45 protein-coding genes and 1 tRNA gene are annotated in these 57,671 nt (G+C 65.3%); 29 read left to right on the top strand and 17 right to left on the bottom strand.

What is annotated here, in order from left to right:
- Nucleotides 1-107 precede the first annotated feature (107 nt).
- The 3 genes from FLL57_RS00230 (at nucleotide 108) to FLL57_RS00220 (ending at nucleotide 5,447) form a co-directional block, all read left to right on the top strand.
- Entirely contained in the window at nucleotides 108-3,491 is a 3,384-nt protein-coding gene (locus tag FLL57_RS00230; RefSeq protein WP_142881829.1) for a tetratricopeptide repeat protein, read from the top strand.
- A gap of 235 nt (nucleotides 3,492-3,726) precedes the next feature.
- Nucleotides 3,727-4,650 (top strand): sulfite exporter TauE/SafE family protein, encoded by a 924-nt coding sequence (locus tag FLL57_RS00225; protein ID WP_041807692.1) that lies wholly within the window; start codon nucleotides 3,727-3,729, stop codon nucleotides 4,648-4,650.
- Nucleotides 4,650-5,447 (top strand): TIGR02186 family protein, encoded by a 798-nt coding sequence (locus FLL57_RS00220; RefSeq protein ID WP_013500758.1) that lies wholly within the window; start codon nucleotides 4,650-4,652, stop codon nucleotides 5,445-5,447. Before FLL57_RS00225 ends, FLL57_RS00220 begins: the two co-directional genes overlap by 1 nt.
- Before the next feature lie 165 nt (nucleotides 5,448-5,612).
- Here the strand turns inward: FLL57_RS00220 and FLL57_RS00215 are convergent, their stop codons facing one another.
- Entirely contained in the window at nucleotides 5,613-6,959 is a 1,347-nt protein-coding gene (locus tag FLL57_RS00215; RefSeq protein ID WP_142881828.1) for an Nramp family divalent metal transporter, read from the bottom strand.
- Nucleotides 6,960-7,037: 78 nt separating this feature from the next.
- A complete protein-coding gene (locus FLL57_RS00210) occupies nucleotides 7,038-7,958 on the bottom strand; it encodes a DMT family transporter (protein WP_142881827.1) in 921 nt (306 codons plus the stop codon).
- Nucleotides 7,959-8,059: 101 nt separating this feature from the next.
- On the opposite strand from FLL57_RS00210, the gene FLL57_RS00205 reads away from it, so the two are divergent.
- The gene (locus tag FLL57_RS00205) at nucleotides 8,060-8,923 is read left to right on the top strand and encodes a LysR family transcriptional regulator (RefSeq protein WP_142881826.1); all 864 of its coding nucleotides are present in this window, start codon (nucleotides 8,060-8,062) and stop codon (nucleotides 8,921-8,923) included.
- A 163-nt stretch (nucleotides 8,924-9,086) separates the two neighbouring features.
- Here the strand turns inward: FLL57_RS00205 and pdeM are convergent, their stop codons facing one another.
- The 3 genes from pdeM to FLL57_RS00190 all read right to left on the bottom strand — a co-directional run bounded on the left by pdeM (nucleotide 9,087) and on the right by FLL57_RS00190 (nucleotide 13,991).
- Nucleotides 9,087-9,779, bottom strand: coding sequence for a ligase-associated DNA damage response endonuclease PdeM (gene pdeM / locus FLL57_RS00200; RefSeq protein ID WP_142884139.1), 693 nt, complete (start codon nucleotides 9,777-9,779; stop codon nucleotides 9,087-9,089).
- Between the two features lie 128 nt (nucleotides 9,780-9,907).
- A complete protein-coding gene (locus FLL57_RS00195) occupies nucleotides 9,908-12,631 on the bottom strand; it encodes a ligase-associated DNA damage response DEXH box helicase (RefSeq protein ID WP_235677185.1) in 2,724 nt (907 codons plus the stop codon).
- Between the two features lie 139 nt (nucleotides 12,632-12,770).
- Complete coding sequence (locus FLL57_RS00190; RefSeq protein ID WP_013500752.1) at nucleotides 12,771-13,991, bottom strand: ABC transporter substrate-binding protein; 1,221 nt, start codon at nucleotides 13,989-13,991, stop codon at nucleotides 12,771-12,773.
- 338 nt (nucleotides 13,992-14,329) lie between these two features.
- Between FLL57_RS00190 and FLL57_RS00185 the strand changes: the two genes are divergently transcribed.
- The 7 genes from FLL57_RS00185 (at nucleotide 14,330) to FLL57_RS00155 (ending at nucleotide 22,112) form a co-directional block, all read left to right on the top strand.
- On the top strand, nucleotides 14,330-15,676 hold the full coding sequence (locus FLL57_RS00185) for an outer membrane protein (RefSeq protein WP_142881825.1): 1,347 nt from the start codon (nucleotides 14,330-14,332) through the stop codon (nucleotides 15,674-15,676).
- 114 nt (nucleotides 15,677-15,790) lie between these two features.
- Nucleotides 15,791-16,834, top strand: a complete 1,044-nt coding sequence (locus FLL57_RS00180; protein WP_142881824.1) for a ligase-associated DNA damage response exonuclease — start codon at nucleotides 15,791-15,793, stop codon at nucleotides 16,832-16,834.
- Nucleotides 16,831-18,672: an ATP-dependent DNA ligase gene (locus tag FLL57_RS00175; protein ID WP_142881823.1), complete on the top strand. Its 1,842-nt coding sequence runs from the start codon at nucleotides 16,831-16,833 to the stop codon at nucleotides 18,670-18,672. Before FLL57_RS00180 ends, FLL57_RS00175 begins: the two co-directional genes overlap by 4 nt.
- A gap of 73 nt (nucleotides 18,673-18,745) precedes the next feature.
- Entirely contained in the window at nucleotides 18,746-19,048 is a 303-nt protein-coding gene (locus tag FLL57_RS00170; RefSeq protein ID WP_013500748.1) for a DUF6460 domain-containing protein, read from the top strand.
- Nucleotides 19,049-19,127: 79 nt separating this feature from the next.
- The gene (locus tag FLL57_RS00165; protein WP_235677286.1) at nucleotides 19,128-20,387 is read left to right on the top strand and encodes an MATE family efflux transporter; all 1,260 of its coding nucleotides are present in this window, start codon (nucleotides 19,128-19,130) and stop codon (nucleotides 20,385-20,387) included.
- A 136-nt stretch (nucleotides 20,388-20,523) separates the two neighbouring features.
- Complete coding sequence (locus tag FLL57_RS00160) at nucleotides 20,524-21,231, top strand: carbonic anhydrase (RefSeq protein ID WP_047307699.1); 708 nt, start codon at nucleotides 20,524-20,526, stop codon at nucleotides 21,229-21,231.
- 146 nt (nucleotides 21,232-21,377) lie between these two features.
- Nucleotides 21,378-22,112: an MBL fold metallo-hydrolase gene (locus FLL57_RS00155; protein ID WP_047307698.1), complete on the top strand. Its 735-nt coding sequence runs from the start codon at nucleotides 21,378-21,380 to the stop codon at nucleotides 22,110-22,112.
- 332 nt (nucleotides 22,113-22,444) lie between these two features.
- Here the strand turns inward: FLL57_RS00155 and FLL57_RS00150 are convergent, their stop codons facing one another.
- Nucleotides 22,445-23,539, bottom strand: coding sequence for a quinone-dependent dihydroorotate dehydrogenase (locus FLL57_RS00150; protein WP_047309267.1), 1,095 nt, complete (start codon nucleotides 23,537-23,539; stop codon nucleotides 22,445-22,447).
- Nucleotides 23,536-23,880 (bottom strand): DUF952 domain-containing protein, encoded by a 345-nt coding sequence (locus FLL57_RS00145; protein ID WP_142881821.1) that lies wholly within the window; start codon nucleotides 23,878-23,880, stop codon nucleotides 23,536-23,538. Before FLL57_RS00145 ends, FLL57_RS00150 begins: the two co-directional genes overlap by 4 nt.
- A 326-nt stretch (nucleotides 23,881-24,206) precedes the next feature.
- Between FLL57_RS00145 and FLL57_RS00140 the strand changes: the two genes are divergently transcribed.
- Entirely contained in the window at nucleotides 24,207-24,839 is a 633-nt protein-coding gene (locus FLL57_RS00140) for a S24 family peptidase (RefSeq protein WP_234713376.1), read from the top strand.
- Between the two features lie 90 nt (nucleotides 24,840-24,929).
- Nucleotides 24,930-25,688 carry a carbonic anhydrase gene (locus tag FLL57_RS00135; protein WP_142881820.1) on the top strand — a complete coding sequence of 253 codons (759 nt, stop codon included), beginning with the start codon at nucleotides 24,930-24,932 and terminating at the stop codon, nucleotides 25,686-25,688.
- Between the two features lie 90 nt (nucleotides 25,689-25,778).
- Here the strand turns inward: FLL57_RS00135 and FLL57_RS00130 are convergent, their stop codons facing one another.
- Nucleotides 25,779-26,645, bottom strand: coding sequence for a caspase family protein (locus FLL57_RS00130; protein WP_142881819.1), 867 nt, complete (start codon nucleotides 26,643-26,645; stop codon nucleotides 25,779-25,781).
- A gap of 443 nt (nucleotides 26,646-27,088) precedes the next feature.
- Here FLL57_RS00130 and FLL57_RS00125 point away from each other — a divergent pair, with 443 nt between their 5' ends.
- From FLL57_RS00125 to FLL57_RS00110, 4 genes are all read left to right on the top strand, one after another.
- The gene (locus FLL57_RS00125) at nucleotides 27,089-28,828 is read left to right on the top strand and encodes a hypothetical protein (RefSeq protein WP_142881818.1); all 1,740 of its coding nucleotides are present in this window, start codon (nucleotides 27,089-27,091) and stop codon (nucleotides 28,826-28,828) included.
- Between the two features lie 114 nt (nucleotides 28,829-28,942).
- Nucleotides 28,943-29,674, top strand: a complete 732-nt coding sequence (locus FLL57_RS00120; protein ID WP_142881817.1) for a thermonuclease family protein — start codon at nucleotides 28,943-28,945, stop codon at nucleotides 29,672-29,674.
- A gap of 29 nt (nucleotides 29,675-29,703) precedes the next feature.
- Nucleotides 29,704-30,558: an LssY C-terminal domain-containing protein gene (locus FLL57_RS00115; RefSeq protein ID WP_142881816.1), complete on the top strand. Its 855-nt coding sequence runs from the start codon at nucleotides 29,704-29,706 to the stop codon at nucleotides 30,556-30,558.
- A 56-nt stretch (nucleotides 30,559-30,614) separates the two neighbouring features.
- Nucleotides 30,615-31,802, top strand: a complete 1,188-nt coding sequence (locus FLL57_RS00110; protein WP_142881815.1) for a pyridoxal-phosphate-dependent aminotransferase family protein — start codon at nucleotides 30,615-30,617, stop codon at nucleotides 31,800-31,802.
- On the opposite strand, the gene FLL57_RS00105 is transcribed toward FLL57_RS00110, so the two are convergent.
- Together FLL57_RS00105 and htpX are read right to left on the bottom strand one after the other, a co-directional pair.
- Nucleotides 31,799-33,214, bottom strand: coding sequence for an MFS transporter (locus FLL57_RS00105; protein WP_142881814.1), 1,416 nt, complete (start codon nucleotides 33,212-33,214; stop codon nucleotides 31,799-31,801). The genes FLL57_RS00110 and FLL57_RS00105 overlap by 4 nt on opposite strands.
- A gap of 266 nt (nucleotides 33,215-33,480) precedes the next feature.
- Complete coding sequence (htpX, locus tag FLL57_RS00100; RefSeq protein WP_013500734.1) at nucleotides 33,481-34,449, bottom strand: zinc metalloprotease HtpX; 969 nt, start codon at nucleotides 34,447-34,449, stop codon at nucleotides 33,481-33,483.
- A 146-nt stretch (nucleotides 34,450-34,595) separates the two neighbouring features.
- On the opposite strand from htpX, the gene FLL57_RS00095 reads away from it, so the two are divergent.
- Entirely contained in the window at nucleotides 34,596-35,900 is a 1,305-nt protein-coding gene (locus tag FLL57_RS00095) for an adenylate/guanylate cyclase domain-containing protein (RefSeq protein ID WP_235677184.1), read from the top strand.
- A 122-nt stretch (nucleotides 35,901-36,022) separates the two neighbouring features.
- Nucleotides 36,023-37,402 (top strand): cytochrome P450, encoded by a 1,380-nt coding sequence (locus tag FLL57_RS00090; protein WP_142881812.1) that lies wholly within the window; start codon nucleotides 36,023-36,025, stop codon nucleotides 37,400-37,402.
- Nucleotides 37,403-37,527: 125 nt separating this feature from the next.
- On the opposite strand, the gene FLL57_RS00085 is transcribed toward FLL57_RS00090, so the two are convergent.
- Nucleotides 37,528-38,370, bottom strand: a complete 843-nt coding sequence (locus tag FLL57_RS00085; protein ID WP_142881811.1) for an SDR family NAD(P)-dependent oxidoreductase — start codon at nucleotides 38,368-38,370, stop codon at nucleotides 37,528-37,530.
- 177 nt (nucleotides 38,371-38,547) lie between these two features.
- On the opposite strand from FLL57_RS00085, the gene FLL57_RS00080 reads away from it, so the two are divergent.
- The 4 genes from FLL57_RS00080 (at nucleotide 38,548) to FLL57_RS00065 (ending at nucleotide 42,691) form a co-directional block, all read left to right on the top strand.
- Nucleotides 38,548-40,365 (top strand): putative bifunctional diguanylate cyclase/phosphodiesterase, encoded by a 1,818-nt coding sequence (locus FLL57_RS00080; protein WP_142881810.1) that lies wholly within the window; start codon nucleotides 38,548-38,550, stop codon nucleotides 40,363-40,365.
- A gap of 193 nt (nucleotides 40,366-40,558) precedes the next feature.
- On the top strand, nucleotides 40,559-40,993 hold the full coding sequence (locus FLL57_RS00075) for a hypothetical protein (RefSeq protein WP_011156349.1): 435 nt from the start codon (nucleotides 40,559-40,561) through the stop codon (nucleotides 40,991-40,993).
- A gap of 8 nt (nucleotides 40,994-41,001) precedes the next feature.
- On the top strand, nucleotides 41,002-41,343 hold the full coding sequence (locus FLL57_RS00070) for a c-type cytochrome (protein WP_142881809.1): 342 nt from the start codon (nucleotides 41,002-41,004) through the stop codon (nucleotides 41,341-41,343).
- 82 nt (nucleotides 41,344-41,425) lie between these two features.
- Entirely contained in the window at nucleotides 41,426-42,691 is a 1,266-nt protein-coding gene (locus tag FLL57_RS00065) for an acyl-CoA dehydrogenase family protein (RefSeq protein WP_142881808.1), read from the top strand.
- Here FLL57_RS00065 and FLL57_RS00060 read toward each other — a convergent pair whose 3' ends face one another.
- Entirely contained in the window at nucleotides 42,692-42,886 is a 195-nt protein-coding gene (locus FLL57_RS00060) for a hypothetical protein (RefSeq protein WP_013500727.1), read from the bottom strand.
- 433 nt (nucleotides 42,887-43,319) lie between these two features.
- Here FLL57_RS00060 and FLL57_RS00055 point away from each other — a divergent pair, with 433 nt between their 5' ends.
- The 3 genes from FLL57_RS00055 to FLL57_RS00045 all read left to right on the top strand — a co-directional run bounded on the left by FLL57_RS00055 (nucleotide 43,320) and on the right by FLL57_RS00045 (nucleotide 48,355).
- Nucleotides 43,320-43,721 (top strand): hypothetical protein, encoded by a 402-nt coding sequence (locus tag FLL57_RS00055; RefSeq protein WP_142881807.1) that lies wholly within the window; start codon nucleotides 43,320-43,322, stop codon nucleotides 43,719-43,721.
- A 214-nt stretch (nucleotides 43,722-43,935) separates the two neighbouring features.
- Nucleotides 43,936-46,647 (top strand): bifunctional diguanylate cyclase/phosphodiesterase, encoded by a 2,712-nt coding sequence (locus FLL57_RS00050; protein ID WP_052960653.1) that lies wholly within the window; start codon nucleotides 43,936-43,938, stop codon nucleotides 46,645-46,647.
- Nucleotides 46,648-46,762: 115 nt separating this feature from the next.
- On the top strand, nucleotides 46,763-48,355 hold the full coding sequence (locus tag FLL57_RS00045; protein ID WP_142881806.1) for a gamma-glutamyltransferase family protein: 1,593 nt from the start codon (nucleotides 46,763-46,765) through the stop codon (nucleotides 48,353-48,355).
- 32 nt (nucleotides 48,356-48,387) lie between these two features.
- On the opposite strand, the gene FLL57_RS00040 is transcribed toward FLL57_RS00045, so the two are convergent.
- Nucleotides 48,388-48,711, bottom strand: coding sequence for a hypothetical protein (locus tag FLL57_RS00040; RefSeq protein ID WP_142881805.1), 324 nt, complete (start codon nucleotides 48,709-48,711; stop codon nucleotides 48,388-48,390).
- A gap of 208 nt (nucleotides 48,712-48,919) precedes the next feature.
- Between FLL57_RS00040 and FLL57_RS00035 the strand changes: the two genes are divergently transcribed.
- The 3 genes from FLL57_RS00035 (at nucleotide 48,920) to FLL57_RS23685 (ending at nucleotide 50,521) form a co-directional block, all read left to right on the top strand.
- Nucleotides 48,920-49,345, top strand: coding sequence for a YccF domain-containing protein (locus tag FLL57_RS00035; protein ID WP_142881804.1), 426 nt, complete (start codon nucleotides 48,920-48,922; stop codon nucleotides 49,343-49,345).
- A gap of 177 nt (nucleotides 49,346-49,522) precedes the next feature.
- Nucleotides 49,523-49,599: transfer RNA gene (locus FLL57_RS00030), tRNA-Arg, on the top strand.
- A gap of 355 nt (nucleotides 49,600-49,954) precedes the next feature.
- Complete coding sequence (locus FLL57_RS23685; RefSeq protein ID WP_142881803.1) at nucleotides 49,955-50,521, top strand: sce7726 family protein; 567 nt, start codon at nucleotides 49,955-49,957, stop codon at nucleotides 50,519-50,521.
- On the opposite strand, the gene FLL57_RS00020 is transcribed toward FLL57_RS23685, so the two are convergent.
- The 4 genes from FLL57_RS00020 to FLL57_RS00005 all read right to left on the bottom strand — a co-directional run bounded on the left by FLL57_RS00020 (nucleotide 50,518) and on the right by FLL57_RS00005 (nucleotide 57,671).
- Entirely contained in the window at nucleotides 50,518-51,654 is a 1,137-nt protein-coding gene (locus tag FLL57_RS00020; RefSeq protein WP_142881802.1) for a beta family protein, read from the bottom strand. The two genes, FLL57_RS23685 and FLL57_RS00020, sit on opposite strands and share 4 nt — an antisense overlap.
- A 56-nt stretch (nucleotides 51,655-51,710) precedes the next feature.
- Nucleotides 51,711-52,910: a DUF3644 domain-containing protein gene (locus FLL57_RS00015; RefSeq protein ID WP_235677183.1), complete on the bottom strand. Its 1,200-nt coding sequence runs from the start codon at nucleotides 52,908-52,910 to the stop codon at nucleotides 51,711-51,713.
- A 69-nt stretch (nucleotides 52,911-52,979) separates the two neighbouring features.
- Nucleotides 52,980-55,583: a DEAD/DEAH box helicase gene (locus tag FLL57_RS00010; RefSeq protein WP_142881801.1), complete on the bottom strand. Its 2,604-nt coding sequence runs from the start codon at nucleotides 55,581-55,583 to the stop codon at nucleotides 52,980-52,982.
- 3 nt (nucleotides 55,584-55,586) lie between these two features.
- Complete coding sequence (locus FLL57_RS00005; protein WP_210244234.1) at nucleotides 55,587-57,671, bottom strand: site-specific DNA-methyltransferase; 2,085 nt, start codon at nucleotides 57,669-57,671, stop codon at nucleotides 55,587-55,589.

Here is a 57,671-nt window from a genome sequence, read left to right as displayed (position 1 = left end):
GGAAAAAGTCGATCCAGAGGCAGACTTCCGCGTCGTGTCGATGTTCCTTGGAACTGACGCGGAGGTGTGCAGGCGCGGCTGGGTGCCGGCTTGGTGCGGACAAGAGCATGAATCGCGTGTCGTGGAGTGTCGAGGAGATCGAACCGTCAGTGCGCGAGAGGGCCGAGGCCGCCGCCAGGCGCGCCGGACTGTCGCTCACCGACTGGATCAATGGTCAGCTCGGCGAAGCTGCGCCGCAGCCGACGGCCGATCATCCGCGCGTGCCGAATCGTCCGGCGATGCCCGAGCGTAGCGCTACCGAGGTCGCCGAGATCCATCAGCGGCTCGACGCCATCGCCCGCCAGATCGACCATATCTCCCGAACCCCGACGCGCAGCGAGCCGCCGGTCGCCCGGCAACTCAACGATGCGATTTCGCGGCTCGACGCCCGTTTGGCGCGGATCACCGAGCCGAAGCCCGCGGCGCGGCCGGCCGATACCGTCGCGGTGCCGCCCCAGACGCCGACCGAGCGTGTCGAACGCGCTGCCGAACAGGTCTACGCCACCTCGCCGACGCTCGACCCGAACGCCCTCGACAAGGCGATCGCCGAGATCGCCGCACGCCAGAGCGAGCTCGATGCCGGAATCCGCCGGGTGCCGCGACAGCCGGCGTCGTTCGCCCCGCCGATCGCGCCGGCGATGACCCCGGCGCCCCCGCCCGCGGGGCCGGACTTTACCAGCCTCGAGCAGCAGCTCCACAAGATCACCAACCAGATCGACGCATTGCAGCGCTCCGACAAGGTCGAGCAGTCGATCGCCGCGTTCCGGGCCGACCTTGCGGAGATCCGTCAGACCATCACCGAGGCGATGCCGCGCAAGGCGATCGAGACGCTGGAAGGCGAGATCCGGTCGCTGGCACAGCGGCTCGATGAGAGCCGCGCCAACGGCAGCGACCGTGAAGTGATTGCCGGCATCGAACGGGCGCTCGGCGAGATTCACGCCGCGTTGCGCTCGCTGACGCCGGCCGAACAGCTCGCCGGTTTCGACGAAGCGATCCGCAATCTCGGCGGCAAGGTCGATATGATCGTCCGCAACGCCGACGATCCCGGCACCGTGCAGCAGCTCGAGAACGCCATCGGGGCGCTGCGCGGCATCGTCTCCAACGTCGCCTCCAACGAAGCGCTGGCGCAGCTCAGCGCCAACGTCCACACGCTCGGCGAGAAGATCGAGCAACTGGCCCAGGCCGACAGCCACAGCGTCTCGTTCGCCGCGCTGGAGCAGCGCATCTCGGCACTGACCGCAGCGCTGGAAAGCCGCGAGCGCCCGGCGCCCAGCGAGTCTACCGAGCAACTCGAAAGCGCGGTGCGGGCGCTGTCGGAACGAATCGACCATCTGCCGATCGGCAACGACAATCAGTCGGCGTTCGCGCATCTCGAACAGCGCGTCACGCATCTGCTGGAGCGGATGGAAGCCGCGACCGAGCAGCGCGGCGGCAGCGCCAATCTCGGCCGGGTCGAAGAAGGCCTGCACGACATCCTGCGGATGCTCGAGCGGCAACAGTCGCAATTTGCGGTGCTGACCGACCTCGACCGCCGGCCCGCGCCAGCGCTCGATCCGAGTTTCGTCGACACCATCAAGCGCGAACTTTCCGACATGCGCTTCAGCCAGTCGGAGACCGATCGCCACACCCAGGATTCGCTCGAGGCGGTGCACAACACCCTCGGCCACGTCGTCGACCGGCTGGCGATGATCGAGGGCGATCTGCGCGCCGCGCGGGCAACCCCGCCGCTGGCGCCGCAGCCGGTCCCGGTGGCGGAGCCGGCGAAGCCGTCCTTCCTGGCCGCTGCTCCGATCGCGCCCGCCTCGGCAGCGCCGGTCGCGCCATCGCCCGCAGCGCCTACGGCCGCGCCGATGCCGCAGCCGCAATCCCAGCCGCAGCCGGAGATGGCCAATCCGGCCGCAGAGCCGTTCGCGGCCGCGCCGCGGGAATTCGCTTCCGCCAGACCCGCCACCGAGCCGCCGGCCCCGGCGGCCGAGTCGCGAGGGCCGCGCGCCTTCCACGACATCATCGACCCGGCCGCAGGTCCGCAGCAACCGGCCAAGATCGAGCCGGTGATCGCCGCGCCGCAGCCGCCGCGGCGTGAAGCCTCGCTGCCGCCGGATCATCCGCTCGAACCCGGCACCAAGCCGCCGAGCCGGGTCGCGTCGCCGTCGGAGCGGATCGCCGCCTCGGAGAGCGCCCTGAGCGGAATCGGTCCGGCGCAGCCCGAGCCGGCCAACGCTACCAGCTTCATTGCCGCCGCGCGGCGCGCCGCACAGGCCGCCGCGGCCGCCGGCTCAAGCGCCGCCAAGGCCAAGCCCGGCAAGCCGAAGGCCGACGGCGACAATCCCGATCCGGACGGCGGCACGCCGGGCTCGCCGCTCGGCTCCAAGATCAAATCGCTGCTGGTCGGCGCCAGCGTGGTGGTGATCGTGCTGTCCAGCTTCCAGATGGCGATGAAGCTGTTCGACAGCGGCGAAGCGCCGCCCGTCGCCAGCGTCGGCACGCCCCGACCGGCGCCGGCACCTGAGCGGCCCGCGGCGCCCGTCGATGAGCAGGAATCCGATCCGACCGAGCCTGCCGCCCCGCCGGCGGTCGCGCCGGTCGCACCACCGCCGTCGATGATCTCCCCGACGCCGGTCGAGCGGCAGTCGCTGTACATGTCGCCGACGACGCCGCAGGGCGCGCCCGCTGCGGCCGAAGACATCACCGGCACGATCCCGACGGCGCAGCCGCCCGCACCGGCGGAGAAGTTCGGTACCATCCCGATTCCGTCGGCCGAACGCCTGCCCGAGGCGATCGGCGGACCGGCGCTGCGCACCGCCGCGCTGAAGGGCGACGCCGCAGCCGCCTATGAGGTCGCCACCCGCTACGCCGAAGGCAAGGGCGTGCCGACGAATTACGACGAAGCCGCCAAGTGGTATCAGCGAGCGGCGGATGCCGGCGTAACCCCGGCGATCTTCCGGATCGGCACCCTTTACGAAAAGGGGCTGGGCGTGAAGAAGGATCTCGACGCAGCGCGCAAGCTGTATTCGACCGCGGCCGACCGCGGCAACGCCAAGGCGATGCACAATCTGGCCGTGCTGTACGCCGACGGCGGCAGCAAGGGCGCGAACTACAAGACCGCAGCCGCCTGGTTCCGCAAGGCCGCCGAGCGCGGCGTCGCCGATAGCCAGTTCAACCTCGGCATCCTGTACGCCCGCGGCATCGGCGTCGATCAGAACCTCGCCGAATCGTACAAGTGGTTCGCCCTCGCCTCCGCCCAGGGCGACGAGGACGCCGGCCGCAAGCGCGACGATGTCGCCAAGCGGCTGGACCCGCAATCACTGGCGGCCGCCAAGCTCGCGATCCAGACCTTCACGGCCGAACCGCAGCCCGACGCCGCCGTCAAGGTGGCCGCTCCGGCGGGCGGCTGGGACGGGCAAACCGGCGCGGCCGCCAAGCGCGGGACTGCGCAGCGCGCCGCCCGCTGAGCCTTCCCGTCCGCCAGGTGGACGCGACGCGCGGCGCCCGCCAAAAAATCCGGCCCGCGACAGAATCTGGAATCCCGGTGCGAACTAATTTCGGCTATGCAGAGGCGTATCGGACGGGCCGCAGTTCGGCGTGCGGCCCGGATCCGCGCCAGATCACCGACTAGGAGCATCTCCACGCCGAAGCGGCAGCCCGGGGATGCCGTCGTCACAGCGAGAACTCCGAAGCGAACCGCGCGTGCAACTTTATCTCCCGATCGCCGATCTCCCGGTCAACGTCCTGCTCGTCCTGGCGATGGGCGCCGCGGTCGGGTTCGTGTCCGGGATGTTCGGGGTCGGCGGCGGCTTCCTGATGACCCCGCTGCTGATCTTCATCGGCATCTCGCCCGCGGTCGCGGTGGCCTCGGTGACCAGCCACATGGCGGCGTCATCGTTCTCCGGCGCGCTGTCATACTGGCGGCGCCGTGCGATCGATCCGCTGCTCGCCTTCATCCTGCTATGCGGCGGCATCGCCGGCACCGGGCTCGGCGTCTGGTTCTTCGTGCTGATGCGTTCGGTCGGCCAGCTCGACCTGGTGATCGCGCTGTCCTACGTCGTGCTGCTGACCGCAGTCGGCGGCTTGATGGTGTCCGAAGGCATCCGCGCGATCCGCCGCACCAGCCGCGGCGAGGTGGCGCTGCCGGGCCGCTCCGGCAACCGCAACTGGCTGTACGCGCTGCCGTTCAAGGTCCGGTTCAAGCGCTCCAAGATCTATCTGTCGGTCCTGCCGGTGATCGCGATTGGGGTGATGATCGGGTTCATCGGCGCGGTGATGGGCGTCGGCGGCGGGTTCCTCCTGGTGCCGATGCTGATCTATCTGCTCCGGGTGCCGACCAGCACCGTGGTCGGAACCTCGATGGTGCTGACCCTGGCGACGATGCTGATCGCCACCGTGCTGCATGCCGCGACCAGCCATCTCGTCGACGCCGTACTGGCGCTGATCCTGATGATCGGGGGTGTCGCCGGCGCGCAATTCGGCGCCCGCGCCGGCCAGCGTATCCGCGGCGAACAGCTCCGGCTGCTGCTCGGCCTGCTGGTGCTGGCGGTCGGCATCCGGTTCGCGATCGAACTCGGCATCCGGCCCGCCGAGCTGTTCACGCTGCGCGAACTGGGCCCGGCGTGATGGTGCGGCGGTTCGCATCGCTCCGTGCCCTCGCCGCTGCCGCGCTGCTGGCGGCACTGCTGCCGTCGGCCTCGCCGGCCAAGGCCGAGCGCCTGATCGTGTCGGTCTCCAACGCCCGCGTCACCGTGACGCCGAACTATTCGGGCGGCGAACTGGTGCTGTTCGGCGCCATCGAGAAGGACCATCCGGCGTTCACCGACCAGGCCAAATACGACCTGGTGGTCACCGTGCTCGGTCCGCGCGCCAACATGGTGACGCGGCGCAAGGAACGCAAATTCGGGATCTGGATCAACACCGACTCCCGCGAATTCCTGATGGTGCCGAGCTATCTGGCGGTGTTCGCCAATCGGCCGATCGACGCGATCGCGCCGCTCGAGGTGCGACGGCGTCAGCAGCTCGGCATCAATCACGTCCTTCTGACGCAGCGGATCGGCACCGACTATGCCGACGTCGTCGCCGACGACCAGTTCCGCCAGGCGTTCGTCCGGTTGCGCGAGGACAACAAGCTGTATCGTGAAGATGCGGCGGCGGTGAAATTTCTCACCCCGACGCTGTTCCGCACTGGAATTCCGCTGCCGGCCGAGGTGCCGATTGGCAGCTACGAAATCTCGATCAAGCTGTTTGCGGCCGGCGAGCTGCTGACCGAGACCGACACCTCGTTCGAGATCGCCAAGATCGGCTTCGAGCAGTTCGTCGCCACCGCGGCGCGCCAGCACGGCATCATCTACGGCCTGGTCACCGCCCTGATGGCGCTGGCCACCGGCTGGCTGGCGTCGGTCGTGTTCCGACGGGATTAATGGCGCCCGGTCATTCCGGGGCGCTTGCGGCAGCGAGCGAACCTGGAATCTCGAGATTCAGGGCACCCGGCAGCGCCACGTGTGCCGGCCTCTCGGCCTGATAACTTCGGTATTCCGGGCTCGGTCGCTTCGCGACCGCCCCGGAATGACGGCGTGTGGGGCCCGTTAAAGCAAATACCCCACCGCCATCGCGATGACGCTGAGCCCCATCGCGGCAGTCGACAGCCAGCCGAGCCAATACAGCGGGCCGCCCACGGTGAAGCGGTGCATCACGTCGCGGCGCCGCGCGATCAGCATCAACAGCACCATCACCGGCACCGCGAGCACGCCATTGATCACCGCGCTCCAATACAGCGCCGAGATCGGATTGATCGGCGCGAAGTTGATGGCGATGCCGAGCACCGCCGACAGCGCCAGCACGCTGTAGAACGCCACCGCCTGCTTCGGCTTGCGCGCCAGACCGACCGGCCAGCGCCGTCCCTCGCCGACCGCATAGGCGGCGGAGCCGGCCAGCACCGGGATCGCCAGCAGGCCGGTGCCGACGATGCCGAGCGCGAAGATCCATTCGGCGAACGGACCGGCGATCGGCTTCAGCGCTTCGGCGGCCTGAGCCGAGGTCTCGATGTCAGTCCGGCCGCTGGCGTGCAGGGTCGCGGCCGCCGTGATGATGATCGCCAGCGCGATCAGATTCGAGAACGCCATGCCAACGATGGTGTCGGCCCGGATGCGCTGGAATTCCCGCGGCGCATCCTGCGGCGATTTCGTCAGCGGCTTCTTGTGCGGATCGATCCGCTCGTCCTCGGCCTCCTGCGAGGCCTGCCAGAAGAACAGATACGGCGAGATCGTGGTGCCGAGGATCGCCACGATGGTGGTGAGATAACCGCTGCTCCAGGTGAGCTGCGGGATCAGCACGCCAGCGGCGGCCTGCGGCCAGTCCACCTTCGCCACCGCCAGCGCGCCGACATAGGCGAACAGACACAGCGTCAGCCATTTCAGCACCGCCACGTAGCGTTTGTAGTCGAAGAAGACCTGCGCCAGAACCGAGATCGCGCCGAACGCCACCACATAGAGCAGCGGGTGGCCGCCGACCAGAAGCTTGGTGGCGTCGGCCATTGCGGCGAGGTCGGCAGCGATGTTGATGGTGTTGGCGGTGAACAGCAGCACGACAATCGCCGCCAGCAGTTTGCCGGAATAGTGCCGACAGACGTTGCCGGCGATGCCGTGTCCGGTGACGCGGCCGACCCGGCCGGAGATCTCCTGGATCGCCACCATCAGCGGAAAGGTCAGCAGCATCGTCCAGCTGATGCCGTAGCCCAGCTGTGCGCCCGCCTGGCTGTAGGTGCCGATGCCGGAAGGATCGTCGTCGGAAGCGCCGGTGATCAGGCCCGGCCCGAGCGTCTTGAAGAAGCCGCGGAGCCGAAATGTCTCGAGCCGCTGAACCTTGGGGACGTCGCCGACCCCAGACCCGAAAGAAGCGGGGTCTTCGGCATCGCCTCTGGCGCTGTGCTTCACACTCGGTCCCCGGCTCGCCGATCTCGATCTCAACGTAGCCGAGACCGGCCGGTTCCGGCAATGCAGCGACACCGCGGCTCAAGCCGCCTGCGTGCCTCGCCGGACCGGCCGCGTGACCAGATAGATCCCGATCGCCACCGGGATGACGCCGAGCAGATCGCGGAGGTCGATCAATTCACCCAGCGCCAGCCAGGCGAACAGCATCGCCAGCGGCGGCATCACGAAATGCCAAGCGCTGGCGGCAGTCGCGCCGTACAGCGTCAGCAGGCGAAACCACAGCCAATAGGCGACGATCGAACCGCCGAGCACCAGGAACGCGAAGGCGCCTGCAAGCCGCCAGCTCGGCACGATGTCGCCGACGCTCGACAGCGAGAAAGCGAGCGGCGTCAGCACCAGTCCCGCGGCGAGATTCTGAATGCCGTTGCCGATCCACAGGCTGCCGTGCGGCGCCAGGCGCTTGAACAGAATGGTGCCGGCGACGATCGACGCCAGCGAAGCCAGCGTGAAGCCGACGCCGTGCCACGCCTCGGTGCCGATCGCGATGCGGTGCCAGACGATGAAGGCGACCCCGGCGACGCCGAGCACCAGGCCGACGACCTTTCGCCAGGTCAATGCCTCGTGCAGCACCAGCGCCGCCAGCACCGCGGTGAACACCGGATTGGCGCTGACGATCAGTCCGCCGATGCCGGCCGAGACGGTCTGCAGACCGATATAACCGAGGCCGAGATACAGCGCGTTGTTGATGACGCCCAGCAGCGCGCAGAGCGCGATGTCGCGCGGGCGCAGATTCCAATGCTCGCGCATCAGCGCCGACAGCCCGAGAATCAGCACGCCGGCGAGCGTGAACCGTCCGGCCAGCAGGATCAACGGCGGACAGTCGGCGACGCCGGCCTTGCCGGCCACGAACGCAAAGCTCCACAGCGCGCAGAACAGCGCGATCTGCAACGGGCGGGTGTTGAATGTGGGGGTGATGAGCGAGGTGGTGGGCGCGAGCGACATCGTAGCCTCCTGAACACCACTCCGATCTAGGCGCGCGCGTTGTCATCTGGAAATTAAATGATAAGATCGATGTCAGTGGAATTTCAAATAGTGAGCAGCCGGTGCTCGACCTCGAATTGCTGCGCAGTTTCGTCTCGGTGGTGGAAGCCGGCGGCTTCACCCGCGCCGGCGAGCGTGTGCACCGGACGCAGTCGACGGTGAGTCAGCAGATCAAGCGGCTGGAAGACGATCTCGGCCGGCAACTGCTCGACCGCAGCGGCAAGGACGTGATCCCGACCGAGGCCGGCGAACGGCTGTTGTCCTACGCGCGGCGCCTGCTGGCGCTCGCCGAAGAGGCGCGCGACGTGGTGGCGCGGCCGGGCAACGAGGGCGCGGTTCGGCTGGGAATACCGGAAGATTTCGCGCTCTACCGGTTGCCGCGGCTGCTCGGCAGCTTCTCGCGGGCGCGCCCCGGGCTGCGGCTCGACGTCCGCGCCGACCAGAGCCTGAATCTGAAGCGCGATCTCGAACGTGGCGACCTCGATCTCGCGCTGCTGAAGCGCGAGACCGGCGGCAGCGGCGCGATCGCGGTGTGGCCGGAGCGGGTTTACTGGGTGAACAGCAAGAACCACCCGTGCAACGCCAAAGCCAGTTCGGTGCCGCTGATCTTCTTTCCCGGCGGTTGCCTGTATCGCACCCGTGCGATCCACGCGATCGAAACCACGGGCCGGCGCTGGCACATGGCCTATACCAGCTCCAGCCTCGCCGGGATTCAAGCCGCGGTCGCGGCCGGGCTCGGTCTGTCGATCCTGTCGGAGATTTCGATCCAGGCCGACCACCGCAAGCTGACGGCGCGCGACGGTTTCCCGCCGATCGACCGCACCGAACTCGCCCTGATCGCCGGCCCGCAAGCCAGCCCGGCGACGCTGCGTCTTGCCGAAACGCTCGCCGAATTCTGCGACCAGATCCACGCCAAGGTGGCGTGATCCTTCTTCCTCGCTGTCATTCCGGGGCGCTTGCGTAGCAAGCGAACCTGGAATCCCGAGATTATTGCAAAGAGAGATTCCGGGTTCGCTCACTTCGTGAGCGCCCCGGAATGACTCGTGGATAGTTATCTCGTGGATAGTAGTATCGAGGATTGTTATGGGGTCAGCAGCAGCGCGCGGCGGCGATGGCGTGGAGGCGATTGTCGCCGAGCACATGGGCGGTGAAAGCCGCGCCGCCGAACAATCGCGCGAAGGCCGCATCGCGAATGTTGAGGCCGCCCGTATAGGCGCCGAATGCCGGCATCACCACGCGCATGCCGTCGCCGGCAAAGCAGCGGCGCTCGATGCTGCGGCCGCGGCGACTGACCCGCGCTTTCGGGTGCAGATGGCCGGCGATCTCGCCGCAGGCGCCAGTCGGCTCGTGACGGAACGCGACGTCGCCGATCAGCACTTCGGCCGCGACGCTGCCGCCGAGGCTGCACGGCAGCTCGGAATCGTGGTTGCCGGCGATCCAGATCCAGTCGCGCCGCGCCTGCAGCGCGGTGAGAATATCACGGTTGGCATCGGACAGCCGATGATGCGCATCGCGATCATGAAAGCTGTCGCCGAGCGCGATCACGCAGCGCGGATCGAACCGCACGATCACCTCACCTAATCGGCCGAGCGTCGCCACCGTGTCGTAGGGCGGCAGCAGCACGCCGCGCATCGCGTAGCTGGAGCCTTTTTCCAGATGCAGATCGGACACGACCAGCAGCCGCTCGTCTTCCCAGTACAGCGCACCGGACAGATCGGCGACGAACGTAGCGCCGGCGATGGCGACGCTGCAATCGGTGATCGGGAGCGGATCGGGAACCATTGTCGTCATGGCCGGGCTTGTCCCGGCCATCCACGATGAGCTCGGGGGAATGCTGTATTCGTGGATGCCCGGGACGAGCCCGGGCATGACGGATAGTGCAGTGCACGGCGCGATGGGTTTGCTTGCGCTCAACCCATCCTACGCCTTGACGGACCTTCCATCGCCTCGCGCACCAGTTCGTCGGCGGCTTCGGCGAGCAGTTCGTCACTGGCTTCGCCGTACACGGCTTCGCGGCCGATTTCCAGCATGACCGGCACAGCGAGAGGTGAAACCCGGTCGAGTTCCTTGTGGACGATGTGCCCTCTGATTCGCGTTAGCATATCACTGAGGCGGCGCAGATCGAGCAGGCCGGTGGCGGCGTCGGCGCGGGCAGCGCGGAGCAGCACATGGTCCGGCTGGTGCTTGTTGAGCACGTCGTAAACGAGGTCGGTCGAGAACAGTACCTGCCGGCGGCTCTTCTCCTCGCCGGCGAAGCGCCGCGCGATCAGTCCGGAGATGATCGCCGCGTAGCGGAAGGTACGCTTCATCAGCGCCGATTCGGCCAGCCAGGCTTCGAGATCGTCGCCCAGCATGTCGGGATCGAACAGCGCGTCGAGATCGAGCCGGCCGTGCCGGATCATCTGCGACGTATCACCGAGCCCCCACACCGCCAGCGCGTATTCGTTGGCGACGAAGCCGAGCGGCCGGGCGCGGGCGCGTTCCAGCCGCCGCGTCAGCAGCATGCCGAGCGTCTGATGCGCGAGCCGCCCCTCGAACGGGTAGCACACCAGATAGTACTTGGCAGCGCGCGGAAACGTCTCGACCACCAGCTCGCTGCGCCCCGGCACGCGCGACGCCTTGGTCTGCAGCGCCAGCCAATCGCGGACCTGGTCGGGAAGCCCCTTCCAGGTCCGCTTGTCGGCGAGCAGGCCGCGGACGCGTTCGGCCAGATAGGTCGACAGCGGGAACTTGCCGCCCATGTAGGACGGCACCCGCGCGTCCTTGTCGTTCGCGCGCGAGACGTAGACCTGATCCTCCACCAGCGCCTCGTAGCGCACCACCTCGCCGCCGAACACGAAGGTGTCGCCGGGCGTCAGACCCTCGATGAAGTACTCCTCGATCTGGCCGAGCATCCGGCCGCCGCGCGCGATCGCGCCGGTATGGCCGCTGCCCTTCGACTTGGCCGAGCGCACCAGCTTCACCTTCAGCATCGCCTCCTCGACGATGGTGCCGACGTTGAGCCGATAGGCCTGCCGCACCTTCGGATTGGCGACGCGCCATTTGCCCTGCTTGTCCTGCTTGATGCGGGCGAAGCGCTCGTAGCTCTTCAGAGCGTAACCGCCGGTGGCGACGAAATCGAGGGTGTCGTCGAAATCGGCGCGCGGCAGATCCGCGTAAGGCGCGGCGCTGCGGATCTCGGCATACAAATCATCGGCCAAGAACGGCTCGCCGCAGGCGCAGCCGAGGATGTGCTGCGCCAGCACGTCGAGCGCGCCGGTGCGCTGCGGCGGTGTATCCTGCGCGTTCTCGGCGACGGCATCGATCGCGGCGGCGCATTCCAGCACTTCGAACCGATTGGCCGGCACCAGCACGGCGCGCGAGGCTTCATCCAGCCGGTGATTGGCGCGGCCGATCCGCTGCATCAGCCGCGACGAGCCTTTCGGTGCGCCGACATTGACGACGAGATCGACATCGCCCCAGTCGATTCCGAGATCGAGCGACGAGGTGCACACCACGCCGCGCAACCGGCCGGCCGACATCGCGTCCTCGACCTTGCGGCGCTGCGCGACGTCGAGCGAACCGTGATGCAGCGCGATTGCCAGATTGTCGTCGTTGATCCGCCACAGCTCCTGAAACAGCATCTCGGCCTGGCTGCGGGTGTTGACGAACACCAGCGTCGTGGTGTTGCGCCGGATCAGGTCGTAGATTTCGGGCAGCGCGTGCCGCGCCGAATGCCCGGCCCACGGCAACCGCTCCCTGGTATCCAGCATCTCGACGATCGGTTGCGCCGCGCCGCTGGCGACCACGATGTCGGCCGACTCCGGTGTGCCGTCGGGCTGCGGCACCAGGAAGCGCGCGAGTTCGCCCGGATCGGCCACCGTCGCCGACAGGCCGATGGCGCGGAGCTGCGGGGCGATCCGCCACAGCCGGGCAAGACCGAGCGACAGCAGATCGCCGCGCTTCGAGGTCACCAGCGCGTGCAGCTCGTCGAGCACGATGCGCCGCAAGCTGCCGAACAGATACGGCGCATCGTCGGAGGCGAGCAGCAGCGCGAGTTGCTCGGGCGTGGTCAGCAGGATGTCGGGCGGATATTTGCGCTGCCGGGTGCGCCGCGACACCGGGGTGTCGCCGGTGCGGGTTTCGACCCGGATCGACAGCTTCATCTCGCCGATCGGGGCTTCGAGATTGCGGGCGATGTCGACCGCGAGTGCCTTGAGCGGCGAGATGTACAGGGTATGCAGACCGCCGGAGCGCGGCGCCAATCCTTCCCCCCGCGTGCGGGGAGAAGGTGGCGCGGCAAGCGCAGCTCGCGACGGATGAGGGGGCGTCTCGGCATCACGCGCAGCTTCGTCGAGCGGAGGCTCATCAGCCCCCTGACCCGACCGACCGGCTTCGCCGGCCGTTCGAACTCTCCCGGCAAGCGAGGAGAGGTTTGCGGGCCGCGGCGCGCTCAACTCGACAAGCGTCGGCAAAAATCCGGCCAGCGTCTTGCCGGCGCCGGTCGGGGCGATCAGCAGCGCCGAGCGCTGGGTGCGAGCTCTTTCCAATAGTGCGAGCTGATGATCGCGCGGCGCCCAGCCGCGCGCGGCGAACCAGCGCCGGAACAGTTCGGGCAGCAGATCGGGGCACGGGGCGGAATCGACGAAGCTCACTCTGCCAAAGTAGGCATTGCGGCCGCGCCGGTCGAGGTCGGCCACAACGCAGAAGAACTGTCAGGAGAGGTTCTGCCGAAAACCAGAACGCCCGCCGGGATGGCGGGCGTTCGCAGCAACATCGGGTGTCAAGCGATGGTCATTCGGTGACCGGCTTGTCGGAAATGTCCCAATCGGAGCCGTTGAAGGTCGCGATGTAGAGCGTCTTCATCGGGGTGTAGTCGTCCGGAGTGTAGCTGTAGGTGATGCCGTCGAGGAAATAGGGCGAATGGAAGCCCTTCAGGTTTGACGCCTGCTTCAGCACGTTTTCCCGGGTCAGGTTGTCGCCGCAGCGCCGCAGGATCTCCGCCATCGTCGCCGCCTGACCATAGCCCGCATAGGCGATGGTATTGTCCTTGTCGACGTTCGGCAGATACTTGGCCCGGAACGCCTCGAACGCCTGCACCTCCGGGTCGTTCTCGAACCGCGGCACGCCGACTTCCTTCGAGTAGCGGATCGCCACGATGCCCTTGGAGTTTTCCAGACCGGCGGCGTTGAGGATCGAGCGCCCCGTCGATCCGGCCGACAGCAGATGCAACGGCTTCCAGCCGACTTCGGAGATCTTGCGGATCGATTGCGAGGTCGCCTTGCCGGTGGTGATGTTGAAGAACACGTCGGCACCGGACTTCGACAGATTGATGATCTGCGAATCGATCGTCGGCTCGGTCAGGTCGTAGCTGGCTTCGGCCACCACCTTGGCCTTGCCGCCGGCCTCCTCCAGCACCTTCTTGAACGGCGCCAGGAAGTCGCGGCCGAAATCGTCGTTCTGGTACAGGATCGCGATCTTGGCGTCAGGCTTCACCGCGACGACGTGCTTGGCGAGAATCCGCGCTTCAGTCGGATACAGCGGCAGGCCCGCCATGGTCCATTTGAAGTTCTTCGGGTCGTTCCACTTCGACGCGCCGGTGTTCAGCAGAAGCTGCGGCACCTTCTTGGAATTTAGGTATTTATGCACCGCCGTTTGCGGGGCGGTGCCGAGCGAGCCGTACAGCGCCAACACTTCCTCCTGCTCCACCAGCTTGCGGGTCGCCTCGACCGCCTTCGGGGCGCTGTAGGAATCGTCGAGGGTGAGGAACTTGACCTTGCGACCGTTGATGCCGCCCTTCTCGTTGAGCATCTGGAAATAGGCTTCACCGACGCGGCCGAGCACGCCGTACAGCGAGCCGGGCCCGGAATGCGGCACGGTCTGGCCGATCTTGATCTCGGTGTCGCTGGCGCCGGGATCGTATTTCTTGTCGGCCGCTGCCGCCGCACCGACGGCCAGCGTCAAAGCCGCGATCGCCGTCACGGAGGTGAGGACGGAGCTGTAGCGTAGATTCATCGAGTTTCTCTCCCCTTGGTGCCGGATCGCAAAGGTCCGGTTCTCGTTCTGCCGCGGCGTGTTTCGCTTCTGCGGCACGCTATCCTGAGCACAACCACCCCGGACCGCAACCCTTCTGTGAATTGCATGCGGCTGTTCTGCGCGTCTGAGGCGAAGGTTCTCCCGCGCGGCGGGCAATCGGAGAGCGACGAGTCGCCGCAGCGGAACCTGCCCGGCTGGAAATTCTCGGCGTCAATCAATTGTTTACCTGCGAATTTCAGCGAGTGTGGCCGCGCGGGTACAGACGACTCGTCGGCCGGCCCATAATCTTCGCGCCAGATCGAAGAGGGGATCCTTCCATGAAACGAATTCTCGCCGGCGTCGTCCTGGCTGGCACCGCCGCCGTCAGCGCCCAAGCGGCCGACCTTGCCGTCAAGGCTCCCTACATGAAGGCCCCGGTGGCCGCGGTCTACGACTGGACCGGCTTCTACATCGGCGCCAACGTCGGCGTCGGCCTGGGCCGCGACCTGCAGACCCACTCCTATCCGGGCGCCGGCACGTTGAACTCCACCTATCTGCAACCGCAGGGCGCTATCGGCGGTGGCCAGATCGGCTACAACTGGCAGTTCGGCTCGATGTTTGGCCCGATGCTGATCGGCGTCGAGGCCGACATCCAGGGCAGCGGCATGAGCGATGGCTACACCTCGCTCAACGGCCTCGCCACCAACTACAATCAGAAGCTCGATTGGTTCGGCACTGTCCGCGGTCGCGTCGGCCTCGTGCGCGGTCCGGCATTCGGCTACTTCACCGGCGGTTACGCGGTTGGCAACGTTAAGACGACCGTCACCGAAGGCGGCCTTGTGGCGTTCGAAAACAGCAAGACCCGCTCCGGCTGGGTGATCGGTTCGGGTGTGGAAGCCGCGCTCGGCGGTAACTGGAGCGGCAAGATCGAGTATCTGTATCTCGATCTCGGGAACCAGACCGATTTCTTCGGCAACCAGAGCCTGCGCACCGAAGCGCGCGAGAGCATCTTCCGCGTCGGCCTGAACTACCGGATCGGCGGCAACGGCATGTATGTGACGCCGCCGCCGGCGAACTGGGCCGGTCTTTACATCGGCGGCAATTTCGGCGGCGCCACCGCGCGTGACCGCTCCAGCGTGACGATCGCGGGCGTGACCGACGCCTTCAACCTGGCGCCGGACGGCTTCTTCGGCGGCGGTCAGATCGGCTACAACTGGCAGGCGGCGAACTGGGTGTTCGGCGTCGAAGCCGACTTCCAGGGCTCGACCCTGAAGGATCAGCGCGCCGCGGTGCTGGGCCCGGCGGTGTTCTACGACGCCAAGCTGCCGTGGTTCGGAACCGCGCGCGGCCGTATCGGCTACTCGCTCGGCTCGACGCTGTTCTACGGCACCGCCGGCTATGCCTATGGCAACATCAAGACCGACATTGTCAGTGCCATCGGCAACTACAGCTTCAAGACCACCAAGGGTGGCTGGGCAGCCGGCGCCGGCATCGAGACTCCGTTCCAGCTGTTCGGCCTGCTCGGCCCGAACTGGACCTCGAAGACCGAATATCTCTATGTCGATCTCGGCTCGACCACCGACGCGTTCGGTGCTACCGGCATCAACACCACCAAGGTCACCCAGCATACGCTGCGCACCGGCATCAACTATCACTTCAATCAGCCGGTGGTCGCGAAGTACTGATCTTCGCGCCGCAGCGACCGACACCGAACCCCGGCCTCGCGGCCGGGGTTTTTGTTTGCGCGGAACAAGCACGGCCGGGCTCGTTTGCGGTTCGGCCTTTCCTATATTGCCTGCATGCGTCCGCACGACATCCTGCTGCCGACCGCCGCCGGCCTGTGCTGCAAGCCGGGCGGTTTCCACATTGATCCGGTGCGGCCGGTTGAGCGCGCGCTGATCACCCATGGCCATTCAGATCACGCCCGCGCCGGGCACGGCGCCGTGCTGGCGACCCGGCCCACGCTCGCCATGATGCGGCTGCGCTATGGCGACAATTTTGCCGGTGCGACCCGGGAGGTCGCGTATGGCGAGGTCATCCGGCTCGGCGACACCACGGTCACGTTTCATCCCGCCGGCCATGTACTCGGCTCGGCGCAGATCGCGGTCGAGGCCGGCGACCTCCGCATCGTCGCGTCGGGTGACTACAAGGACGCGCCGGACCCGACCTGCACGCCGTTCGAGATCGTACCGTGCGACGTGTTCATCACCGAGGCGACATTCGGTCTGCCGGTGTTCCGGCATCCCGACGCGGCTGGCGAAGTCAGAAAGCTGCTCGACTCCGTCGCGCTGTTTCCGGAGCGGGCGCATCTGGTCGGCGCCTATTCGCTCGGCAAAGCGCAGCGGGTGATCGCGCTGATCCGGCAGGCCGGCTACGACGCGCCGATCTATCTGCACGGCGCGATGGAGAAGATCACGCATTACTATGCGGAGCAGGGGGTGCCGCTGGGCGAGCTGCGCCCGGTGAAGGGCGTCAAGAAGGCGGAGCTGGCCGGCACCATCACGCTGGCACCGCCGTCGGCGACCTCGGATCTCTGGACGCGGCGCTTTCCCGATCCGCTCACCGCGTTCGCCTCGGGGTGGATGCGGGTGCGCGCCCGCGCCCGGCAGCGCGGCGTCGAACTGCCGCTGGTGATCTCCGACCACGCCGATTGGGACGGACTGACCGCCACCATCAAAGCCACCGGCGCCAGCGAAATCTGGGTCACCCACGGTCAGGAAGACGCGCTGGTGCATTGGTGCAAGTCGCAGGGCCTCGCTGCCCGGCCGCTTGATCTGGTCGGCTATGGCGACGAGGACGAAGACGTCGGCATGCCGGCCGGCGATGAGGCGAACGACGCATGAACCGCTTCGCCGAACTGCTCGACCGCCTCGGCTACGAGCCAGGCCGCAACAACAAGCTGCGGCTGATCACCAATTACTTCCGCGCGGTCGAAGACCCCGACCGCGGCTGGGCGCTGGCGGCGCTGACCGGCGCATTGTCGTTCCGCCACGCCAAGCCCGGCCTGATCCGTGCCCTGATCGCCGAACGCACCGATCCAGTGCTGTTCGGCCTGTCCTACGACTACGTCGGCGATTTGTCCGAAACGGTGGCACTGATGTGGCCCTCGCCCCATGCGCAGCGCAACTCCCCTCCCCCTTGCGGGGAGGGGTCGGGGGTGGGGGTCCACACCGGGACGCCATCCTCGGGGCGCCCTCACCCCAACCCTCTCCCGCAAGCGGGAGAGGGAGTCCGCTGTGCATCGGGAGAGGACGTCGCTTCTGCCGAGGGCTCAGTGAACACCGGCCACAACAATCCCCCGCCGCCGACGCTCACCGAGATCGTCACCACGCTGCATAGTCTCGGCAAGGCCGAGCTGCCGGCGCGGTTGGCGCGCTGGCTGGATGAACTCGACGAGACTGGGCGCTGGGCGCTACTGAAGCTGGTGACCGGGAGCTTGCGGATCGGGGTATCGGCGCGGCTCGCCAAGACCGCGGCTGCGGCGCTCGGCAACAAGGATCCGCACGATGTCGAACTGGTGTGGCCCGGCATCGAGCCGCCATACGACGAACTGTTCGCCTGGCTCGAAGGCCGCGGTCCGCAGCCGGCGAGCCGCGATCCGGCGCCGTTCCGCCCGGTGATGCTGGCCCATGCGGTCGACGACACCGACTTCGCCGGAATGGACCCGGCCGACTACATCGCAGAATGGAAATGGGACGGCATCCGCGTCCAGGCCGTCAGCGGCCTGAACGAACATGGCGACTGCGTGGTGCGGCTGTATTCGCGCAGCGGCGAAGACATCACCATGAGTTTCCCCGATCTGTTGCCGTCCTTGCGCCTGCCGGGTGCGATCGATGGCGAACTGCTGGTGCTGCGAGACAAGCGCGTGCAGTCGTTCAACGTGCTGCAGCAGCGGCTGAACCGGAAAAGCGTGACGCCGAAGCTGACGAACGACTATCCGATCCATCTGCGCGCCTACGACCTGCTCGGCGACGGCGACGAGGATCTGCGGACGCTGCCGTTCGCCGAACGCCGCACCCGGCTGGAAACCTTCATCGCACGGCTCGGCGATCCCAAGGTCGATCTGTCGCCGATGGTCGCGTTCGACGACTGGGATGGCCTCCGTGCCGCGCGCCGCGATCCGGCAAGCGCCGGCGCTGGGCTCGATGCCGACGCGGTCGAAGGCGTGATGCTGAAGCGGCGCGATGCGCCGTATCTGCCCGGCCGCCCCAAGGGCCAGTGGTGGAAATGGAAGCATGACCCGCACATCATCGATGCCGTGCTGATGTATGCGCAACGCGGCCACGGCAAACGCTCGTCGTATTATTCCGACTACACCTTCGGGGTCTGGACCGAGGGCGATGGCGGCGATCAGCTCGTACCGGTCGGCAAGGCGTATTTCGGCTTCACCGACGAGGAGCTGCTGCAAATCGACCGCTTCGTCCGCCGCAACACCACCGAGAAGTTCGGCCCGGTCCGCCACGTCGTGCACGAACCCGACAAGGGGCTGGTGCTGGAAGTGGCGTTCGAAGGGTTGCAGCGCTCGCCGCGCCATAAATCCGGCGTGGCGATGCGGTTTCCACGCATCAGCCGGCTGCGCTGGGACAAGCCGCCGAAGGATGCCGACCGGCTCGAGACACTGGAGCGGATGCTGAAGGCGGAATCCGCGAAACCGCACCCGGCCGGCGCCCGCGGGCATTGACGGCAAACGGCCGGTTCCCCATCTGCCCTGCACCGAATATGATGCGCAAGCCACGCGCGCGAGGACCATGACGATGCGAGACGACATCCGGGATCTGCCGGCCAACGACGACAGGATGACGCGTTTCCTCGGCGGCTCGCCGATGGCGGTGGCATTTCGCCTGATCCTGATGTCGATCCTGGTCGGCGTCGTGCTGGCGGCGATCGGCCTCGATCCGTGGAACATCGTCACCAGCATCCGGCTGCTGTTCGAGCGGATCTGGGAGCTGGGATTCGACGCGATCAGCGGGCTGTGGCGCTACTTCCTGCTCGGCGCCGTGATCGTGATCCCGATCTGGCTGCTCAGCCGCTTGTTCAGCACGCCGCGCGGACGCTGACGGCCGCCTGCGCCTCGCCGTGGAGTCCGCAAATTCGGCCGTGACCACCCGGCAGGTGTTCTCCATCGCCGGGCCGGCGATGGTCGCCAATCTGACCACGCCACTGCTCGGCGTCGTCGCCACCACCGCAATCGGCCGGCTCGGCGAGGCCGCGCTGCTCGGCGGCGTGTCGATGGCCTCGGTGCTGTTCGACTGCCTGTTCTGGCTGTTCGGATTCCTGCGGATGAGCACGCTGGCGTTCACCGCTCAGGCGATCGGCGCCGGCGAGACCCGCGAAGTGCCGGCGCACCTGCTACGCGGGCTGCTGATCGCCGCCGCAATCGGGCTCGGGCTGATCGCCCTGCAGGCGCCGCTCGCCGCGGTACTGATCGGCGCGATGGGCGGCAGCGACGCGGTGAGCGCAGCAGCCGGCACCTATTTCTCGATCCGGATCTGGTCGGCACCGCTGGTGCTGGCCAATTTCGCGATCCTCGGCTGGCTGGTCGGACAGGCACGCGCCACGCTGGCGCTGGCGGTGCAGATCGCCATCAACCTGATCAACATCATTGCCACGGTGCTATTGGTGCTGTGGTTCGATTTCGGCATCGCCGGAGCCGCGATCGCCGCGGTAATCGCCGAAGGCTCCGGTCTGCTGATCGGATTGGCGATCGCGGCGCGACGCCGCCGCCTGTTCCAGGTGCCGCGGGCGATGCTGCTGGACCCGGATCGCCTGAAGCGGATGTTCGCGGTCAATCGCGACATCATGATCCGCACCGCGGCGCTGATCGCGGTGTTCCTGTTCTTCACCGCGCAGGGCGCGCAGGGCGGCGACGTGATACTCGCCACCAACGCGGTGCTCAACAACTTCCTGATGATCAGCGCGTTCTTTCTCGACGGCCTCGCCAATGCGGCCGAGCAGCTTTGCGGCCGCACCCTCGGCGCCCGCGACCGCGCCGGCTTCGTCAAAGCCACACGGCTGGTGATCCTGTGGGGGTTCGGCTTCGCGCTCGTCGTCAGCGCAATCTACGCGCTCGCCGGCCCGATGCTGATCGACTTCATCACCTCGAACGAGGAGCTGCGTCGCACCGCGCGCGATTATCTCTGGCTGGTGACGCTGGCGCCGATGCTCGGCGTGTTCGCGTTCGCCTATGACGGCGTGTTCATCGGCGCCACCTGGGCGCGCGAGATGCGCAATCTGATGCTGCTGTCGCTAGTCCTGTTCCTGGCATCGTGGTTCGCGCTGCGGCCGCTCGGCAACACCGGACTGTGGATCGCGCTGTTGTCGCACTACGTCTGGCGCGGCGGTCTGCAGGCGCTGCGCTATCCGGCGATGGTGCGAAGCTCGTTCACGGCGCACTGAATTTTCATCAAATCCTGCCGCCGCAATTAACACGATATTGATACCCGCATCACGTGCGAAGAAACGTCTCTTCGCATCTCGAAACTCCGCAAATACCATCGCTCCCAGATAACAGATCGAACAAGGGAGAGACGGAATGTGCCAGACGTGTTCGAGCAGCATGTCGCGACGTAACCTGGTTGCCGGCGGGCTGGGTCTTCTCGCTGCGGCCTCTCTGCCCCTCGCCGCGCGGGCGCAGACCCAGGCGAATGCGCCGAGCGATACGCCGGACGCCGCGCTCGACAAGCTGATGCAGGGCAACGAGCGCTACATCGCCGGTCAGATGCGCGAGCGCGACTTCTCCGCGGGCCGCGCCGCGCGGGCGGAAGGCCAGGCACCGTTCGCCGCGATCCTCGGCTGCGCCGATTCCCGTGTGGCGCCGGAGCTGGCGTTCGATCAGGGTCCGGGCAGCCTGTTCGTCGTCCGCGTCGCCGGCAACTTCGTCACCCAGGACGGCCTCGCCAGCCTCGAATACGGCGCCGCCGTGCTCGGCACCAAGGTGATCATGGTGCTCGGCCACAGCAATTGCGGCGCCGTGAACGCCACCGTCGCGGCGCTGCAGAAGGGCAACGGCCTGCCGGGCCATATCGGCGATCTGGTGCGGGCGATGAAGCCCGGCATCGAGCCGGTCCTCCAGAAGAAGGAGGACGATCTGCGGCATCAGGCGGTGATCGCCAATGTGCGGGCCAATGTCCGGCAATTGCAGGAGTCGAAACCGATCCTCGCCGACATGGTGAGCAGCAAGAAACTGCGGGTGGTCGGCGGTGTGTACGATCTGGCCAGCGGCAAGGTCGAACTGGTCTGACCGCGCCTGTGAGATGCGCGCCGGGGCGAACAGCATCGTCCCTGCGCGCAACGGTCGCGGCATCCGGCGATGGTACGGGTTACGTTCCGGGCACAGACAGCCTAGACGTGGGCGATGGCATCTGAGCCAGATCGACGGAACGCGAAATGCAGGTACGATTTGTCGGCTGTGGCGACGCGCTCGGCTCCGGTGGGCGCCTCAACACCTGCTTTCACGTTTCCGGCCAGACCGTCAACTTCCTGATCGACTGCGGCGCCACCTCGATGCCGGCGCTGAAGCGCTACGGCATCCTGCGCGAAGATCTCGACCTGATCCTGATTACGCATTTCCACGGCGATCATTTCGGCGGACTGCCGTTCCTGATGCTCGACGCCAAGTTTCTCAAGCGCAAGCGTCCGCTGGTGATCGCCGGCCCGCAGGGCATCGACATCCGCCTCACGCGGCTGATGGAAGCGATGTTCGAGCATTCCTCCGCCACCAAGCCGAGTTTCGATCTGCAAGTACTGGCACTGGAGCCGGGCGTCGCACGACAATTCGGTGCCGTAACAGTGACGCCGTTCCCGGTCGTCCACGGCGATTCCGGCGGGCCGTTCTTCGCCTATCGGATCGAAGCGGAAGGCCGCATCCTCGCCTATAGCGGCGACACGCAATGGACCGATCAGCTCGTCGCCGCCGCGCACGACGCCGACCTGTTCATCTGCGAGGCCTACACCTACGATCGCACGGTGAAGAACCACATCAGCCTGAAGGCGCTCGAGACGCATCTGCCGGAGATCAACCCGAAGCGCGTGATCCTCACCCATATGGGCGACGAGGTGCTGCACAAGCTCGACACCGTCCCGCACATGGCCGCGAGTGACGGTCTGATCGTGCCGCTGTAGAACTCTCAACGAGTCATTCCGGGGCGCGCAGCGCGAACCCGGAACCTCTGTGCCAGATAACTACGGGATTCCGGGGTCGCTCACTTCGTGAGCGCCCCGGAATGACACCCGTGACTGGAGCGCTACGCGCGCCCCAGGATGACAGTCGTGTTGTGTGGGGAGTCATTCCGGGACGCTCGCGCCAGCGAGCGGACCCGGAATCTGGAGATTCTGGGCACTACAGCGATTCAGCGGGACAGACTTCTCGGCCAGGTAACTGCGGGATTCCGGGTTCGCTCGCTGCGCGAGCGCCCCGGAATGACGGGGGGTGTGAGTAGCAGAACGTCGAACGCTCAGACCGGCCACTCTTCGGCAGTAATCATCGGGGCGTCGGCGCCGACGATTTCGGCCAGCGAATCGCGGCCGGTGCGGAGCAGCGTCGAGGCGAGGTCGGCCTTGATGCTTTCGACAAGACCAAGCCCCTTGTAGACCAGCGCCGAGTACAACTGGACCAGCGTCGCGCCGGCGCGGATCTTGGTCAGCGCGGCGCCGCCGGAATCGATGCCGCCGACGCCGATCAGCGGGAACGCACCCTCGGCGCGCACATAGGTCTCCGCAACCATCCGGGTCGACAGTCGGAACAGCGGCCGGCCGGACAACCCGCCCTGCTCGCCGATCCGGGTCCGGTCGCGCAAGGTCGGCGAGCGCGACAATGTGGTGTTGGCGACGATCATGCCGTCGACCCGCCGCGACCTTGCGATGTGCACGACGTCGTCGAGTTCGCCGAGCGACAGATCGGGCGCGATCTTGAGCAGCACCGGGGTATCGCCCGCAGCCGCCCGCACCCGCTCGCGGGCGTCGATCACCCGCGCCAGCAGATCGTCGAGCGCGGCGGCCTGCTGCAGATTGCGCAGGCCCGGCGTGTTTGGCGACGACACGTTGACGGTGAAGTAGCTGGCCAGCGGCGCGAAGGTCTCGATCAGCTTGACGTAGTCCGCCACCCGATCGTCGCTGTCCTTGTTGGCCCCGACATTGACCCCGACGATGCCGCCATATTGGGCGCGCGCCGCGAGCCGGCGCAGCACCACCTCGGCGCCGTCGTTGTTGAAGCCCATGCGGTTGATAACAGCTTCGTCGCGCTCCAGCCGGAACAGCCGCGGCCGCGGATTGCCGGCCTGCGGCTTCGGCGTCACCGTGCCGACCTCGACGAAGCCGAAGCCGAGCCGCAGCAGCGCATCCGGCGCCTCGGCGTTCTTGTCGAAGCCGGCGGCGATTCCGACCGGATTGGGGAAGTTCAGGCCGAAGGCGCGCACCGCGAGCCGGGGATTGTCGGGACGCGGCTTGGCCGGCGGCCACAGTTTAAGGCCCTGGATCGCCAGCCGGTGCGCGTCTTCCGGATCGAGCCAGCGCAGCAGCGGCAGCGAGACGGCATCGAAAGCGCGGATCACGGCGCGAGCTCCGGCACCAGATGGCTGCCATCGGGGCGGGTGGCGAGATCCTGCACGCCGGTCACCGCCGATATCGGCAACTCGCCATAGAGATGCGGAAACAATTCGCCGCCACGTGAAGGCTCCCAGCGCAGCCTGTCTCCGAGAGCAGCGGCGTCGACCGCGATCAGCTTCAGATCGGCCTTGCCGGCATAATGCCTGGCGAGCGTCCCGGCGAGCTGCGGCGCCGTCGAAAAATGGATGAAGCCGTCGCGGGCGTCGTCGGCACTGCCCCGGTAGACCGCGGCCCGTTCGGCGTCGCGCCAGGCCGCGGCGTCACAAATCTTGTAAATCGTGCGCAACGGCGCGAGTTCCCGTCTTTGCGGCTGGTTCCAGGGGCGGCGGCGATCGGTCCCGCAAATTTCTGGGCGACCGAAACATCCGCTGAAACAATAAGTTGCGCACGTCGGAAGCGCAAAATCGAATCCCGCATAGCGGACCCGCGCGCATTCGGTCGCCCGGCCATCGGCCGAACCTCGGCTCGACCGTATCGGCCGCTCCGAGGCTCCGCAAGAGCTTGTGTTTTTGTTGCCGGACAGGATTGCATATCGACGCCAATTAAGGCAATAATTCCTAGTATAAAGTTCGTTTCGCCTCGCCGAAGCAACGGCGCATTCGGGTGCCTCCGATGCAAATGCTGACGCACGATCAGATCTGGACTGCGCTCGACCGGCTGGCCGAGCGGTCCGGCCTGTCTCCCTCGGGACTCGCCAAGAAGTCCGGCCTCGATCCGACCACCTTCAACAAGTCGAAACGGATCACCAACGACGGCCGCGAACGCTGGCCGTCGACCGAGTCAGTCGCCAAGGCGCTGCAGGCCACCAACACCGCGATCGATACTTTCGTGCAACTGATCCACGACCGTCCCCGGGTGGTGCAGTCGGTGCCGCTGCTCGGCCTCGCCCAAGCCGGCTCCGGCGGTTATTTCGACGACGGCGGCTTTCCGGTCGGCAAGGGCTGGGAGGAGATCGGCCTGCCGTCGATCAGCGACGAGCACGCCTACGCGCTGCAGATCTCCGGGGATTCGATGAAGCCGGCCTATCGCCACGGTGACATCGTCGTGGTTTCGCCCAGCGCCGCGGTGCACCGCGGCGACCGGGTGGTGGTGAAGACCACCAAGGGCGAAGTGATGGTGAAGGAATTGAAGCGGCGCACCGCCAAGGTCATCGAATTGGCGTCGCTCAATCCCAGTCACCCGGACCGGACGTTTGCGCCGTCGGAGGTCGAATGGATCGGCCGCATCGTCTGGGCCAGTCAGTAAAAAGACACCGTCATCGTTCATTCGTCCCACTTCACTTTTTCTCCCGAGCCGCGCAATGCTGGTTCCGCGCAGCAACCCGGGAGACGTCCGATGGACCGTCGCAATATCCTGAAGGCCTTTGCCGGCCTCGCTCTATGCCCCCTTTGCACCACCGCAGGCGTCGCCGCCGAAGGCGCCCATCATTGGGGCTACGAAGGCGACGGCGCTCCGGCGAAATGGGGCGAGCTAGATCCCGCCAACCAGATTTGCTCGATCGGCGTGCAGCAATCGCCGGTCGACATTCGCTCGACCGTCGGCGCCAACCTGTTTCCGCTGCAGGTGCAGTGGGCCGACACGGCCGACACCATCGTCAACAACGGCCACACCATCCAGCTCAACATGGCAGAGGGCTCGACGCTCAAGCTCGGTGGCGCGACCTTCAAGCTGGTGCAATTCCATTTCCATCGTCCGAGCGAACACCTGATCGACGGCAAGTCGTTCCCGATGGAAGTGCACTTCGTCCACCGTATGGATTCCGGCACGCTCGGCGTGGTCGGTGTGCTGATGCAGGAAGGCGCCAGCAACGCGGCTTTCGCCAAGATCGTCGCGACCATGCCGCACAGCGAGGGACCGGCGGTGAAGGCCGACGCAGCGATCAACCCGAATGCGCTGCTGCCGGCCAAGCTCAGCTACTATCGCTACGAAGGCTCGCTGACCACGCCGCCGTGCTCGGAGATCGTCGACTGGATGGTGCTGACCGATCCGATCACGGTCGCTGCCGAGGACGTCGCGGCGTTCGCCAAGCTGTATCCGATGAACGCCCGTCCGGTGCAGAAGGACAACCGCCGCTTCGTGCTGCAGTCCAACTGAGCCATCACAGCATCTGCTCAAACCAAAGACCTGACGCGGGCGCCGCGTCAGGTCTTTTCGTTTCAGCCAGGATGATGTGCGGAAGGCTGCTCAGCCGCCGGTGTCGGGCGTCGCATCAGCGATCGGCACCAGCGGCACGTCCGCGACCAGCGACGAAGTCATCGACGGCACCTGGGCGCCGTTGGTCGCCTTGATCACCGCCGCCCGCGCCTGGGCGAACGCTGCCTCGGCGCCTGCGGGCGACGCCAGCGAGCTGAGCAATTCCCCGACCAGTACGCTGTGGGCGCCGTCATTGTCGTCCGCGACCTGACCCGGCGTCGCCGCCGACATCACCAGCGCATTGGCGGGCGTCTCGATCGGCGCCAGTCCGTGCGAATAGGTGCGGAAGCGGCGCTCGAAGGGATTGCGGCGCGAGGCATCGAGCACCGCGAGATTGACGTTTGCGCCGGCGGCCCTGATCTCCGCCAGCACCTGCTCGACGCTGACGCCGCTGCGGCGCACGTCCATCTCGGTCCAGATCTTGGCGTCGACCGGGATCATGTAATTGTCGCGGCCGGACTGGATGCCGTAGCCGCCGAAGAACAGCATCACGGTCGCGTCCTTGCGCGCGCGCGCCTTGAGGCGTTGAACCGCACGCAGAATATCGTCGCGGCGGGCGTCCTCGATCATGTCGACGTCGTAGCCGTCGCCGCGCAGCCTGGCGCTGAGCGCACGGGCATCGTTGATCGGCTGGACCAGCGGCGCTGCGGCATCGGGGTAATGAGCGTTGCCGATCACCAGCGCCAGCCGTGACGAGGTCGCGGTTGCCTGTTCGGTGGCCGTCGCGGCAGCGCCGGCGGATTCGACCGGACGCTTGTTCAACGCCGCATTCGCACCGATCGCCAGCGACACGACGCCCACCAAGGCCGTTGCCGCGGTAAGGGTCCGCCGTGACAAGCGATGCAACCGGATCTTCATCGTCAATCGTCCTTATCGGCGCGCGCAGGCATTCGTCGCATCGCTACCGTTCAGGTTCAGGGGATGACCGGGTCTTCTGCTTATGAATTGCGCTCAATTTGCGGCGCCGCACAATAACAATTCATTAAACAGTTCAGCTCGCTCCGGCAAGCGATCAGGAACTCCGACCGTCGAACGAGGACAGCCCTCCTGCCCTGCCGTACCGCTGATCTTTGCTATTCAACCGGCGCTCCATCGCGACAACCGCGAGGAACATCACGCAGCGCCGCGAATGCTTCACTGATCTGTACTGCGACAATTTTCATCTTTGGCGGGCGTTCTGTTCTGTCTTACGCCTTGACGATCCGGATCAGGGGCGAAGCCGGACGCGGCGGTTTGTAATCCCCGCCCGTCCATGCAATTCCTCAATGACTGGAAGACGTTCAGGCGCGCGGAAGACGATCATGGATGTGCTGAAGATGGCCGGCGCGGCGTACCGCGCGCTGACCGCCCGGAAGGAAGCGCCGACGCTGTACGACCTGTGCGACCCGGTGTTCCGCGGCCACAAGCACGGCGACCCGCACATCTCCAAATTCTACAACACCGCGCTCGGCAACCCGGTGCTCCGACCGCTGCTGCGCAAGGCCGGGCTGCCGGAGCTCAAGGATCCGGTTCGATTCCGCAGCCTTCGCGACGCACTAATCAGCGCCCGCGACGACGCAGAGCCGGATTGGGCTGCGATCGGGGCACCGATCGCAGAGCTGATCGACAGCGTCAGGCTGGAGCACCCGCATCCGCCGGTTTGGGTGGCGCCGCCGCAGACGCCGCGCCTCGCCGATATCGACAGCGCGATCCGTGCCTGCGGCGATCATTTGCTGCAATCATGGAGCCGCAACGGTTTCATCCCGGCCTACGCGGCGTTCAATCTGATCGGCGATCCGGATTTCGACGGCCGCGCGTTCCTGGCGGCGCTGACCGGGCTGAATGCGCGCAGCTACAAGAATTCGACGCTGCTGTTCAATCTGGCGCGGGTGTTCATCGCCCGCTCGCCGGCCGCAGGTGTGATCAATCCGCGCTGGCGCGGGATTGCGGAGCCGATGTGGTCGCCGGTGCAGATCCGCCATCGCTCGGCCTATTACGACGCGTTCTACATCGAGGCGCTGCTCGGCTTCATCGATACCGGTCTCGGCACGCCCGACGACACCCGGGCGGCGCGGCGGATCATCGCCGACATGGCCGAGTTCTGCCTGAAGACCAGCCGCGAGCGAGTGCGCACGCCGGACGGCGAGCCGTTCGACGTGATCACCGCACTGGCGCCGCCGCCGCATCCGCGGTTTTCCCGGTTCTTCACCAAGGTCAAACACAACCTCGGTTTCGGCGTCTACGTTCCGGACTGCGACACCACCGCCTGCTCGATTTCGGCCGCGACCCAGGCGAATTCGTCCGATCCGATCATCGATCAGCCGCTGATCGACTTCTATCGCACCTATCAGGTGCGCGCGGGCGCCAACGCGCCGATGGTCACGGTGCCGCTCAACGACAATGTCGACTACGACGGCGGCATCGTCACCTGGATCGACAGCCTGGCCGGCGAGCGCCCGTTCGGCAACGACCTCGACCCGACACTCAATCTCGACGTGCTCGAGGTCAGCTTCCGCAACTGCGCGCGCTGGCGGATCGTCGAGACTCCGGCACGGCTGGAGACGGTGCGCCGCATCGTCGATTTCCAGCGCCGGCTGGTGGCGAGCGGCGCATTCGCCGATCCGAAATCACACGTCTACTATCTGCCCGAACTGTATTGCGCGTATTTCGGCCGCTGCTACGCAGCGTTCCGGGCGCTGGACGAGACCGCCAGGCGAACGATCGATCCGGACGGCGTGTTCGAAGCGATCCGGCAGCGCGTGCTGGCCTACGTGCAGGACGAACTGATCGCCAAGGAGATGAACGTGTTCGACGCCGCGCTGGCGCTGATCGCGCTCGGCCATCTCGGCGGCGATCCTGCGCAATTCGCGCCGGCCCTGCATTGCATCCTGAGCCATCTCGGCGAAGGCGGCGGCCGCGCCCCGTTCAAGGCCTATGAATGGAACAAGATGAAAACGCCGACCCGCATCCTGGTCGGCGGGCCGGAAGTGACCTCTGCATTCGTGCTGATGGGCTTGGCGCTGGCCCGCAAGGCGCTGCTGCAGCCGGCGCACCAAAGCTGAGCTTCGCGCGAAGTTGAAGCACCGCATGGCCGCGGCGCTGGCCCGGCGGCCCAAGATTCAGCACAATCGGCGAACCTGGTGAGCGGCAAGGATGACTGCCGGGAAGGTCGACGCATGGTCAAGCTGATCAAATGGCTGCTGCCGCTTCTACTCCTGCATCTGCCGGTGACGGCACAGGCCGCCGACGTCAGCGGCGTGCCAAAGATCCGAGACGGCGACCATGCGCTGATCGGCAAGACACGCATCCGCCTCGCCGGCATCGACGCACCCGGGCTGGATCAGCTCTGTCTCAATCCGAAGGGCGACCGCTGGACCTGCGGGGTCGCCGCACGCGACGCGCTGGTTCAGCATACCGCCGGAAAGAGCTGGATCTGCCATGTCCAGCGTGTCGACAAGGCCGGCCGCGCGATCGCCAAATGCGACGTCGACGGCGAAGATATCGCCCAATGGATGGTGAAGAGCGGCTGGGCGCTGGCCTATCTGCAGCATTCGCGTGCCTATGAGCCGGATGAGAAGGCGGCGCGCGACGCCAAGGTCGGGCTGTGGCAGGGCTCGTTCATCGCGCCCTGGGCGTGGCGGGTGCGCAGCAGCAAGACTCCGATTCTGGGCGCCACCAAGCCGCCGAAAGATGCCCGGCGGACCTTGCTCGCCTCGGCCTCCGGTCCGGTGGCGCCGTCGCCGGATTGCACAATCAAGGGGAACGTCAACAAATCCGGGTTCTGCATCTACCATAAGCCGACCAGCCGCTGGTACGCAAAGATCCGGATGAAGATCAGCAAGGGCACCCGCTGGTTCTGCTCGGTCGAGGAAGCCGAAGCCGCCGGCTGCCGCGAAACGCGGCGTTAGTCCGCAAGGCCGACCTTCGGGGACGAACGTTGAAGCAGACAGCACACGATCCGTCGCATCCGCAGCGGCCGCGCAGACGCCGGCTGCGGCGGGCTTGGCAGATCTCGGTGGTGCTGATCGGCTGCTACGCGATCCTCGCCTATATGGCGCTGCCGCTGTTCTGGACCCATTACGAACATCAGCGCCGGCTCGCCGACATGCCGATGGTGACCCGCACCGCGCAGGGCATTCCTGGCGATCCGATCAATGTCGGGCTGATCGGCGATCAGCACGAGGTCGTCTGCGCGATCCTGGCGGCGAACTGGCACCCGGCCGATCCGATCACGCTGCGCTCCTCGATCGCGATCGCCGGCAGCGTGCTGCTCGACCGCCCCTATCCGGACGCGCCGGTGTCGAGCCTGTACTACCTCGACCGCCGCGAGGATCTGGCATTCGAGAAACCCGACGGGCGCAGCGCCGACCGGCGCAATCATGTGCGGTTGTGGAAAGTGCTCGACAGCGGCCAGGAAGGCCGCCCGGTCTGGCTCGGCAGCGCCACCTTCGACCGCGGCGTCGGCGTCAGCCACTATACCGGCGCGGTGACGCATCACATCGCCCCCGATATCGACGCCGAGCGCGACCAATTCGCCGCCGATCTGGAAGCCGCCGCGATGGTCGACGCGAAATATCAGATCACCGGCGTCGGCCCGACCATCGTCGGCCGTAACGGCGAAGGCGATTTGTACTACACCGATGGCGAGGTTTGGATCCTGCGGCTGGCCGAAGGCTGCAAGAAGCGCGGAAGCCCGGCCGAAATTCTGCCGAGCCCGCTGGCCACCGAGATCAAGGACCAGATCTTCCGCACCGTCACGAGCGCAATCGAGCCCGGCACGACCGCGCCTTGAAATCGGCTCCGCGGCCCGGCATGGTCGCGCAACCTCTCATCACAGGGACAAGCATCATGGTCGTCAGCGCCGGACGGGAATTCTTGGCGATTCCCGGCCCCACCACCATGCCCGACGAGGTGCTGCAGGCGATGCACCGCCCGGCGCTCGACATCTATTCGAAAGAAATGGTGACGCTGAGCGAGGGGCTTCTGACGGATCTCAGCCGGCTGTTCGCCACCAAGGGCAGGTCCTACATCTACATCGCCAACGGCCACGGCGCCTGGGAGGCGGTGATCAGTAACGTGCTGTCGCGCGGCGACAAGGTGCTGGTGCTGGAAAGCGGACGATTTGCGGTCGGCTGGGGCAACGCGGCCCGCGCGATGGGCTGCGACGTCGAAGTGCTGCAAGGCGACTGGCGCCGCGCGGTCCGCCCCGATGAGGTGGAAGCGCGGCTGCGCCGCGACACCGAGCACGCCATCAAGGCGATCGTGGTGGTGCAGGTCGACACCGCCTCCAGCGCCCGCAACGATCTCGAAGCGATCGGCCGCGCCATCAAGGCGGCGGACCATCCGGCGCTGTTCATGGTCGACGCGGTGGCGTCGCTCGGCTGCATGCCGTTCGAGATGGACGCATGGGGCATCGATGTGGCGATGTCGGCGTCGCAGAAGGGACTGATGTCGCCGCCCGGGCTTTCGTTTGTCGCGGTCGGCGACCGCGCCCGCGCCGTGCACCAGCGCGCCGGCCTGCGCACGCCGTATTGGGATTGGAGCGAGCGCGACGGACCGGAGCATTACCAGAAATACGCCGGCACGGCCCCGGTGCATCTGTTGTTCGCGCTGCGCAAGGCGCTCGACATTCTGTTCGCCGAAGGGCTCGACAACACCTTCCGGCGTCATCATCTGCTCGCCGGCGCGGTGCGCCGGGCCGTGGACGTCTGGTCCGAAGGCAACGTTCTCGGATTCAACATCGAGCACCCGGACGAACGCGCCGACACCGTCACCACGGTGCGGGCCGCCGGGGGTCACGACATCGCGGCGCTGCATCACTACTGCAAGGACAAATGCGGCGTGGTGCTCGGCGTCGGCATCGGCGAATTGCAGAACAAGGCATTCCGCATCGCCCATATGGGCCACGTCAACGCCCCGATGGTGCTCGGCACGCTCGGCGTGATCGAGATGGCGCTGACCGCGCTCGGCATCCCGCACAGCCGCGGCGGCGTCGACGCGGCTGTGGCGTGCCTCGCCGAGAACGTGCCGGCTTAAGCCGCCACCACCACGGCGCGGCGCATCCAGCGCAGCAGCCCGATGCAGCCGGCGATCGCGAGCCCGAGCAGCGCCAGCGCGCCAAGCAGCGCCAGACGGCCCGAGCCGTTTTGCGCCAGCGTGAAGTACACCGAGCCGAGCGCCGCGACGCCGGCCGCGCTTGCGATCTGCGTGGTGGTGCCATACAGACCCGAGCCCGAGCCCGCGCTGGTCGCCTGCACGCTCGACAGCACCACGCCCGACAGCGGCGCCATCACCAGCCCCTGGCCGTAGCCGGCGACAAGCAGCGCCAGCGCCAGCTCGAACGGCGTCGGGGTCGCGATCACCGTCACCGTTACGGCGATCAGGCCGAGACCGGCGATCTGCAGCAGGCAGCCCTCGATCAGCACCAGCGCGCCGCGGCGCCGGGCCCGCGCCCCGGAATGCCGCGACGCGATTACGAAGGCCAGTGCCAGCGGCAGGAACACCAAGCCGGCCTGCAGCGGCGGCACGTTCAGCTCGAGCTGCATGTACAGCGTCATCACCAGATAGAACGACTGATTAGCGAAGAAGAAGCAGAACACCGCGCCGAGGCCGCGGACGAAAGCGCGATCGGCGAGCAGCGTCAGGTCGACCACTGGCATGCCGCCATGCGCAGCGATGCGGCGCTCGTAGCGCAGGAACAGCGCCAGCATCGCGCCGCCGCCGGCCATCACGGCCCAGACCCAGCCGGCCCAGCCGACATCGCGGCCGAACAGCAACGGGCCGATCACGCAGACAAGGCCGGCGAACAGGATCACGGCACCGCCGAGATCGAGCCGCGTGCCCGGCCGCTGCGGCGTCTGCGGCATCACCCTGGCGGCGGCCGCGATGATGATCAGCCCAACCGGACCATTGACGTAGAAGATCGAACGCCAGCCGAAGCCGCCGAGATCGAGCGTCACCAACAGGCCGCCGAGCGCAAAGCCGGTGGCGCCGGCAAGCCCCAGCACGGTGCCGTAAATCGCAAACGCCTTGGCGCGCGCTGCGTCCGGAAACAGAACGTGCAGCGTCGCCAGCACCTGCGGCACCATGAACGCCGCCGTGGTGCCCTGCGCCAGCCGCGCCAGGATCAGCTCGGGACCGGAGCGCGCCAGCCCGCACCACAGCGAAGTGAACGTGAAGCCAGCGACACCGAGCAGGAACACCGTCTTGGTGCCGAAGATATCGCCGAGCCGGCCGCCGGTGACGATCAGCGTCGCATAGCCGATCAGGTAGATCGCGATCACCGCCTCGAGCTGCGACGATGACGCGCCGAGTTCGGTTGAGATCGTCGGCAGCGCGACGTTGACGATAAAGGCATCGACCCCGAACATGAACTGCGCGGCGACCACGATCGCCAGCACCCGCCAGCGGCGGGAGGTATCGATCGTTGCGGTGACGGTCGTGTGCATGGCGACGAATCCCGGCGAGGCTTGAGCTGCCTCACGTTCGCAGCCCGCCATCATCGGGTCGATTACCAGTCAGGTAAACAGCCGTCGCTCGGCAACAGTCTCTCGGCGTCATTGCGAGCGCAGCGAAGCAATCCAGGAAGCACGCGCACAAAGCGGCTGGATTGCTTCGTCGCCTTCGGCTCCTCACAATGACGGATGAAGTTCACCGATCAGCAAGAAGGCCCCGGCAAACCGGGGCCTTCGAAGCATCGATCACTTGGCAGGGACTAACCCCACGGACCTCGGCCACGCGGCTGGCCCCCCCAGGGGCTGCGGCCGGTGCCGCGCGGGGTGCCGCTCCAGGGCGCAGCGCTGCTGCGCGCGAACGCCGGCGCCGAGCGGGCCGAACCGCCGATTTCGGCGGCGAGCCGCTGCAACGCCGCGATCCGGTTGTCGGTGGACGGGTGGGTGGCGAACAGATTGTCCATGCCCTGCCCCGACAGCGGGTTGATGATGAACATGTGCGCGGTCGCCGGCGAGCGTTCGGCGTCGACGTTCGGCACCTGATGCGCGGCGGCTTCGATCCGGCCGAGCGCCGAGGCGAGCCACATCGGCTGACCGCAGATCCGCGCGCCCATCTCGTCGGCGGCATATTCGCGGGTCCGGCTGATCGCCATCTGCACCAGCATGGCGCCGAGCGGGGCGAGGATCATCAGCGCGATCGAGCCTATCAGGCCCGGGCCGCTGTTGTTCTCACGGTTGCCGCCGAAGAACATGCCGAACTGCGCCACCATCGAGATCGCACCGGCGATCGTCGCGGTGATGGTCATCAGCAGCGTGTCGTGGTTCTTGATGTGCGCGAGCTCATGCGCCACCACGCCGGCGAGTTCTTCACGGCTAAGCTGGTGCATCAACCCGGTGGTCACGGCGACGGCGGCGTTCTCCGGATTGCGGCCGGTGGCGAACGCGTTCGGCTGCGGGTTGTCCATGATGAATACCCGCGGCATCGGCAGCGAGGCGCGGCCGGCCAGTTCCGCCACCATCCGGTAGAGATCCGGCGCGGTGCGCTCGTCGACCTCGTGGGCGCCGTACATCGACAGCACCATCCGGTCGGAATTCCAATAGGTGAAGATGTTCATCGCCGCGGCGACGACGAGCGCAATCAGCGCGCCGTTGGCGCCGCCGATCAGATAGCCGACCCCCATGAACAGCGCGGTCAGGCCGGCCAGCAAGAGAGCGGTCTTGAAGTAACTCATGGTCCTCCTCCTGCGTCTTCCGCTCCTTGAGGGAGCCGGGATAACGCATCCGTGAGATGGGGAATGCCGCCGGCCGGGGCAAGATCGCCTTGTGCGGCAGGCCGTCGCGGCTCGCTGCCGCCGCAATCCTCAACGAAAGTTCATGCGTGACCGATCCAACCGCTCCACCCGACGCGATGCGCGTCTATCCCGCCGGCGTCAGCATCATCCGCCGCAGCCAGCGCGGCCGGGCCTGCCTGCCCGCCAGCATCACGCTGGCCGAGCTGGACACCTGGCTGCTGCACGAAGCCTCCGCCGAACCGGAAATGCTGCTGACATTCGAATCGCTGATGTGGCGGATGACCGCGGTCGGGCTGCCGGTGCATCGCGCCTCGCTGCACATCCGCACCCTGCATCCGCAATTGCTCGGCTTCGCCTGGAACTGGCGCGCCTCCGACGGGCTGTGCGACGAAGTCCAGGTCAACCAATCGACCGCCGATACCGACGCGTTCCGACTCAACCCGCTGCACAACCTGTTCCAGGGCGGCAAGGCAATCCGACGCAATCCGCAGGATGCCGCCGCGCAGGCGGAATTCCCGATCATGCGCGACCTCGCGGCCGGCGGTTACACCGAGTATCTGGCGCTGCCGATGGGCGGCGACCGCTTTCGCCACGCCGTCACGCTGGCGACGACGCAACCCGGCGGGTTCAGCGACGACCATCTGGCGCAGTTCCAGCGTCTGCTGACGCTGTTCGGCCTGCATGTCGGCCGTCACGTCGCGACCCGGATCGCCATCAACGCGCTCGGCGCCTATCTCGGTCCGGTGGCCGGCGCCAAGGTGCTGAGCGGCGATATCAAGCGCGGCGCCGGCGAGCCGATCCGCGCCATCATCTGGATGTCGGACCTGCGCGGCTTCACCGATTTGTCCGACCGGCTGTGCGGCAACGACATGATCGCGCTGCTGAACGCTTACTTCGAGGTGTTCGCCGACGCGGTGCTGCGCAACGGCGGCGACGTCCTGAAGTTCATCGGCGACGGTCTGCTGGCGGTGTTTCCGCTCGGCGACAATCCGCGCGCCGCCGGCAACGCCGCGCTGACGGCGGCGATGGAAGCGCAGGCGGGCCTGTCGCGGCTCAACCTGATCGATCCGGCGGGCGTGAACTGCGACGGCTGGCGGCCGCTGCGCGCCGGCATCGCGCTGCACGAGGGCGAAGTGTTCTTCGGCAATATCGGCGCCGCCGAACGGCTCGACTTCACCGTGATCGGACCGGCCGTGAACGAAGCCAGCCGGGTCGAAGCACTGCAGAAGAGCATCGGCCGCAGCATCCTGGTGACGGCGGCGGCCGCGGCCCATATCGACGCACCGCTGGAGCCGCTCGGCGACTACCCGCTGCGCGGCGTCACCGTCCCGATGACGATCCTGGCGCCGCCCGAACCGCCGCTGCGCCAGCCGCTGGCCGCTGCGTCATAATCCTCGGTGCGTCGGTTTGGCCTTGCCAAGCTACGCGGACGCCTCCTATTTTCAACTGCAACGCGCCGCAGAACGGAGGCACACCTCCGCATGGCCGATACAACATGCCCCAGGGAGGCCCCATGTCGATCCAGGTCGCGGATTCGTCACTCGTCGCTCGGCCAGTGCCGCCGAAGCGTAGCGCGCTCGCCCACATTCCCGGTGACGAAGGTTGGCCGATCATCGGCCGGACCCTCGCGGTGCTCGCCGATCCGAAGGGCGAGGTCGAGAAGATGGGGCGGACCTATGGTCCGGTCTATCGCAGCCGCGTGCTTGGCGAGACCTCGATCACCCTGCTCGGACCAGAAGCCAATGAGCTGGTGCTGTTCGACAATACCAAGCTGTTTTCCTCGACCCATGGCTGGGGCCCGATCCTCGGGCGGCTGTTCCCGCGCGGCCTGATGATGCTCGATTTCGACGAGCACCGGCTGCACCGGCGCACCCTGTCGGTGGCGTTCAAAGCCGGCCCGATGCAATCCTATCTGGCCGAGCTCAATGCCGGCATCGCCCGCCGGGTCGCGCAGTGGCGCGACCAGCCCGGCGAAATGCTGTGCTATCCGGCGATGAAGCAGCTCACCCTCGATCTTGCCGCGACCTCGTTCCTCGGCACCGCGATCGGCGCGGAGACCGAGGAGGTCAACCGCGCCTTCATCGACATGGTGGCGGCCTCCGTGGCGCCGATCCGCAAACCGTGGCCAGGCACCGCGATGGCCCGCGGCGTCAAGGGCCGGCAGCGCATCGTCGCCTACTTCGCCGAACAGATTCCGATCCGCCGCGCCAGGGGCGGCGACGATCTGTTCTCGCAGCTCTGCCGCGCCACCCACGACGACGGCGCGCTGCTGTCGAACCAGGCAATCATCGATCACATGAGCTTCCTGATGATGGCGGCGCACGACACGCTGACCTCGTCGCTGACCTCGTTCGTCGCCGCGCTGGCGGCGCATCCTGAATGGCAGCAGAAACTGCGCGAGGAGATCGCCGGCCTCGGCCTGGAGCCGGGCGAGCCGATCGGCTTCGAACAGCTCGACGCGCTGCCGCTCACCGAAATGGCGTTCAAGGAAGCGATGCGGCTGCGGCCGCCGGTGCCGTCGCTGCCGCGACGGGCGACGCGCGCCTTCAGCTTCAAGGGCTATACGATTCCGGCCGGCACCATGGTGGCGGTCAATCCGCTGTACACCCACCACATGCCGGAGATCTGGCCGAACCCGGACAGGTTCGATCCGCTGCGCTTCACCGACGACGCCTCCCGCGGCCGCCACCGCTTCGCCTGGATTCCCTATGGTGGCGGCGCCCACATGTGCCTCGGGCTCAACTTCGCCTACATGCAGGCGAAGTGCTTCGCCGTACACCTGTTGCAGAACCTCGACCTTTCGCTGCCGCCGAACTACCAGACCGCATGGCAGATGTGGCCGATCCCAAAGCCGAAGGACGGGCTGCGGGTCCAGGTGGCGCCGGCGAAGTAGTTCGCGGAGCAACTTCGACCCTCATTGAGAGCGAAGCAACGCAATCCAGAGCTCAGGGCACCGAGCCCTGGATCGCTTTGTCGGCTTTGCTCCTCGCAATGACGGGCGCGTTCTTCGCCGTTATCTCACCCCTCGCCGTGATCGAACGCCTTGCGCAGCGCGACGTAGCCCTGCTGCTGCGCCGTCCAGTTGCGGCCACCGGTGATGCCGCCGTCGACCACGAGGTCGTGGCCGTTGATGAAGGCCGACTCGTCGCTGGCGAGAAACACCGCTGCGTAGGCGATATCGTCCGGAATCCCCGCACGCTGAATCGGCTGTGCGGTCTTATAGATCTCGCGCATGACCGCCGCAGTCTTTTCGGCCGCATCGGTGGTCAGCCCGAGCGCCTTGCCGAAGATCCCGGTGGCGATCGCGCCGGGCGAGATCGAATTGACGCGGACGCCGGATTCGCCGAGCTCCATCGCGACGCATTTGGTGAAGTGGTTCACCGCCGCCTTGGCGGCGCCGTACACCAGCGACGACGAGAACCCGGCGAGCCGGCCGGCGATGCTGCCGTTGTTGATGATCGAGCCGGAGCCCTGCTTCTTCATCACCGGCGCGGCGTGCTTCATGCCGAGCATCACGCTGCGCACCAGCGTCGCCATCGCCGCATCGAAGCGATCGACCTCGAGACCTTCGACTCCGCCGGTCTGCGCCGGGCCGCCGGCGTTGTTGAACAGGCAGTCGAGCCGCCCGAACCGGTCGAGCGCGGTGCCGATCAGCGCCTGCACCTGGGCCTCGTCGGTGACGTCGGTCTGCTTGAAGACACAGGACGAGCCGAGCTGCGCCGCCAGCGCCTCGCCTTCGGCGACCCGGCGCCCCGCGACCACGATCCTGGCGCCTTCGGCGACGAATACCTCCGCGGTCCGCCAACCGATTCCGCTGGTCGCGCCGGTGATCACCGCCACCTTACCGTCGAGCCGTCCCATTTCGCCTCTCCCTGATCCGGCAGGGATCGCCTGCCGCCATTTTCGTTGTGGATGTTGATACTCTGTTAATGACAAATACTCGACTGCGATTCAAATCCCCAAGGGATGCAGCATCGTACCGGCATTGACGGTTGCACTTAACCATTATTACAGCGGACCTCGCCATCCTTCGCGCGCATGACGAGCGCCGAACCAATCTCTCCCTCGAACGCGGCGACCGGCGTCGCCGAGAACGATGAGACGCTTGCCGCGGCTCCTTCCGATGCGGTGGCCGGCCCCGACGCGGCGGAGCTGCGACTGTTCAAGGAGATCGTGCGCGCGCTGCCCTCGGCCGTCACCGTGCAAGACGAGCAAGGCCGGTTCATCTTCGTCAACGATGCCGCCGCGACGCAATACCGGATCGCACCCGCAGAGGCCGCCACCGGTAATCCGCAACTCGATCGCCGCCGCACCGACGGCGCCGCGCTGCTGGCGCAAGGCCGATCCGGCACACGGGAGGAACGCATCGCGTTCGGCGAAACCGCGCGCGCGCTGCTGACCGCGCACAAGCCGTTCGAAATCGCCGGCCGAAAGCTGCTGCTGTCGAGCTCGCTCGACGTCACCGATCAGAAGGCGATCGAGGACGAGCTGTTCCGGCGCGCCTATTACGACGAACTCACCGGCCTGCCCAATCGCTCCGTGATGGAGCGCCACGTCACCGCGCTGCTCGAGGAGCCGCAACCGCAGCATTTCGCGGTGGCGTTTCTCGACGTCGACAATTTCAAGCACATCAACGATTACTACGGCCATTCGGTCGGAGACGCGCTGCTGGTCGGGATCGCCAAGCGGCTGTCGCTGGAACTGCGCGAGACCGACGTGCTGTCGCGGATCAGCGGCGACGAGTTCCTGCTGCTGCTCGATCCCATCACCAGCGAGGCGGAAGTCGCCGAGCACATCGAGTTCCTGTTGCAGCGATTGAAGGCGCCTTTCTACATCGACGGCTCGGAAGTGTTCGCCTCGGCGTCGATCGGCGTCAGCCTGTATCCGGACCATGGCCGCAGTTATGAGGCGCTGCGGCAGAACGCCGACATCGCGATGTACCGGGTCAAGAGCGAGGCGAAGGGAGCCACCGCAATCTTCACCGCCGCGATGGAGCACGAAGCGCTCGAGCGGATGGCGCTGGAGCAATCGCTGCGCCAGGCCATTCTCGACAAGCGATTCTGCTGCGCGTTCCAGCCCAAGGTCGACATCCGCACCAACGAGATCAAGGGCATCGAGGCCCTGGTCCGGCTACGCAACGACAACGGCGTGATCCAGGCGCCGGGGACGTTCGTCGATCTCGCGGTCGAACTCGGCCTGATCGACGAACTCACCCATCTGGTGCTCGGCGAGATTATGAAGTCGATCGACTTGATCAACGACAGATTCGGCGAGCGCGCCAGCATCAGCGTCAACGTCGCCGCCAGACAGGCCGGCTCGCCGGACTTCATGCGCTCGTTCTGCGCGGCGCTGGCCGCGACCGAATGCCCGACGCGGTTCATGGTCGAAATCACCGAGGACGCGTTCGTCGCAAAGTCGCATTTTCAGAAAGAGATTCTGCCGATGCTGCGCCGGATCGGCGTCGGAATCTCGATCGACGATTTCGGCATCGGCTATTCGTCGCTGTCGGCGCTCGCCGACATCACCGCCGACGAGATCAAGATCGACCGTTCGTTCATCACCGACATCCACAAACGCCCCCGCAGCCAGGGAATCCTGCGGGCGATCGAATCGCTCAGCGAAGCGCTCGGCATGACGGTGATCGCCGAAGGGCTGGAGACGTTCGAGGAGCTCGCTTACTTGCAGGCGATGACCCGCATCCGCTACGCACAGGGCTATTACTACTCGAAACCGATCTTCCTCGAGGAACTACGACCGACGGCAACGTCCTACACCAGCGCCCGCCCCGAGGCTCCCGGCCGCCACCTCGAACAGGCTCGCCACACGCTGAGCCGCGCCACCTACGCGCGGCGCTGAGCGAAGCGATCAGCGACACCGCGCGTAGCGATGCGGGAGCTTATTCCGCACAGCGAACGTCCAACTGATTTGTTAGCTCGGCGGCGCTGTCACCTCCGGTGATTTCCGAGGGCGGCTTGCTTGATCTATCGCAATGTGATTCGGGAAGCGTTCGGCGATTGTACCGCCACCGTCAGACATCCTGGAGGGCGAAATGCCTGCCCATAGCCGCCCCTATCCGCTCGTCGACCGGCTTCTCGAAACCTTCGCCGACTGGCTGAAGCACCGGCGTGAAGTCGTCGAAATGTGTCAGTTCGACTCCGCGGAATTCGGCCGTATCGCACACGACCTCGGCGTCACCGCCTCCGACCTCGACGAGCTGGTCCGTCAGGGTCCGCACAAGGTCGAAGAGTTGCCGCAGCTCCTGAAAGTCCTCGGCATCGACGAGGACGCGATCGCCCGCGCCCAGCCGCTGGTGATGCGCGACCTCGAGCGGGTGTGCGCGCTGTGCCGTCACAAGGCCGAATGCGATCACGATATCGCCGACGGTTCGCTCGCCGAGCACTATCAGGCGTACTGCGCCAACAAGGTGACGCTCGACGCGCTGGACAAGGACTTCCACGTCGCACCCGGCACCGTTCGCCACTAAGCGCGACGATGTCGCACGGGCGGGTTCGGCTGCTGATCTCCGGCATTCTGATCGTGGCGGTGCTGCTGGTGGTCCGGCAGCACCGGGCGGAGGGTGCGATGCCGGACGGCAGCTCGGCCGGTCACAGACTGGCCGCCGGATGGTGTGCGGAGTGCCACGCCATCGAAGCCGGCGACATGCGCGACGGCAAGGGCCCTGCGTTCGAGCGGATCGCCAATCTGCCGTCGACCACGGCGCTGTCGCTGAACGTGTTCCTTCGCTCCAACCACACCAACATGCCGAACTTGATCATCGCGCCCGGCGACGCCGCCGAGATCGTGCAGTACATACTCAGCCTGAAGCGCAATTGATGCGGGGCGTCGCGACGCCCCGCCCCGGCGCCGCCGGCTTCGGCGGATTGCACCGCCGTCCTTCCCGCCTGAGAGCCCGTAGATGGATTTCGATCACAGCGACAAGGTGCAGCGGCTGCAAGCGCAGCTCTCCGACTTCATGCGCTTCCACGTCGAGCCCGCCAATGTCGCCTGGCATCGCGAAGTGGCGGCCGGGCGCTATCCGCTGGACCTGATCGAGCGACTGAAGTCGAAGGCGTTCTCCGAGGATCTGTGGAATCTGTTTCTGCCGGGCCTGCGCGACGAGGATCCCGGCCAGCGCCTCTGCAATGTCGAATATGCGCCGCTGGCCGAGATCATGGGCCGGGTGCATTGGGCGTCGGAAGTTTTCAACTGCAATGCGCCCGACACCGGCAACATGGAGCTGTTACATCTGGCGGCGACGCCGGAGCAGCGCGCGCGGTGGCTCGACCCGCTGCTGATCGGCGAGATCCGGTCCTGCTTCGCGATGAGCGAACCCGACGCGGCCTCTTCCGACGCACGCAACATCCGCACCACCATCACACGCGACGGCGACGACTACGTGGTGAACGGCCGCAAATGGTTCATCACCGGCCCGGCGCATCCGAACTGTAAGCTGGCGATCGTGATGGGCGTGTCGAGCGACAGCCTGCCGCCGACCTCGCACGAGCGACACTCGATGCTGCTGGTGCCGATGGACACGCCGGGCCTGTCGATCATCCGCAATATCCCGATCATGCACTATCATTCGCCGGAAGGGCATTGCGAGCTGGTGTTCCGCAACGTCCGGGTGCCGGCCGCAAATCTGCTCGGCGAGGAAGGCAAGGGCTTTCGCTTGGCGCAGGATCGGCTCGGACCCGGCCGGGTGCATCATTGCATGCGGACCATTGGACAATGCGAAGTCGCGCTGGAACTGATGGCAGAGCGGGCGCTGGAGCGCGAGGCATTCGGCAGGCACCTCGCCGACTTCGCCAACGTGCAGGACTGGATTGCGGAATCGCGGCTCGAGATCGATCAGGCCCGGCTCTTGGTGATGCAGGCGGCCCACCGCATGGACCGCGACGGCAATGCGGCAGCGCGGATCGACGTCTCGGCCATCAAGGTGGTGGCGGCGCGGCTGCAGACGCGGATCGTCGATCGCGCCATGCAGGTGTTCGGGGCGATGGGGCTGACGCCGGACACGCCGCTGTCTTATCTATGGACCTGGGGGCGGGCGATGCGGTTCCTGGATGGGCCGGATGAAGTGCATCTGCGGGTGGTGGCGCGCGCCGAGCTGGCGAGAGCGAAGACGCTGGCGGGCCAGAACGCTCACCACTTCGTTCCGCCGGCGCAATTGCAGTGCGACTGATCAGCGCCGCGGCGGCTGCGACAGAACCGTGACGATCCAGCGCGGCTTCTCGCCGGTTTTGTCTTCCTTGACGGCGCGGACGATGCCAGTCACCGAAGATCCGCCGACCTTCAAGGTCGCCGCCCGACCGCTGAACTGCGCGATTCGCGACCGGCGGGCTTCTTTCAAATCCGTAGTTTCGAGCGTCTGCAGCATGGGTATTCTCCCCCTCGGGCTCGACTATTCGCGGTCGTCGTTACGCAGTCATTAAGTCGACCGCTGGTAAGAATACCGATGCCGCTGCGACGAAAGACGTAGACGCCCCGGAAGGAACGCCTCACGATACCAACCACGCGTAGCGCAGCACGGCGAGGACACGGACGCGACTTTTGGTCACCACCGCGGGGGCGAGCAGCGCTGTCAGCAATTCGCCTGACTGGCGGGCGTTTCTCATTTGTCCTATTTCAACGGAGTTAGGAATCGGCGCGCGCCGGCCGTTTCGCGCAGGCGATCGTGACGCACATCGAGGACGACGACCTCCGCGGCAGCGTGCGCGTGCCTGACCGTTCTTCCACCCCACCCGCGGCGACGCGTGCGTGGACGAACCTGAAGGGGCACCCGCGAGCGCCGGGTGACAATAGGTAAATCAATGCAATATTGGATCGGTGCTTTCGCAATCGCCCTCGTGGTCGTGATCGGCTATGCGGGCGGCCCGCCTGCCGCCGTCGTCACGATCGTCGCCTTCCTGGTCGCGCTGTTCCTGCTGTGGGCGCGCGACCTCGGCTTCAAGGGCGCGTGGGAGAAGTTCGGCCTGCAGACCCTGGAGCTGCCGCTGAAGGTCGACAACTGGGATCGCTTCAAGCTGATCTTCGCCGACGAGAACAAGCTGGTGAAGGCCTGCGCCACGGCGGTCGCACTGATCGCGCTGGCGATGATCCTGCCGCGCAATCTGGTGGCGCTGGTGTACATCGCCGCCGCCGCCTGGGGCGTGTTCGAGGTCTATCGTGCCAATAGCGCCTCTGCGCCGCGACCGGGCACTCCGATCAATTGATCGTCGGCGGTCGGATCGCCAGATCCGCGCTCGACCGTAGCTGTTGACAGGCCGGCGGAGATCGTACCGCCGGTCTTTTTCATCGGGACGTCCCGGCGGGCCGACGCGACACCACGCCTGCGAGCAAAATTGACCAGGACAGGCCGCCGGATTCAAGTTTCGCTTACCCTGATTGCTAACCAGCCTCTCATCTGTGTCCGGTAGTTCTTACCGGATGCAGAGCTTCCGGCCCCAGGATCCGGCCTTCCCCCCAGCGGACGTCAGCGAGCGATTGCCCTTCGTCGGGGCGCTCCATCATCGCCCGATTCTGTGGCTGATCCTGAGTGGCGCCATCCTGATCGCAGGGATCGCCATCACAACGGTTCTGACCGTCAACAATTTCAAGGAAAAGGCGCTGCGCAACGGCGAACGCGAACTCGCCAACACCGCCATGTTGCTGGCGCTGCACTACGATCGCGAGATCGACGACTTCATGGCGATGCAGCACGACATCGTCGCGATGGCCAGACAATCACCGGAGCCTTCGGCCGAGGCGTTCAGCGGCGCGATGTCGACGCTGGCGATGCACCAGACGTTGCAGTCCCGCGCCAGGGGCGCGACCGAGATTACGGCGCTGAAGATCTTCGATGCCAAAGGGCACCTGATCAACGCGTCCGACGTGTGGCCGGTCCCCGAGGCTTCGATCGCCGAACGCCCCTACTTCCTCGACCACAAGACCGGCGCCACGCAACGCCCGACGGTCGCACTGGAGCACGATGCGCTGGCGGGCGGCTGGACGATCGTGCTGGCGCAGCGACTGAGCAATGCGGACGGCGAGTTTCTCGGCGTCGTCTCCCGCGCGATCACGCCGGTTCATTTCGACCGATTCCTGTCACAGGTCTCGCTGATCGGCGACTCCGCCGTTTCGATCCACCACAGCGACGGCACCCTGCTGACGCGCCACCCCTATGCCGAAGGCATGATCGGTCGCAACTTCCGCGACGGGCCAGCGCTGCAACAGGCGATGTTCGACCAAGACACCACCGCCCGGCTGCCGAGTCCGGTCGACGGTCAGGATCGCCTGGTGGCGTCGCATGCGCTCGATCAACTACCGATCGTGATGATCACCACGACGACCATCGAAGACGCACTGGCGAGCTGGCGTACGCAAACCCGGCTGATGGTTTCGGTTGCCGCCGTCTCGGCGCTGGTGGTGACGGTGATCCTGCTGCTGATCATCAACCAGATCGGCAAGCACCATCGCGCGACCCAGGAACGGCTGAAGCTCGACAAGCAACGTCTCGACACTGCGATCAACAACATGTCCCAGGGCCTGTTGCTGTTCGACGCGCAGGCGCGGCTGGTGGTGTGCAATCGGCGCTATCTGGACATGTACGGACTGTCGTCGGCCATCGTGAAGCCGGGCTGCTCCCTGCGCGACGTGCTCGAGCACCGCAAGGCCACCGGATCCCTCTACGGCAATGTCGACAACATCACCGCAGACCTGATCGACAAGCTGTCCAGCAGAAAGGTCTCCGAGGTCCACAGCATTCTCGACCGTTCGATCGAGTTCTCCAGCGTCCCGGTTCCCGGCGGCGGCTGGGTGATCACCCACGAGGACGTCACCGAGCGCACACGCTACGCCGAGAAGATTTCCTATCTGGCGCATTTCGACAGCCTCACCGATCTGCCGAATCGCAGCATGTTCCGGCAGCGGCTGGAGAATGAACTGCAGCGCGCCGGCCGCGGCGCGCCGTTCGCGCTGCTGTACATCGACATCGACGAATTCAAAAACATCAACGACACCCTCGGCCATCCGGTCGGCGACGAACTGTTGAAGCAGGTCGCGGTCCGACTGCGCGATTGCGTCCGCGAGACCGATTTCGTCGCCCGGCTCGGCGGCGACGAATTCGCCATCATCCAGATCGCGGTGAGCGGCGCCGACGACGTCACCACGCTGATCGAGCGGATCTATGAATCGATCCGCTTGCCGTATCAGTGCCTCGGCCACCATCTGTCCACCGACGCATCGATCGGAATCGCGATCGCGCCGCGCGACGGCGCCGATCTCGACCAACTGGTCAAGAACGCCGACCTCGCGATGTACAGCGCCAAGGCCGAAGGCCGGCGCACCTTCCGGTTCTTCGAGCCGGAAATGGACGCGGTCGCCAAGGCCCGCCGCCAGCTCGAATTCGACCTGCGCGGCGCGGTCGGCAAGCGCGGCTTCGAAATTCACTACCAGCCGCTGGTCGATCTGCGCAGCGGCGCGATCACCGGCTGCGAAGCGCTGCTGCGCTGGCGGCACCCCAGCCGCGGCATGATCTCGCCCGCCGAATTCATCCCGATCGCCGAGGACACCGGCCTGATCAACGAGATCGGCGCCTGGACGCTGGCGACCGCCTGCGCCGAGGCGGCGAAATGGAGCGCCGACATCACGCTGGCGGTGAACATCTCACCGGTCCAGTTCCGCCAACCGTCGCTGGCGCTGCTGGTCGCCTCGGTGCTCGGCGCGTCCGGCTTGCCGGCGAACCGGCTCGAGCTCGAAGTCACCGAGGCGGTGCTGATCCACGACGACGACGCGGCGCTGTCGACGCTGACCCAGCTCCGCGCCCTCGGGGTTCGGATCTCGCTCGACGATTTCGGCACCGGCTATTCGTCGCTGAGCTACCTGCAGCGTTTCCCGTTCGACAAGATCAAGATCGATCGCAGCTTCGTCGACGCCATCGACACCACCGACGGGTCGACCGCGATCGTGCAGGCGGTGGTCAACATCGCGGCGGCGCGCCACATGACCACCACCGCCGAGGGCGTCGAGACCGAGCGGCAGCGCGAGATCCTGAGCGTACTCGGCTGCACCCAGATGCAGGGCTGGCTGTTCAGCCCGGCGGTGCCTGCCCCTGCGTTCCGCAAGTTGCTCACCTCGCACCTCTCAACCTGCGCCGCCTGACGAGCATGGCTGCTTCTGCGTCGTAGCAGCCGCTCGCAGCAGGCCCTACACTCGCCGGTGCCGGTCCCCTCGCCGGCCCTCGCCGCGTGTCGTCCCTCCCAGCGAAAGCCTGCGCATGACCGACCAATTCAGCAATCTGCAGCACATCCGCAAGCCCGCGATCACCGCCACCGGCGGCATCGTCGCGGCGCAGTCGCGCCGGGCGGCCGAGATCGGCGCCGACGTGCTGGCGGCCGGCGGCGATTGCATCGACGCGGTGATCGCGACGACGTTCGCGCTCGGTGTGGTCGAGCCGTGGATGAGCGGCATCGGCGGCGGCGGCGCGATGGTGCTGTATCGTGCCGAAGAGGACCGCACCGAGGTGATCGACTACGGCATGCGGACCCCGCAGAGCCTGCGGGTCGAGGACTATCCGCTGACCGGCGCCGGAGCGGCGTCCGATCTGTTTCCGTGGCCGCGGGTGAAGGACGACCGCAACATCCACGGCGCGGCCGCGATCGCGGTGCCGGGCGTGGTCGCCGGCATGGAGGAGGCGCACCGCCGCTACGCCAGGCTGCCGTGGCGCGATCTGGTGGCGCCCAGCGTCGCGCTCGCCGGCGACGGGCTGGCGGTCGACTGGTGGACCACGCTGATGATCGGCAGCGTGGCGGCGGATCTGCGCCGGTATCCGGCCAGCGCCGCCTCATATCTCATCGACGGGCTGCCGCCGCACGCCCCCTGGGGCATCAAATCGAATGTCGTGCTGCCGCAGGACCGGCTGCAGGCGACGCTGGCGCAGCTCGCCGAACAGGGGCCGCGCGACTTCTACGAGGGCGATCTGGCGCGCAGCCTCGCCGCCGACATCCAGGCCGACGGCGGGACGCTGTCGATCGAGGATCTGGCCGGCTTCCGCGCCCAAATGCGCGCACCGCTGACGATCCCGTATCGCGGCGGCAAGGTGTTCGCGACACCGGAGCTGACCGCCGGTCCGACTCTCGCCCACACCCTGCGGGTGCTCGGCAACAGCCTGACGCCGGCCGGCAGCGAGCCCGACGCCGCGGCCTATCAGGCCTACGCGCTGGCGCTGCAATCGGCCTATGCAGAGCGGCTGCGCGACATGGGCGACGCCGACGGCCGCCGCGCGCTCGGCGCCGAGCATCTGGCGCCGGCCTGCACCACGCACTTCTCGGTGGTCGACCGCGACGGCAACATGGCGGCGGTGACGCAGACGCTGCTGTCGACCTTCGGCTCGAAATTCGAAACGCCGCACACCGGCATCATGATGAACAACGGCATCATGTGGTTCGATCCCGAGCCGGGCCGGCCGAACTCGCTGGCGCCCGGCAAGCGCTGCCTGACCAACTACACGCCGGTGCTGGCGCAGGCGCCGGACGGCCGCAGGCTGGCGCTCGGCGCCTCCGGCGGCCGCCGCATTCTGCCGGCGGTGGCGCAGATCCTGTCGTTCGTGATCGACTATGGCATGGACCTCGACGCCGCGATCCACCAGCCGCGGATCGACGCCAGCGAAGGCGAGGTGGTGATCGGCGACGTACGCCTGCCGGCTGCGACGCGCGAAGCGCTGCGCCGGCAGTTCGACTACGAAGAGGCGCGGGTGCAGAGCTTCCCGATGAAATTCGCCTGCCCCAGCGTGGTGCTGCGGCAGGGCAGCAGCAACAGCGGCGCGACCGAAATCGCCCAGCCGTGGGGCGACGCCGTGGCGGAAGGCTAAAGCGGCACGAACTTCGTCCGCGCGCAGCAGACTTAGGCAGGCATCGCCTCGGGCGCCGACCGAGCACGCGCAGTCGTCGTGCGCTCGGCGCGCGACCTCTGCGCCGGCACCTTCATCGGCTTCGGCCCGATCAGATCATCGTCGTCGATGCCAAGCTCCGCGCCATCGAGCGACCGATACGCCGCCACATGAGCATCGAGCTGGGCGGTGCCGAACGTGCGGCCGTCTTCGCCGGCGACAACCACGTCCCAGCCCTCGCTCTCCCAAATCCGCACCTTGGCCAGCGCGATCAGCGCGCTGTCGCGCACGCAGCGCATCTTCTCGTCTTGTCGAATGGCTGTGATGGTGTAGGGCAAGTCGCGATTCCTCGTGAACGAGGATTGCCGATACCCCGCAGCTTTGACCGCAATTCGCCGCCATAATGGCGATTTCGGGCTTAGGGAACCGGCTGTGGACATCTGCCTGCCGGGCCACGATGCTCGGCATGATTCCCGAGCCGACTGCGATCTTGCCGGGGCACGACGCAGACGTTGAAACGAACATCGTTTTCCGGAAGGATTGGCCATGTCTCCCGTCTCGCTTCTGCTGAATATCCTTTGGATCGCGCTCGGCGGCTTCTGGATGGCGGTCGGCTGGGCGGTTGCGGCAGTCATCATGGCAATCACGATCATCGGTCTGCCGTGGGCACGCGCGGCCTTCAGTATCGGCGTCTACACGCTGTTTCCGTTCGGCCAGACCGCTGTGCCCAGGGAAGCCGTCACCGGCCGCGAAGACATCGGCACCGGCCCGCTCGGGGTGATCGGCAACATCATCTGGCTGGTGTTCGCGGGCTGGTGGCTGGCGATCGGGCACGTCGTCACAGCCGTGCTGCTCGCGGTGACGATCATCGGCATCCCGTTCGCCTGGGCCCACCTGAAGCTGGCCGGCATCGCGCTGTGGCCGATCGGCAAGGTCATCGTCCCGATCGACGACTTTGGCACAAGGATGTAGAGCGGCCTGGGCAAGCTACGTCGCGGCACGCCTGGGCCGCTTGGCGCGCCTGAGTTCGGGGCGCCCGACACGATTCGAACATGCGGCCGCCGCCTGAGGGGGCCTTCCCCCTTGAAAGAATTTCACTTTTCTCTCCCGTTGCCGATCCCCCTGCGATCGGCTACAGGAACGGGGCACGCACCCGTAGCTCAGCTGGATAGAGCGTTGCCCTCCGAAGGCAGAGGTCACAGGTTCGAATCCTGTCGGGTGCGCCAATGATTTCAAGGGGTTAGCCCTTAGTCTCTATCCACTGAAATGCTCCGGGTAGCACCGGGGTAGCACGCTGTATCTGTCGACTCCTGCTGAGGTTTTCCACAGCTTCGGCCTATGGCGATGCCTCTGACGATATCCCTATAGAGAGTTAGAGATAGAGCACCGAGGGTAGTTCGCTTTCCTCGGAGCCGCCTTCGCGCCCTCACATAGCGCTGTAGAAGGCGGGGCCGAGGAAAGGGAACGGGTGCTTTCTTGGTGGGCAGGAGTGATAAGAACAGGGTGAATCTCGAATGGGCTATATTTGTTGAGAGTTGGATAACGGATGACAAAGTATGCTTGCCTTCAGGAAGGGCATGAATGAGCAGAGATTCCGGGATGCTTCGTGACGCGTGCATTCGTGCGCCTCTAGTCGATTGGCTGCGGGCTTTGCATCCGGATGACGGTTCGACGGGGCTGCTACAGGAATTCAAGATGCCTCGTCCTTCCGCACGCATCGACTTGGCTCTCGTTAATGGTGAATTGGCCGGGTTTGAGATTAAGAGCGACGCGGACACCCTCCGCCGATTGACGTTCCAGGTACCGGCTTTCTCGCGTTTCTTTGACCGGGTCAGCTTGGTAACAACTCGGAAGCATTTGGCCGCGGCAAGGAAGACTGTTCCCGCTTGGTGGGGGCTCATGGTCTATCGAGACGACAGTAGCTTCTGGATGGCTCGAACCCCAAAACGGAATCGTAATGTCGACGTGAGCTCGTTACTCTATGCTTTGTCGAAGAAGGAGCTCGTGGAGCTGGGGCGACGAGCAGAGGTTTCCATGATAACGTCGGCGAGCAAAGACGCTATGATCGAGCGCGTCATGAACAGCATCTCCAAACGAGAGATTTGCAATCTCTCTAGAGATATTCTTCGCCTGAGGAGCCAAGATTAGGGCTCACCGCCCCCCAACTTCGCTTGGGCATGTCGGATTTGGCGATGAATGTGCATATTGATCTTAGCGCCGTGCCAAAAACGGGCGGAGCCGACGCCATCTATATTGCCACTCTTAGCCTTCGCCAATAGTTCGCTACCCCAGCATTCATTCTTCTTATCACAACTGGGACTATCCAACACCGCCTTAGCGCCCTCGATCCAGCCTTGAGCATCTTGCGCATCAGGATGCTTGTAGACGAGCCACGCCTCCTCCATCGGATATACCACCTGCGCCTTCCAATCCCCCGGCATAAATGTGTTAGTCTTTTTGTATCGGTAGTTGGAGCCGTAGTCGCCGAATAGAAATGGAAATTTTTCGCTTGCCTGCGACCATAGGTGCCAAGAACAGGATTCGTATAGCTTGAGTATGCCGTCAGGCGGACTGGTGTAGGAGTCATTCAAGCATACGGCTGTGAGAACAAGCGCCTGTGACGGTTCCATTTCCTCGTGAATGCGAGCGATTGCGAGCTTCGCGAACTCAGCGCGCTCAGATATGCGTTGCCTGCCTTGTCCGCAGTCAATGATGATGAGGAGCTGCGACGCTGAATCGAGAATAGCCGCAATCTGTCCGATTACGGAGAAAAGCGCCTCATTTGTTTCTTGTGTGATGCGAACAGCTAATCGCGCATACCCATCCTTTGAAAGCTGTGCAGCTTGCCGCAAAATCTGATTGCTCTGCGTTTCCGGATCGGTGAATTGCAGTACGGGGATTGCGTTCGGGAAGTTTGCTACCAGCGTGCGCCAGGTAGAAAAGCCGTCCGTCGGCGTCAGGAGTGAGGTAAGAGCCTGATTATAGGCATCCTGAGCGGCTTGGATTCTAGCGATCCTCGCGTGATCGGGATTGTTCTTGGCGACGTACGCCGGCGGTGCGCGGTCCTTTGATAAGTCCAAAACGAATGGCCGATCCTGCAACATCGAAGAAATGACAGCTACAGTTTCCTCAAAGGAAGCTTCGTACTTAATTTGGCTGAGTTCGATGATCGGCAGAATCGCGTCTTTGTCCTCGTTGGTCAGCTCGCTATAACCGATTTGCTCCGGCTCGGAGCATTGGAGGCAAGGAAAGTAGTAGTATTGGGAAAAATCTACTTGCATTGCTGTCTCCTGCGAATCGTATTGATGCTACGCAGCTAGAGCCGGACCTGCAATCATCACTTGTATTTGTCGCCCTGCTCTTGGCAGTGCGCCCGCACACGGGCAACCCACGCATCAAACCAAACCCATGTCCCCTTATAATCCCCGGCACAACCAAAGCCCTTGGCAGGGTCTTTTGCATCGAGGCTTTTCCACAGTTGGGTGTGATAATGCTGAGTGAACGCCGGGTACCCCTCGCCTTGCATGATCTCGACAACCTGCTTTGGAGTGAACCGCTTCTTGTTGACCTCCTTCAGCAGCACTCGGCTAACTTCCTTCGCTTCCTCGGAATCCGCCTTAATAAACTCGACGGCAAGGTCGGCGTTTGACGCGCGATTGCCGACCTTCGGAACAAAAGCCACACGGTAAGCGAAACGCGGGTCAGCTTGCTCCTCTTCGGTAAGTCCGTGATGAAAGTCATTCATCATCGCTTCGATATGGGCTGGAAGCGAACTCGCCTTTTTGAGCACCGCACGCTGGTCTGAACTGAAGGTTACGAACTGGAGTGCTATGGGCAAGCGCCGCTCCAGACCGTACTGGGTGCCGAAATGGGATTTGATAGCGTCGTTGAAATTGATGCAGCAGGCTTGAAGTTTGGCGCTGATCGCGTCGTCTATTCGGTTGGTAGAACGATGCTCGATTTCGTGTCGAATTTCCAGAAGGAACTCAAGGTTCTTAATGACACCCGCAGATACAGGGCAACGCTCGTGTTTTAGACACTTGCCCAACTCCCAATAGCAGTCTTCGCCCTGCTTTGTTTTCCTTATGGCGCCGTCCGCATCCATATAGCGATAGTCGATGCCTTCCCTCCGAAACCATGCGTGCAGCAGGTAGGTCCAAGCGATGATGCTGCTCACGATGAACAGTTCCGCGCGAAAGGTTAGGCCGGCTCCGTTGAAGATGTGAACGGCGGCAATCATTGCCTCCCGCGCCTTTATTAGAAGCTCATCTCCTCGAATGCTTAGGCCCGTCTGCGGGTCCACGTCGGGCCATGTCGCTAAGAATTCGCTCAAAGCCTCATCGGTTGCCGCTTTGACTGCCGTGTGTTTCTCGTTCTTCCTGATTTCAGCGATGGCTCGATGGTTCACCGAGCGCGTTGGACGTGTAAAGTATGCAAGAATGTCTTGGTCATTCGGCCAATCCCCTCGCGCAACCATCGCCTTGATAAGCGCGATTTCCCATTTTTCGAGACCATTTCCCCTTCTGCGGATCGGCACGTATTTCTGTCCCCCCAAATGGCCAACCAGGGTTGCCCCTACTCTTCAACTGCCACCGCCAACCGTCCCTCATACCCGATAGTCAACAGCTACTGGACTGGCGTAAAGGCCCTCCGCGCTCGTTGCTGTCATCACCGCTGCTCTTACTTTTTCGTTCTTCATGTCGAGCATTCGGTAGGCTCCGCTCTTGGTCTTTGAGACAGCCTCGATACGTCGATAGTTTTCCAGATTGCCCGCAGCATACTCAGCCAGCCCTTTTAGCTTGGGCAGCGCGTCGGCTAAATAGTCCCCATGCGGGTCAATAAGGTCGGCTGCAACGCTGCCATCATCCAGCCGAGCGAAAAAGATGAAATCCGGGCGTAGAATCCTGTTCTCGCCAGCTTCCTCGTAGATCACCCCCAACGAATCCTGGCTTGCGCGGTCTGGATTCCGATACCAGCCGATGCTTCCTTCCCGTTGAAGCTCGGCATTGAGCACGGCAGGTTCCCATGTCGAACCAGCGCTGTAAGGAAACATGCCATCCTCGTCACATAGCAAATGACGTTCGTATCGGGGCAGGTCATATTCCTTCCCGTTGGGTTCTCTCGCTGTCGTCGGTTGCAGCCACGTATGCGGACGCGCGATGTCGATTGGTAGCGGATTGGCGCTCATTTCGCTGATCTGCCGATAGACTTCCTGCCGTTCATCGGTGAGCGCCTTGATGTCGTCGTGGTATTTGCCCAGCCAATCCTTCGCCAGACTCTCGGCGGCTGCCTCAAGGTCGCTTTTGACACCCGGCACAAGTCCGATTGCGGCGATAGTGGTATGAGCTTCGATGAGAGCTTCTTCCTCGTCCTCCGCGTCTTCGACCTGCGAGGCAAGGCGCTCGGCATAGGTCGTGGCCAAGTCGGGGCTGATCGCTCGGCCGGCGCGCTTGTATGCGTCTTCGATCACGGCATAGTCAGCGGCTTCTACGAAATCATCGAAGGTCATCGCCTGCGTCTGCACATCCGTCTGAACGGTCTTGCCTTCAACAGTCAGGACAGACTGGCGCGCTTTCTTGATCTCGTCAGCGTACCGCGCTTGCGCGTCGTCCAGCACCTTGTGCATCTCGGCATGGGCCTTCTTGCCCGCATCGGGCAGAAGCGCGTCCATTGCCAGTTCATGGGCAAGCGCGGTGAGGCGCTTGACTGGGCGGGCTTGCTTCCTCGGCAGGGTTTGCGAGGGCAAGGACAGAAGCTTTTCCCACACATCCTCGGGAATCGCGGGATTCGGCTTCATCTCGCGCGGATTGATGAGGACGCGACGGCCCGGCAATTCCTCTCCGCTTTCGCCGCCGGTCATCAACTCGGTGACGACTGCTGTGACGGATTGCTTGTTGAAGTGCGGCAGGAGGCAGTCCACGGCATTCAGGCGGTCATTGCCCGAAATACGGCGCGCGAGCGGGGTTCGCACCATGCGCCCGAGTAGCTGCGTGATATGGGTCTTGTCGGTCGCGGCGCGGAACGAAACCATCACTTCGGCGCGGGGGCAGTCCCAGCCAGTGCTTATTGCGTCTTTGGCCACCAGAATGCGCACCCAATCGGATTCCTGCACGCGCTGGGGCTCGATGTAGGGAGCGGTTCGGCTGCCGAAGGTCTCTGTCTTGTGCTCTCCGAAGACATTGGCGACGCAATCGGGCGGCAGGTCCGGCCATCGCTCAAAGATCGTATCGAGCCATTTGCCGATGTCCTTGTGGTCTGGTGCGTTCGGCACTTGCAGCACCATCAGGGGCAGCACCTTATTCGTGTCGCCCTGCTCTTCGGCGTAGGCCGCCCAAGCCTCCGTGATTTCGCGGAGCTTGTCCGTGCCCCGACGCAGCAGCACCGTCTCAAAGTCACCGATTTCGTCCGGCACGTCGAGCGAGATGGTGTCCTTCAAAAGACCGGACGCCTGCACCAGCTTTGGGTCCACGACCACATGCGACATGATCGAACGCCCCTGCATTCCGGCCATCGCATCGTTGAAACGCTGAACGGTGGCCGAGATTCCCCAGACAATCGGAACGCCGGGCACTCCGCCCGTTCCGTTGATGAGCTGCTTGACGATTGTGGGTCTGCCGGTTGCGGTGGTTATCCCCCCGTCCTTCATCCCCCGGTGCGCCTCGTCCAACACGAGGTAAAGCGTCAGGTCCGGGTCTTCGATTGTGTTGCGGATAATGTCCCATATGGTGAAGGCGCGCATATCGGGCATGATCTTCTGCCCGTCAGCCGTTTCCAAACCGGCATCATCGGAATCGTGCCCGCGCACAAGGAGGCTGTTCTTGGAGAGCTTTTGCGTGTTTAGGAAATAGACCTTCCCGGCTTCCAGCCTCTCACGGTTGAAGGTGTTGCCGATCGTCACCAGGTCGGAGATTGTCAGCTTGTCGGACGCCTGCTGCAAACGCCAACGGGACTGTTCGTTCAGTGATGGATCGTCACTGAACCAGATCACTACAGCGCCGGGGTCGGCTTCGAACTCGAATTCGTCATTGCCGAAGAATAGCGCCTCGATCACCGCCGCCGCCATTACGGTTTTGCCCGCGCCGGTGGTCGCCGTGAGTGAAAAGCCGTGCTTGTCTCCGTCCTCGTGCCAGCGCTTGCGCGCCTTGCGCAGGTTTTCCAGAACCTCCTTTACGGCGGGCGTCTGATACTCGTCTTTGAGCGTAAACTTCATCGCTCACCGCCCCATCGAAAATCGAAAATTGGTCAGGTAGGATTCATAAAGTCGGACTGGCTCGACACCGTCGGGCAACTGACGGGCAACGGACTGGAACCGGCGCTCGTCGTCGGTGACGATATACGCGATGCGGATAGCCTTGTTGGCTGCAATGGCCGCGCAGTATGGTGCGGCCATATCCAGATCGGTCAGCAGGCCATAGGTATCAGCGACCTCCCACCCCTCGCGTGGCAGCTTGGCGATCCGTCGCCCCTCGCTTCCAGCTCGCATCCAAAGCAGCGGTGCGATGCGCTCGAAGGCGCGATTGTGGCTGACAGCAACCGGGGATTCGTAGGTGAGAGTGAAGAATTCGGCGTTTTCCTGGAAACCGTCGGCCATGGGGAATTCGTCGGTGAACTTGTAGTCACCTTCGACGGGTTTGCCTTCGCTGGTCCTGCCGGTAATCGCGGCTGCGATGCGTGGCTTGGTAATGAAGTCGCAGATGCCCCACTTCTCCCAATCGGCGTCGCCGGGGCGTAAGCCAGAATTACGCAGTGTGGCCTGTTCCTCAGCGGCGACTTCGTTGTTGGTGACGCTGATGCACTGACGATAGCCGCCGTCCTGCTTGTTCAGGCGCATCACGGCATGGGCAGTGGTGCCGGATCCGGAAAAGAAGTCGAGGATGATAGCTTTCGGTTTGTCGCCAACGAAGAAGCGAAGCGAATCTTCCACTGCGTAAAGTGACTTTGGAAACGGAAATCGACGGTCCGGAAGCAGTTTGGACAGGATTAGCGATCCTCCATTCTCCGCATTATGAGATGCCATGTTCCAAACGCGCTTTGGGATAACACCCTTGCGTTCGCGGTGAACAGCCTGGACTGCACCGTCCGGATCGCGGCCAACAATGTCGATTCGACCATCTTGGATCGCGCTCACCGTTCCGCCAGGCAGGTAGTGAATAGCAACCTGCTCAAGCTCTGGCTTGTAGCTGCGAGCGCGGATGTATCCAGCTTGGAGATATCGCTTCGCCGTTTCAGGCGTGATACCCCAAAGACCTTCGCCACCGTTCGGTCTCAAGGGCCAGACAGCAAAGGTTCCCTTTGGGGTTTCGACACTCAGGCGGTCAACGTCATCCGAGATCGGTTCGCCAATGGACGCAATGTAGCCGGTCTCTCTACTAACGAAGATTGGGTAGAATTGGTTAGGTCGCGCTCCACGTTTCGCCGTTGGTTCTCGGCGACGAAGTCCAAGCCAGTCGATGCTTTTTCCGATCTGCGCCGTTGCCGAACGCGAATCGTCCAGCATGTTTTGCTCGCCAAGCTGGACCGTAGATTTTCCAATTCGCGCGAAGAAGATGAACTCCTCGACTCGTGAAAACTGCCCGAAACGAGCCACGCCCTTCGCACTGATCACCGTGGTAATCATCTCGATTTGAGCGTCAGGGAGAACCTGCTCCAACAGCAACCCCAACCGCAGGTATTCTTTTTCGTCGATAGTGACGATCAGTACCGAATCGTCGGTATTCAGCAATTCCTTGGCTATCAGGAGGCGACGTTCCATCATTGCCAACCACTTGCTGTGCCGATAGAGATCGTCGCCTTCGACATAATCGTTGTTGTATTTCCAGTCCTTCGCCCCGGTATTGTAAGGCGGATCAATATAAATGGCGTCGATCTTGCCCCTATGGGTGTAGGTCAGCGCCTCAAGAGCGTGGAAGTTCTCGCCGTTGATGACGGTATGAAAGGGCTTATCGCCGCCACGATCCACCTTCCCGGTGCTGACAAGGCCGGGGTAGATGTAGTCCTTGAATTCTGCGACCACGATCAGATCGTCTGTCGCCACGGTCGCCCGTTCCGCCTCGGTCTCGTATATCGTCGCCAGATAGGCGAGGCGTTTGCCGTTCTCGCGTCGGATCGCCAGCACTCTCCAAAGCCGCGGGTCGCCCTTCTTGGTCTCGCCCCTCGGAGGCAGGATGCGTACCTTGTCGCCTTTGCGGATCGGACGCCCCGGCAGTTCGACGCTTTCCGGGCGATGCCGCTCAAAATTCAGCCCGAACGAGCGACGGGACGACAGAACCTTGAATTCGCGCTCCAGTTCTGCGCCCAA

The sequence above is a fragment of the Rhodopseudomonas palustris genome (assembly GCF_007005445.1).
In the GTDB taxonomy this organism is placed as follows: domain Bacteria; phylum Pseudomonadota; class Alphaproteobacteria; order Rhizobiales; family Xanthobacteraceae; genus Rhodopseudomonas; species Rhodopseudomonas palustris_G.
This window is presented reverse-complemented; position numbering and strand designations above follow the sequence as displayed.

Excerpts from the sequence above, each read along its gene's own strand:
- FLL57_RS00230 (WP_142881829.1), top strand. The coding sequence starts at position 108 with ATGAATCGCGTGTCGTGGAGTGTCGAGGAGATCGAACCGTCAGTGCGC.
- FLL57_RS00220 (WP_013500758.1), top strand. The coding sequence starts at position 4,650 with ATGGTGCGGCGGTTCGCATCGCTCCGTGCCCTCGCCGCTGCCGCGCTG.
- FLL57_RS00210 (WP_142881827.1), bottom strand. The coding sequence starts at position 7,958 with ATGTCGCTCGCGCCCACCACCTCGCTCATCACCCCCACATTCAACACC.
- pdeM (WP_142884139.1), bottom strand. The coding sequence starts at position 9,779 with ATGGTTCCCGATCCGCTCCCGATCACCGATTGCAGCGTCGCCATCGCC.
- FLL57_RS00190 (WP_013500752.1), bottom strand. The coding sequence starts at position 13,991 with ATGAATCTACGCTACAGCTCCGTCCTCACCTCCGTGACGGCGATCGCG.
- FLL57_RS00185 (WP_142881825.1), top strand. The coding sequence starts at position 14,330 with ATGAAACGAATTCTCGCCGGCGTCGTCCTGGCTGGCACCGCCGCCGTC.
- FLL57_RS00180 (WP_142881824.1), top strand. The coding sequence starts at position 15,791 with ATGCGTCCGCACGACATCCTGCTGCCGACCGCCGCCGGCCTGTGCTGC.
- FLL57_RS00175 (WP_142881823.1), top strand. The coding sequence starts at position 16,831 with ATGAACCGCTTCGCCGAACTGCTCGACCGCCTCGGCTACGAGCCAGGC.
- FLL57_RS00170 (WP_013500748.1), top strand. The coding sequence starts at position 18,746 with ATGCGAGACGACATCCGGGATCTGCCGGCCAACGACGACAGGATGACG.
- FLL57_RS00165 (WP_235677286.1), top strand. The coding sequence starts at position 19,128 with ATGGTCGCCAATCTGACCACGCCACTGCTCGGCGTCGTCGCCACCACC.
- FLL57_RS00160 (WP_047307699.1), top strand. The coding sequence starts at position 20,524 with ATGTGCCAGACGTGTTCGAGCAGCATGTCGCGACGTAACCTGGTTGCC.
- FLL57_RS00155 (WP_047307698.1), top strand. The coding sequence starts at position 21,378 with ATGCAGGTACGATTTGTCGGCTGTGGCGACGCGCTCGGCTCCGGTGGG.
- FLL57_RS00140 (WP_234713376.1), top strand. The coding sequence starts at position 24,207 with ATGCAAATGCTGACGCACGATCAGATCTGGACTGCGCTCGACCGGCTG.
- FLL57_RS00135 (WP_142881820.1), top strand. The coding sequence starts at position 24,930 with ATGGACCGTCGCAATATCCTGAAGGCCTTTGCCGGCCTCGCTCTATGC.
- FLL57_RS00130 (WP_142881819.1), bottom strand. The coding sequence starts at position 26,645 with ATGAAGATCCGGTTGCATCGCTTGTCACGGCGGACCCTTACCGCGGCA.
- FLL57_RS00125 (WP_142881818.1), top strand. The coding sequence starts at position 27,089 with ATGGATGTGCTGAAGATGGCCGGCGCGGCGTACCGCGCGCTGACCGCC.
- FLL57_RS00120 (WP_142881817.1), top strand. The coding sequence starts at position 28,943 with ATGGTCAAGCTGATCAAATGGCTGCTGCCGCTTCTACTCCTGCATCTG.
- FLL57_RS00110 (WP_142881815.1), top strand. The coding sequence starts at position 30,615 with ATGGTCGTCAGCGCCGGACGGGAATTCTTGGCGATTCCCGGCCCCACC.
- FLL57_RS00105 (WP_142881814.1), bottom strand. The coding sequence starts at position 33,214 with ATGCACACGACCGTCACCGCAACGATCGATACCTCCCGCCGCTGGCGG.
- htpX (WP_013500734.1), bottom strand. The coding sequence starts at position 34,449 with ATGAGTTACTTCAAGACCGCTCTCTTGCTGGCCGGCCTGACCGCGCTG.
- FLL57_RS00090 (WP_142881812.1), top strand. The coding sequence starts at position 36,023 with ATGTCGATCCAGGTCGCGGATTCGTCACTCGTCGCTCGGCCAGTGCCG.
- FLL57_RS00085 (WP_142881811.1), bottom strand. The coding sequence starts at position 38,370 with ATGGGACGGCTCGACGGTAAGGTGGCGGTGATCACCGGCGCGACCAGC.
- FLL57_RS00080 (WP_142881810.1), top strand. The coding sequence starts at position 38,548 with ATGACGAGCGCCGAACCAATCTCTCCCTCGAACGCGGCGACCGGCGTC.
- FLL57_RS00075 (WP_011156349.1), top strand. The coding sequence starts at position 40,559 with ATGCCTGCCCATAGCCGCCCCTATCCGCTCGTCGACCGGCTTCTCGAA.
- FLL57_RS00070 (WP_142881809.1), top strand. The coding sequence starts at position 41,002 with ATGTCGCACGGGCGGGTTCGGCTGCTGATCTCCGGCATTCTGATCGTG.
- FLL57_RS00065 (WP_142881808.1), top strand. The coding sequence starts at position 41,426 with ATGGATTTCGATCACAGCGACAAGGTGCAGCGGCTGCAAGCGCAGCTC.
- FLL57_RS00060 (WP_013500727.1), bottom strand. The coding sequence starts at position 42,886 with ATGCTGCAGACGCTCGAAACTACGGATTTGAAAGAAGCCCGCCGGTCG.
- FLL57_RS00055 (WP_142881807.1), top strand. The coding sequence starts at position 43,320 with ATGCAATATTGGATCGGTGCTTTCGCAATCGCCCTCGTGGTCGTGATC.
- FLL57_RS00050 (WP_052960653.1), top strand. The coding sequence starts at position 43,936 with ATGCAGAGCTTCCGGCCCCAGGATCCGGCCTTCCCCCCAGCGGACGTC.
- FLL57_RS00045 (WP_142881806.1), top strand. The coding sequence starts at position 46,763 with ATGACCGACCAATTCAGCAATCTGCAGCACATCCGCAAGCCCGCGATC.
- FLL57_RS00035 (WP_142881804.1), top strand. The coding sequence starts at position 48,920 with ATGTCTCCCGTCTCGCTTCTGCTGAATATCCTTTGGATCGCGCTCGGC.
- FLL57_RS23685 (WP_142881803.1), top strand. The coding sequence starts at position 49,955 with ATGAGCAGAGATTCCGGGATGCTTCGTGACGCGTGCATTCGTGCGCCT.
- FLL57_RS00020 (WP_142881802.1), bottom strand. The coding sequence starts at position 51,654 with ATGCAAGTAGATTTTTCCCAATACTACTACTTTCCTTGCCTCCAATGC.
- FLL57_RS00010 (WP_142881801.1), bottom strand. The coding sequence starts at position 55,583 with ATGAAGTTTACGCTCAAAGACGAGTATCAGACGCCCGCCGTAAAGGAG.